Origin of the sequence: Novipirellula galeiformis (genome assembly GCF_007860095.1) — a bacterium.
GTDB classification, from domain to species: domain Bacteria; phylum Planctomycetota; class Planctomycetia; order Pirellulales; family Pirellulaceae; genus Novipirellula; species Novipirellula galeiformis.
Genome location: NZ_SJPT01000002.1, coordinates 346,028 through 403,698 on the forward strand (window position 1 = coordinate 346,028; position 57,671 = coordinate 403,698).

Below are 57,671 nucleotides of genomic sequence, written 5' to 3' on the forward strand. Positions count from 1 at the left end.
AGCTGGATGAACCGGACTCCGCGTTCGACCAACCGCCGTGCGAGCAAACAATTCCGCGCATAACTCGATTCGTTGGGATCCTTGATTCCGTACATTGCGAGCGTCTCGGCGCTTTCCCCGGCGGTGTCCATCAACTCTGGCGCCGAACTCTGCATCCGGTACGCCAGTTCGTAGGCGTTGATCCGCGTGGCAATCTCGGGGTCGGAGGTTTCGACCAATTGTTTTAGATTCAATTCACGCACCGCATCGACCAACGCTCGTTGTTGGGTTTGGTTAAACGCTCCCGGCGTGGAAAGGTTCAAAATCGGATCGCCTTGGCTGCGCAGTGGCACTCCTTGGTAGGTCGTCGGCAACACGCCGCTGCCCCACAGCACCGCGCCGCCGCGTGGACCGCGGGGGCCGCTTTGCAGCACCAAGAATCCGGGCAGGTCATCACACTCGCTACCGAGCCCGTACGTCACCCAGGATCCCATCGCCGGTCGACCGAATTGGCCACTTCCGGTGTTCATGAACAATTTGGCCGGAGCGTGGTTGAACAGCTCCGTTTTGCACGTTTTTACAATCGTTAACTCGTCGACAATCTGTGCCGTATGGGGCAACAGGTCGCTGACCCATGCGTCACTCTCTCCATACCGTTTGAACGTCCGCGTTGGCCCCAGCAAATTGCTGCGGTGGCTGCTGTCCATGAACGCAAATCGCTTGCCCTCGACAAAACTTGGCGGAATCGGTTGTCCGTTCCACTGGGTCAATTTTGGTTTGTACTCAAACGTTTCAAACTGGGTGGGGCCTCCCGCCATGAACAGGAAGATCACGTTTTTCGCTTTCGCGGGAAAGTGCGCGGCCTTGGGCTGCATCGGATTGGAGGTCGCCGTCGCCGCGGTAGGCGCCGCCAACCCGCGGTCGGCCATTAACGAAGCCAACGCCATCGACCCGACGCCCATGGTGCAGCGGCTAAAGAAATGACGACGCGTTGCCTCGTGCAGCCGAGGCGAGTTCATGCGTTTGGGAACCATCGGACACTCTCTAGGGGCGGGTGATCGTTTCGTCGAGATTCAACAGCGCTCGGGCCGCGGTCGAGGAATCGAGTTGATTTAGGATCGCAAGCTCGTCTGCGGTCGGCGTTCGCGACGTACAGCGGCGAAACGCAGTTTCCATGCCATCGCGAACAATGATCTGTTCCAAGGCAGCGGCGAATTCAACGTGGGCGGGGTCGTTTAGCAGCGTCAGCGCCTGTAGCGGCGTGTTGCTACGCAGCCGCCGCGTGCAACTGCTGAATCCTTCGGGGGCGTCAAACACGTTCAACGACGGGGGTGGGGTGGCGCGAAAATGGAACGTGTAAAGCCCACGCCGATAACGGTCGCTCCCCTTGCTGGTCGACCAAGAACGCTGCACCTGGCCTTGCCCCATCACGCCCTCGGGAATCGGCGGAAACACCGGCGGTCCCCCGACTTCCGCAGACAATCGTCCGCTGGCCGCGAGCGACACATCGCGAATAATCTCCGCGTCAAGCCTCAGCCGGCGCTGTCGTCCGAGCAGGTAATTCTCGGGGTCTTTCTGCTGCAATTCGGGAACGACGTTCGAAGTCTGCTGGTAGGTGTGAGACGTCACGATCAAACGATGCATTTCTTTCAAACTCCAACCCCGCTGGACAAATTCAATCGCCAGCCAATCCAACAATTCGGGGTGCGAGGGCAACGAGCCTTGCAGTCCAAAGTCGTTTTCAACTTCGGTCAAGCCGCGACCAAAATAGTGCTGCCAGACGCGGTTGATGATCACGCGAGCCGTGAGCGGATTCTGAGGGCTGGTGATCCAGTGTGCCAAGTCCAATCGGTTGGGTCTTTGTGAAATGCTCGTCAAGGGATGCAGCACCGAAGGCGTTCCAGGCGTCACCTCGGCGGCGGGACGCGTGAAATCTCCCTTGATCAACAAGTGGGTGGCGCGAGGAGTTGGCCGCTCCTGCATCACCAGCGTCGTGGGCACCCGTTTGAACGCTGCGGCGGCCGCGTTGTACTCGGATGTCAATCGTTTGAATTGCTCGTCCAGCGGGGCATCAGTTTCTCTCGTTCGTGATGCGGCAAAGAGGATGCGTCGCTGCTCCAAGCTTCGCTTATCCGGTTTCGTATCGAGCGTCTTGCGCACGTTCGTATCGAGGTCCTTTTTCGATGCCTCGGTCAACTCCGCCTCCCATACTGCGGCTGCGTCAGCATGCTCGTGTAAGAAACTCGACAACTTCTCACTGGCGGCATCGCGTTGTGCGGTCAGGGCGGCGACGTCCGAATCGCCGTAAACCTTCATCGTCGGTTCATTTTGGTCATTGAAGAAGGCAAACATGCGATAGTATTCGACCTGCGTGATGGGGTCGAATTTATGGTCGTGGCACTGTGCACATCCAATCGTCAAACCGAGCCAAACGGTGCCAGTGGTCGCCACACGGTCGAACACGCTGTCCATACGAAATTGTTCTTTGTCGATTCCGCCTTCCTGATTGATTTGTGTGTTGCGATGAAACCCCGTCGCCACTTTCTGACTTTCGCTTGCCTCGGGCAAAAGGTCGCCGGCCAATTGTTCGATCGTGAAGGTGTCAAAGCGCATGTCGTTGTTCAACGCGTCGACGACCCAATCACGGTACTTCCAGATTGATCGAGGTGCATCGATCGAGTAACCATTGCTGTCGGCATAGCGAGCCTGATCGAGCCACCACAGTCCCCATCGTTCGCCGTAGTGCGGGCTTGAGAGTAGTCGCTCGACAAGGTCGTGATACGCTGCCGCCGCATCCTCTGACGCGGCGGTTTGGAACGCATCCATTTCCTGGGGCGTGGGTGGCAAACCAATCAAATCCAGAAAGAGACGCCGAATCAAAGTTTGGTCGTCGGCGCGTGGCGAAGGTCGCAATCCTTCGCTGGACAACCGGCTCTGGATGAATCGATCGATCGGATGTGACGCTCCCTCGACCTCCGGAGGAGAGATTCGTTGCGGAGGTACAAACGCCCAGTGCACGTCGTACTTCGCTCCTTGCTCGATCCACCGCCGGAGCGTTTCTTTCTGGGCCGACGTGAGCTGTTTTCCCGAATCCTTCGGCGGCATGATTTCACCCTCGTCGTCCGAGAGCACACGGCGGAGTAGTTCACTCTGATCGGGTTGTCCCGGCACGATCGCAACACTGGTACCACCTTCGCCGGTGGCACCAGCAAAGGTGTCCAGCCGCACATCGGCTTCACGCGCCGCTTCGTCGAAACCATGACACGCGTAGCAATTCTCCGACAAGATCGGTCGCACGTCGCGATTGAAAACGATCGCATCGCTCGTTTCAGCCGCACTGTGTAGCGGCGCAGCGACCAAGACACAGGCGACGGCGATCAACATCGTTGGGAAGGGAGCTTGACGTTGATGGTCGATCATTCGTGCCTCGATGCAGGGGCTAGCTGGAGAGTCATCCAAAGAGACGGATGGGACGCACTGTATTGTAGACCAATTTGGCTTGACCGATGCCGATTGGCGGCGTCAAAGACCTGACGGGGGGTGTGTCTCGAAACGAGCGTTTTGTCCCTGCTAAGCTGGTAGGCAGGAGTCTTTCGGTAGATTAGCCGCTTGGGCGTTAGCCACAGTTCAAGCGGTTCAACCGGTGCTAACGCCCTAGCGGCTAATGGGATTTTCCCCGATCATTCCTGCCTCCCTGCTGTAGAGCGATTTTATAATTGACGTGGGATCCGATTCGTAGCTGTATTCGCAACAACGCTGTCCACCGCAAGGGCGACATGAGCTACATCAAAATGAACGACGCTCGAAGTGACCGTCCACAATCACAGTTCGAGATCGATGTGAGTTGTCTCAACGCGAGTGGGGATCCGGTGAAAAGAGGCGAGGATTGCGCTCGATGAATCGTTGGATTCCGCGTTTGATGATCGAGTCGTTTTCACGCTTCATGTAGAGATAGCCAGCGATGGAGACGACCATTGCGCCCCCTGCGTCGACGATCAAGTCGATCATCGTGTCGGTTAGTCCCGAAGGATCGCCGAGCATCGGCTTTTGCATGTTCATCCCCAAGCATTGGTCCATCGCGAATTCAAACAATTCCCATAGTGTGCCAATGGAAAGTGCAAAGCAGAACGCAAAGAACGCGACGAACCCCGGCCGCATGTGTAGATTGACGCGAGGGGTTTCATTGAGCACATACACCAGCAAGAGACCGAGGACACCCAACAGTACGCCGGAGGTGGTATGCAGCGCGATGTCCCACCACCAGAACCGACTGTAGTACTCACGTGTTTCGCCAAGGAATAACGAAGCGAAAATAAACGCAACCGTCAACACCTCGAATTCAGGTGGAATCTCTACTTGAACCCGGCTAGCGAACAGCGTTGGTAAAAACGTCAACAACAGAATTCCGGTCGCGATCGCGGCGTTCATCCAAAGCGCGTCCAGCAATTCCCATGCAATGCCAAGTGCGATCGCCAGTCGCAGAGACACGACCAAACATCGGTAGATGAAATCGAACCAGCTCGTTTCGCTGTGGTTCTTCATGGGCGTGACGGGGTTTCGCAATGGCGGACTACGGACGAACGCTGGCAGGACACAACAACCTTACGAAATGACTTCGCCCGACGGGACTTGTGGTTGGTGCGCAATTTGCTGTTGCAACCTTGGACACAACGACGGGCGCAACAACGGACGCAACGATTCGCGTCAACCGTTGAACATGATAAATTGGACGAGTTAGGCCGATCGCCGCGCTCGAAAGACAAAGGACTCTCCGTATGAACAAGAACGACTCCAAACCGACAACTACCGATGCCGGTTGCCCCGTTTCCAGTGACGAGCACTCGCTGACCGTGGGGCCTGATGGCCCCATTTTACTGCATGACCATTACCTCATCGAGCAGATGGCCAACTTCAATCGTGAACGTATCCCCGAGCGTCAGCCACACGCGAAAGGTTCTGGAGCGTTTGGATATTTCGAGGTCACCCACGATGTCAGTGCGTTCACCAAGGCGGCCGTTTTCCAGCCGGGGACGAAGACCGATACGTTGATCCGGTTCTCCACCGTGGCGGGCGAGCGTGGCAGTCCGGATACATGGCGGGATCCCCGCGGCTTCTCGGTGAAATTCTATACCAGCGAGGGCAACTACGACATGGTTGGGAATAACACGCCCGTGTTCTTCCTTCGTGATCCTATGAAGTTCCAGCACTTCATCCGGTCGCAAAAACGCCGTGCGGACAACGGGCTCCGCGACCACGACATGCAATGGGACTTTTGGTCCCTGTCGCCCGAATCCGCCCACCAGGTGGCATGGTTGATGGGGGATCGCGGGATTCCAAAGACGTGGCGGAACATGAACGGCTACTCCAGCCATACCTATATGTGGGTCAACGCTGCGGGCGAACGATTTTGGGTGAAGTATCACTTCAAAACCGATCAAGGCATCGACTTTCTTACCCAGGAAGAGGCCGACCGATTAGCCGGGGCTGACGGTGATTACCACCGCCGCGACCTGTTCGACGCGATCAAACGAGGTGACAATCCGAGTTGGTCGTTGAAAATGCAGATCATGCCCTTCGAGGAAGCGAAGACGTACCGGTTTAATCCGTTCGACTTGACCAAAGTATGGCCGCATGCAGATTACCCACTGCACGATGTCGGCAAGCTAACGCTGAACCGCAACCCAACCGATTTCCACACCGAAATCGAACAGGCGGCGTTCGAGCCCAATAACCTCGTGCCGGGGATTGGCATCAGTCCCGACAAGATGTTGCTCGGTCGCATGTTTGCCTACGCCGACGCCCACCGTCATCGACTGGGAGTGAATTATAAACAGATTCCCGTCAACGCTCCGCAGTGTCCGGTGTTCAGCTACAGCAAGGATGGGCAAGGTCGAACGCAAAACGTTTCGGACCCCGTTTACGCACCGAACTCCAAGGGCGGACCAGCGGCCGATGGCCAGCGATATCCTGAGTCAGCGACTTGGTCGGCCGACGGCGAGTTCACCCGGGCCGCCTATACGCTACGTGAGGATGATGACGACTTTGGTCAAGCCGGCACGTTGGTGCGCGACGTCATGGACGATCCACAACGCGAGCGACTTGTGTCCAATGTCGTCGGACATCTCAAGGACGGTGTGTCTGAGCCTGTGCTGCAGCGCGCATTCGAGTACTGGAGCAACATTGACAAAAACATCGGTGACCGAATTCGTAAAGGCATCAGCGGTGGTTAGAGTTCGCTTTCGCTGGACTGGACGCCCGTGCTGATTTCCGCGACGGACAAAGCTTCCGTTCTGTTTTTGCTGTAGCTGCCGTCGCCAGACGGTGGACCACGCTCCGGCGAACGCAGCTACGGGATAAATTCCACGTCAGAACGCGAGCCAGGGGACACAGCACGTTGTCGGCCACTTTGCCAACTCCACATTTGAACAGCAACTGAAGAGGAGACTCGGCCGAGGCGAATGTTGATCTCGACATCCGCGCGGTCAGCAAGGGCGATCGCCGCCGGTGGGCTCGAGCATTTCCGTTTTTGCTGTAGCTGCCGTCGCCAGACGGTGGACCACGCTCTGGCGAACGCAGCTACAACCGAGCCAGGGGACACAGCACATTGTTGTGCCACTTTGCCAACTCCACATTTGAACAGCGACTGAAAAGGAGACTCGGACGAGGCAGAGGTTGATCTCGACGACCGCGCGGTCAGCACGGGCGATCGCCGCCGGTGGTCTCGAGCATTTCCGTTTTTGCTGTAACTGCCGTCGCCAGGCGGTGGACCACGCTCTGGAGAACGCAGCTATAACCAAGCCAGGGGACACAGCACATTGTTGGGCCCGTGGCAACTCCACATTTGAACAGCGACTGAAAAGGAGACTCGGACAAGGCAGAGGTTGATCTCGACAACCGCGCGGTCAGCAAGGGTGATCGCCGCCGTTGGGCTCGAGCATTTCAGTTTTTGCTGTAGCTGCCGTCGCCAGACGGTGGACCACGCTCTGGCGAACGCAGCTACGGTATGAATCCCACGTCAGTTGTCAAAATGCTCTAGAAACGAAAAGAACGCTCGTGGTTTCGCGAAACTCAGTACCCAGGTTACACGCTCATCGCGTTGGGTGTCGGCGGACGTATCACCGCATGCGGGCCGGCGGATCTCCCCGCAGGACCAAATCCGGGACGAATCGACAGACTCGAGCCCGTTCCGGTCGCTAGTTTACGCCGCTCCTACTAGCACGACATGCAGGCCGCGGCCCTGGTCACACAACTCAGCAGCCATCAGGTTTGTATGCACTGTCTCCGACGTCACTGTCTCCGACGTCACTGTCTCCGACGTCACTGTCTCCGACGTCGCCGTTGGTGTCCCACAAGTATCCCGCAGGGATTGCGGACAATAGCCGCAGGTAAGCGCAGCGCCACCTGCGGTCATCAGTCCAAGCGAATCTCGTCGACCCCGAAGGGTGTCGTAGAATCCGGGGTGATGGATCTGCGAGCACCTGCGGGGGCGGTGTTTTCCGTTCGACCTATTTCCGGCGGTTTTCGCTGCGCTCGACCGCCGGCTAATGTCTGATCACGCCTCCGCGTAAATGCATTGCGCATTCCCACCTCGCTTAATCGGATCGTTTTTACCGCGGCATGGCTGGCTTCCTCGATAAAGCAGTGAGGAAAAGTCATCGCAGCCGGCCTTTCCCCGTAAAACTGCAATCGTCATTTTTTCTTCACCGCGAGGGCGTTCGCTTAACTGTTCGACGCGTCAATTGCATTGACGATTCGTGCGAGCGTTTTCGAATCACATCTCGCCAGGGCAAGAAACACATCAGGCTGCTCTAACACTCGATTCGTGATCGAATTCGGAATCCGCTTTGCCAGCAGCATTAGCTCGTCTTCGTCGGCCTCCAGCACATCGGCCAGCCGGTGGATCAACGCGGCAGACGGGTATTCGCCAAAGTCCATCTTCCCGCATTCGACTTTGCTCAAATACGAGAAGCCAACATCGACCAACGGTGCTAGATCACGCAGCGAATGACCTTTCGCTTGGCGCAGCTCGCGGATTCGTTTTCCAAATGTGTTCATGATTCCTGCCAGCTTGTTAGCTGCCCCCCCAGATTATACGATCTGTAGCAGTGATTAGGCAACGCCCGCTGTACGATCTCATGGCATCCGCCGCGACGACTTAGATCCATTAAAGATTTCACATGACTGCATCGGACGCACAAAAATTCCTGAAAGACCTCGACAAGAAACTTTGGACGGCAGCGGACAAGTTGCGGGCCAATCTCGATGCGGCGGTTTATAAACACGCGGTGCTGGGACTGATTTTCTTAAAGTACGTCTCCGACTCGTTTGAGCTACGGCAGCAGGAGATCGAATCACAGCTCCGCGATCCCGAGCACGACTACTACCTCGATCCGGCCGACCATGACGATGCCGAATACGAGTCAATGCTCGCGGACGAACTCGAAGTTCGCGACTACTACCTGGAAGAAAACGTGTTCTGGGTTCCGGCTCTGGCTCGTTGGAAAACCATTCAACAGAGTGCTCCGCTCGCTGCCGGAACCGAAATCACTGTCAAGAACGGGGCGAGCAAGCAGTACAAGATCACTTCGATCGGCAAGTTGATCGACGATGCGTTAGGTGAAATCGAAAAGGAAAACCCGAAACTCAAGAGCGTTCTGAACAAGAACTACACCCAGCTTCAGCTTCCTCAGCCAAGCTTGATCGGCCTGATCAATCTGATCGCTGAAATCCCGTTCCAGCACGAAGACCTCGACGCCAAGGACATCCTTGGCCACGTCTACGAATACTTCCTCGGCCAGTTTGCTCTCGCCGAAGGGAAAAAGGGCGGTCAGTACTACACGCCCAAGTCGATCGTCAACCTGGTCGTGGAAATGCTCGAACCGTTCAAGGGGCGAGTCTATGACCCGGCCATGGGCAGCGGCGGCTTCTTTGTTTCCAGCGAAAAGTTCATTGAAGAGCACGGAGGCAAGATCGGTGACGTGTCGGTCTATGGACAGGAATCAAATCCGACCACGTGGCGACTGGCCGCGATGAACATGGCGATTCGCGGGATCGATTTTAATTTTGGCAAGGAACCTGCCAACACGTTTACTCACGACCTGCATCCGGACCTGCGAGCGGATTACGTGATGGCCAACCCGCCATTCAACATGAAAGAATGGTGGGACGGAAAACTCGAAGGCGATCCGCGTTGGGAACACGGCGACCCACCCCAGGGCAACGCCAACTTTGGCTGGCTGCAGCACATGCTGTATCACCTTGCCCCCAAAGGCTCGATGGCGCTGTTGTTGGCCAATGGCTCGATGAGTAGTAACACCAAGGGAGAAGGCGAGATTCGCGAAACGATTGTCAAAGCGGACCTCGTCGAATGCATGGTCGCCTTGCCCGGCCAGCTCTTTACCAATACACAAATCCCGGCCTGCATCTGGTTCCTGACCAAAACGAAGCAGAAGCGAGGCCGAGGGAAAAACGCCTACCGCGACCGAGTCGGCGAAGTGCTGTTCATCGACGCCCGCAAGCTGGGCTACATGGTAGACCGAGTCCTACGGGCTTTCACCGACGAAGACACCGAAAGGATTGTCAGCACCTTTCATACGTGGAAGCGTGATAGAGACAACTACCAAGATGTGGCCGGCTTCTGCAAAAGCGCAACCTTGGATGAGATCGCCGAACATGGCCACGTGCTGACGCCGGGTCGCTACGTCGGAGCCGAAGAGGTGGAAGACGACGGCATCCCCTTCGCGGACAAGATGGGCAAGCTTACCGCTGAACTTGCTGATCAATTCGCGGAGTCTGTCAAACTCCAAAAGGCGATTCGTAAAAACATGAAGGCTCTCGGCTTCGAGCTTCCTGCCGGGGGACAGAAATGACCGAAAACCTGCCGTCCCCAGCAGAGGGGCAATTCCTTTTCTACGATACCGAAGACGGGAAAACCCGGGTTCAAGTTCTGCTGGACGGTATGACATGCTGGATGCCTCAGAGCCACATTGCCGTGCTCTTTGAGACTACCCCGCAGAATGTCACCCAGCACATTAAGAACATCTATGCCGAGGGAGAGCTGGACGAATCCGCAACTTGTAAGAATTACTTACAAGTTCAAAAAGAGGGAAATCGCGAGGTAAAACGCAATCTGCTGATCTTCAACCTGGAGGTTGTTATTGCTATCGGATACCGCGTCCGAAGCTCACGAGGTACGCAATTTCGCCGCTGGGCCACCTCCACGCTCAATGAGTTCCTCGTCAAAGGGTTCGTGCTTGACGACCAGCGTTTGAAAGCTGCCAAATCAACCTTCGGCAAAGACTACTTTGACGAACTCCTCGAACGCATTCGCGACATTCGCGCGTCCGAGCGACGGTTCTATCAAAAGATCACCGACATCTACGCGACTGCGTCTGACTACAACAAGGACGCCGAAGTCTCGCGGGAGTTTTTTGCGACGGTTCAGAACAAACTGGAATGGGCCATCACCGGAATGACCGCAGCAGAGCTCATTAAGGATCGTGCCGATGCAACTCAGCCCAACATGGGTTTGCAAACGTGGAAGAACTCACCTTCGGGAAAAATCCGTAAAACGGATATTACCGTCGCAAAAAACTACCTATTCCAAGAAGAACTGAGTGACCTGAATCGTATCGTCACGATGTACCTCGACTACGCAGAAGACCAAGCCAAGCGTCAGCAACCGATGACGATGGCACAGTGGGCATCCAAGCTGGATGCCTTCCTTGCTTTTAACGATCGCTCCGTATTAAAGAACGCAGGAAAAGTCGAAAAGAAGGTCGCGGATGCATTGGCAATCGAGCAGTACGAGCAATACAAGACCGAGCAACGACGAATCGAAGCAACGGAACCGACCAGCGACTTCGATCGCTTCGTTGACGATATCGGCAAGTTAAATCCTCCAGAGGGCGAGGAGGGCAGCGATGCTTAGCCGAAAAGATGGAGGGCTTGACCCGCGAGTTAGCCACTCAATTTCACGAGTCCGAAAAACTGCAGTCAGCGATCCGCGACAACATGCAAAAGCTGGGCTTTGCCTTGCCGAAGGTGGTGGAATGAGTCGCATATTGCGAAGCCAAGCTACTGACGCTTCAGATCGTTCGGAGAAAGCAGATGTCTAATCCGACGGTCGGCGAAAGTCCGGATCATTGGGAGTTTACAACTCTTGGCGAAGTCTGCGATCGCGGAGGCGGGAGTATTCAGACCGGACCTTTTGGAAGTCAATTGCACGCATCGGACTATGTCGATGAGGGCATTCCATCCATCATGCCGGTCAACATCGGCGACAACCGCTTGATCGAAACGGACATCAAGCGGATCACCGAGGAAGACGCGGAACGCCTTAGTAAACACCTTGTTGTGCCCGGTGACATAATCTACAGCCGCCGTGGAGATGTCGAACGCCGTGCACTTGTTCGCGAAGAACAACGTGGCTGGTTCTGTGGAACGGGCTGCATCAAAGTCCGACTTGGCGAAGGTGTAGTCGATCCCGCGTTCGCGTCGTTCTATCTAGACCACCCGAACGTGCGTCAATGGATTGTGCAGCACGCGGTTGGCGCAACGATGCCAAATTTGAATACCAGCATCATGAAGGCGATCCCGTTTGTACTGCCGCCTCCAGAAGAACAGCGAGCTATCGCGTCGATCCTTGGATCATTGGACGACAAGATCGAGTTGAACCGTCGGATGAATGCGACGCTGGAGTCTCTTGCGCGGGCGATCTTCAAGAGTTGGTTCGTCGATTTCGACCCGGTCAAAATCAACGCGGGCCAGATGCCTGCGGATGGACACGACCCAACGATTCTCAACCTTTTCCCCTCCACCTTCCAAGACTCAGGCATTCCTGAAGGTTGGGTATCCACCACATTGGGAGACGAAGTCGACTTTCAAACAGGAAACGCGTTCAAAAGCAAATCGTTTACAAACGAACCACCCGGAACACGATTGGCAAGAGGAATGAACGTCAAAGAGGGTGTCTTCTTTTGGGGTAACCAAACGCGTTATTGGCCCGAAGTGACCGACGACATCGAACCCTATTTGCTTCGTGCTGGCGATGTGTTGATCGGCATGGATGGTTCAAAGGTAGGCAAAAACTGGGTTCGGGTTCGTGAAGTCGACCTCCCGTGTTTGCTGGTGCAGCGAGTCGCCCGATTGCGAGCCGCCGATTCAGTTGGTGAGAACTTCCTGTGGATACTCTGCGGTAGTGAGACGTTTCGCCGATACGTCGACTCGGTGAAGACAGGTACTTCGATTCCACACATTAGCGGCGGACAGATCAAGAGTCTCTCCTTTGTGCGACCGCCCAAGGGAGATGATCGTGTTTTCCATGAGTTCGAGAACATCGTGAGTGCTTTCGCAAATCAACACGACAAGAATGCAAGTGAGTCAGTGTCGCTAAGTCTGCTTCGCGACACCCTCCTTCCCCGCCTTCTCTCCGGCGAACGCCCCGTTCCAGATTCTCTCCTACCGATTGAGCAGGTGGTCTAATGGCGACGAAAGGTATTCCAACGGCAAAGCTGAATGTGCTCTTGCTCAAGGCGAAATGCAAATCGTTCAAAGATGCGTTACGCGACGGTCACACTTTGGCGGAAACGAAACTTAAGAGCACCATTGGAGTTGCTTCCACGCTATACACGAAAACGCCGCATCAGAACCCACCAAGTTGGGCGAAGTTCCTTAGGCCAATAGCTAAAGGCGAACTAAGGCTGGGCAATGCTTCGAGTTCTGCGATTCTCTTTGTTAAATCTGCTGGGCGAATCTTTGCGTTTTGTTTCGGCCAAGGAAGAAGTGAGTTGAAAAACGATATTGCAGAGCCTGCATTTGGTTTGAAAGTGGCATTGAACACCGTCGATGCCGCCAAGCTTCGCAGTGCAGACGCTCGGACGTTAGAACACGGGGTCACGACTCGACGTCTTCAAACAAGTCGAAACGCCGACCAAACTGCTTTCGGTTTTGACGTATCTCGCGAACTGTTGCGTCAGATTGCTGGACAGCCAGATGACCCTACGATCGGCACGAAGGTTGTTGGGACTGACGCACTGACGCTTCACGCCCGCATCACGGCGGGTGGGCTTGGGAAAAAATGCGAGCAGCTATTAAAGGCCTATCAGTCGAAGAAATACAAAGACCAATTTGAATGGGTAGATCATCTCACTGCAGTCAACGACCGGGGGATTCGAGAAAAACTCGATGAAAAGTTGGTAAAAGAATTTACCAATGGCGATCGCGAGAACATGCATCTCGCTGCAACTTCGATTGTTGATTGGGAAGCGGTGGAGAGCTTCAAGTTGGGCGGGGCAGGCAGGACTGAGTTTGTCGATCTTGACCTTGAAACGTATGTTTCGCAAATCAAGAAGCTTGATGAAATCTCACTTCAACGGCTAAAGAACTACCAAGTAAAAGCCAAGTTTGCGGGCGGCACCTCCCATCAACGTCAGTCAAATATTTACTCGTCACTTGTGTGGGAGACCAGGCATGCGGGCAAAATGTATGCGTTGGTCGATGGAAGCTGGTACGCCATTGACAGCAACTACGCAGAAACCGTCGCCAAATTCATCCAAGCGATACCGATACCCGACCCAGATCATCTTCCTAATACGACTCTCGGGGAGGTTGAAGGTGACTACAACGAGCGCGCGGCAGAAGAAAGTGACGAATTATTTATGCTCGATAAGCTCTTGGTAAGACCTGAAGGTGCATCAACCTCCATTGAGTTTTGCGATTTATTTTCAAAAGCAAAGCAACTGATCCATGTAAAGCGGAAGACACGTTCAGCGACATTGAGCCACTTGTTCGCTCAGGGGGTTGTGTCAGCAGAGCTTTTTCTTCAGGACCCTGAGGTGCGAAATCAAGTCAAGGATCACATCCGGGATCACGCACCCAATGGTGGATTTTTGGGGCACATTCCTAACGGGCGGCCAAACGCAGGTGACTACGAAGTCGTATACGGCATCGCAGCAAAGCCCAACAATAAATGGCCTCTTTCGTTGCCGTTTTTTAGCCAAGTCAACCTGATGACCGCCTGCAAGCGTTTGGACGCACTTGGCTTTCGATATTCCTTGGTCCTGATTGAAGCGAGTTGAATTCGCAGTGATTACCGAAGACCAACTTGAACAACTTTCCCTCGACTGGTTCCGCGAGGCGGGCTGGGACTACACCAACGGCGTGGACATCTCGCCCGACGGAGACGATCCAGAGCGGGATGACTACCGAGTTGTCGTCTTGAAAGATCGCTTGGCCGAGGCGGTGGCTCGACTGAATCCTGACCTTCCGCGATCGGCCGTCGATGATGTCGTTCACGTCGTCGCGAACCCCGATCATCCCAGCTTGGAACAAAACAACCGAGCACTGCACAGGCTCTACACGAACGGCGTCAAAGTCGAATACAGCACCAGTGACTCCGACGAGGGCGATGGCAAGGAAACGATCTTCGCTCAGATCATCGACTTCCAAAACCCGGACAACAACGACTTGCTGGTCGTCAACCAGTTCAACGTCGCGGGAACCAAACAGGCTCGCAGGCCCGATGTCGTGGTCTTTGTCAATGGGTTGCCGCTGGCGGTCGTCGAGCTGAAGAACCCGGCGGATGAATCGGCCGATGTGTGGAAGGCTTACTCGCAACTGCAAACTTACAAAGACGAAATCTCCGATCTGCTGGCCTACAACGTGGCTCTCGTCATCAGCGATGGGATCACGGCGCGAGTCGGTTCGCTGACGGCCAACCAAGAACGGTTCATGCCATGGAACACGATCAAGAACGAAGACCATCGGCCGCTGCTGGAATACCAGTTGGAGAAAGTCGTTCGCGGCTTCTTCGATCCTGAGCTCTTTCTGGATTACATGCGGTCCTTCGTCCTGTTTGAAGACGATGGCGACTCGCTGATCAAAAAGATCGCCGGTTACCATCAGTTCCACGGTGTCCGCGAAGCGGTTCGCGCAACGGTGGTCGCGTCTGCGGATCCAGATGATGATCAGGTTCGAGAAAAGTTGGGTGCCTATCAAGTAGGAAGTCGTAACCAGGTGCCAACCGCGGCTAACGCCGAGCGGCTAATGAATGAACTGCAACCCGGCTCGCGAAAGGCGGGCGTGTTCTGGCACACGCAGGGCAGCGGCAAAAGCATTTCCATGTGCTGCTACGCGGGCAAGCTGCTGCAGCAACCAGCGATGAAGAACCCAACGCTGGTCGTGGTCACCGACCGCAACGAGCTGGATGGCCAACTGTACCAACAGTTCTGCATGGCCAAGGACCTTTTAAAACAAACGCCGGAACAAGCCAACAACCGCGAAGAACTCCGCGAGATGCTGGCCTCTCGTGAATCCGGCGGCGTTATCTTTACAACGGTGCAAAAGTTCTCGCTGCTTGACAACGAGAACGACCACCCGGCGCTCTGTGATCGCAGCAACGTCGTGGTGATCTCCGATGAAGCTCATCGTAGCCAGTACGGAACGAAGGCTCGACTGAAGCAGATTAAGGATAAAGAAACAGGCGAAGTGGTCGATGCGAAGTACGTGTTTGGCTTCGCCAAACACATGCGAGACGCACTGCCCAATGCGTCCTTCATTGGCTTCACCGGCACGCCAATCGACAAGGAAGACAAAGACACTCGTGGGGTGTTCGGCGATTACGTCAGCATCTACGACATTCAGGACGCGGTCGACGACGGAGCTACGGTTCCGATCTACTACGAGAGTCGATTGGTCAAAATCGACATCAACCGGGCTCAAATCGACGAACTGAACAAAGACGTCGATGAGGTCATCGAAGACGAAGAGGATGTGGCCTCGCGAGAACGAGTGAAAAGTCGATGGACTCAGTTGCGTGAGCTGGTGGGGGCCGGCCCGCGACTTGCTGAGGTTGCCGCCGATGTCGTGGAACATTTCGAGAAACGCAATGCGTCGGTCGAAGGTAAGGCGATGTTCGTTGGAATGAGCCGCCAGATCTGCGTCAGTCTCTTTGATGAAATCATCAAGCTTCGTCCCCAGTGGGCCGGTACAAAGATCACCAACGACAAGGGCAAAGCGGTCGGTTACAACCACGACGACGGCGCGATCCGAATCATCATGACCGGATCAGCCACGGACAAAGCTGAACTCCAGCAGCACGTCTACACCAAACGGGAAAAGAAGCGACTTGAAAAACGGTTTAAAGATCCGAATGACCCTCTGAAGATTGTGATTGTCCGCGACATGTGGCTCACCGGCTTCGATGCTCCTTGCTGCCACACGATGTACGTTGACAAACCAATGTCGGGTCACAACCTGATGCAAGCGATCGCTCGCGTGAATCGCGTCTTCAAGGACAAACCGGGCGGTGTGGTCGTGGACTATATCGGCATCGGTTCCGAGCTCAAAGCGGCGTTGAAAACTTACACGGATGCCAAGGGCAAAGGTCAACCTACGCTCAGAGCCGAGGAAGCGCTGAGTGTACTCCAGGAGAAAATGGATGCGGTTCGCGGATTGTTCCACGGGTTCGATTACTCGGACTATTGCGACAACGCCCTCCAACTGTTGCCGCCAGCCGCAAACCACATTCTTGGATTAGAAGAGCAGAACGGGAAGACAGGCAAACAGAGATTTTTGGACATCATGGCGTCGGTCAGCAAGTCGTACTCGCTGTGTAGCACGCTCGATGAAGCCGCCCAATACCACCGAGAAATCGCCTTTCTGTCTGCAGTTCGAGCGGCAATCGTCAAGAACACGACTGTCGATCAGAAGCTGGTTCAGGATCAGAAGAACTCGGCGATGAAGCAGATTCTCGACAACGCCGTTGTCTCGGAGGGGGTGGTTGATGTTTTTTCACTCGCCAACCTGGACAAACCCAACATTGGCCTGCTTTCGGACGAGTTTCTCGAAGACGTCCACAACATGCCGCTAAAGAACTTAGCAGTCGAACTATTGGAAAAGCTACTGCGGGATGAAATTCGGGGGCGTTCTTCTCGCAACGTGGTTCAGGAGAAAGCGTACACCGATCGACTGATCGCCACGCTTCGCAAGTACCACAACCGCAGCATCGAAACGGCGCAAGTGATCGAAGAATTGATCACGATGGCAAAGGACTTCAAAGATCGACTCAAACGCGATGAAGTCCTTGGCTTAAACGGAGACGAGATTGCGTTCTATGACGCTTTATCGAATAACGAGAGCGCTGTGCGTGAATTGGGCGATGCCACTCTCAAGAAGATTGCAGTTGAAATCACCGAGAAACTACGTGCCAGTACGTCAGTTGATTGGCAAGTGCGCGAGAGCGTCCGAGCCAAGTTGCGAAACCTCGTCCGTCGACTTCTGCGGAAATACAAATACCCACCTGATCAGGCGATCGAAGCAATCGAACTGGTCATGAAGCAAGCGGAAGCACTCGCGGTGGATTGGACGAACGAGCAATAGTGCATTCTCATCTTTGATGTAGCTACCGTCGCCAGACGGTGGACCACGTTCTGGCGAACGTAGCTACTTTTTTTTGCCGGGGACACGCTAAAATTGTTCTAGCGTGTCTTTACTCTGCAGCGTTGCGAAGGACGTGAAGAGCCGTGAAAGCAACGCGGCGCAAGTGGTAAGTTTCCTACCCACAAGATGGAATTTGAATGACAAGACTTCACTCGGCAATAATGACGCCGCCATATTCGGTGACTGCCCAAGGAGGCGTTCGGCAGCCGCCGTGCCTGGAACTTGCGGTTTCTGATTGCAACCTCAAGCCATCAAACTCAGCGTTCGCCAGTTGAAATGGGTGTTTTCGCCAGATCGGATGGTGTTTCGCCTGACATACTGATTCAGCCGTTTGGTTGAGACACCGTACAGCTTTGCAAGCTCGGTGTCGTTAAAGACCCGCTCGGCTCGTATTCCGAAAATCAAGGACTCGATGCCAAGCAGTTCGTGGTTGTTCCAAAATTGGGATGAGTTGAGTTGCGATCCCATGATTGTGGACTAAGCAAGGTCGTATCCGACCCTGACGGGTCGTCGCTGATCGCTCGGAACGTCACATTAAGTCGGGAGGGATTTTCCGCAACTAAAACGCAAAGATCGCGGAGCGATCAGCGACATTGATGCTAAACTTTCGTGCTTGGAGCTTCTTTCAAGAAGCAGCTTTCGATGCGAATGGCCGGCGAGTCAATTCGGATTTATCTCGTCGATGACGAGGAGAGGTGATGAGTCGTTTGCGTTTGAACCCCTGTGTCGATTCGGATGATTTGGCTCGCCAGCATCGACGTGTGCTTGGGATACGTTCCGAACTTGCCGAGTCGCTGGGATGCTCGGCGCTCCAAGCGATCGAGAGGGGCCAATACCTGACCGATCATGGGTGGGTCGATTGGTCGGCGGAAATCAAGGCAGCCGAAGCGGCCAAAATCTCCATTCCGCCTGATGCTCTTCTGCCGAACATTGCACGGCGATCACAGGGTGACGCGAATGTCGAGACGCGGGTGAGCGTCGCCAACGAAACGACGCTGGCCGCCGCTCACGCGCTGGTCGCCGATGGGCATCGTCCGTTGGCGCTCAACTTTGCCAATGGCGTTGAGCCTGGCGGTGGATTTTTGCGGGGCGCGACCGCACAAGAGGAAACGCTTTGCCGATCCAGTGCGTTGTACGCCACGCTGGTGGGCGATCCGATGTACAACTTCCACCACGCCAACGATCCGGCCGCTTCGAGCGACTGGGCGATCCTCTCGCCGGACGTGCCGGTATTCCGTGACGATGCAGGCATGGAATGCGAAAAACCGTGGCCGCTTAGCTTTCTGACGTGTGCGGCACCGTACGCGCCGGCGATCGGGCGTACGGATTCAGAGAAGATGCTTCGCGGTCGGATTCATCGTGTGCTTGCGATCGCCCGAGCCTATCAATACGAATCGCTAGTCTTGGGGGCTTGGGGATGTGGCGTGTTCGCCAACGACCCGCTGCAAACGGCAACGGATTTTCGCGAAGCACTCGAGCGGGAATTCGCTGGAGCGTTCGAACGTGTGGTGTTCGCGATCACAGATTGGTCGGACCAGCGAAGGTATCTGCGCCCGTTCTGCGAAGTCTTTTCAGATGCGTAAGGTGCTGAGTAAGGCAACGGCTTGCGGGGGTTTGGATCGGCAGGAATGACGCTGCCGCTTGAGGCCTGTGATGGGGGGCTCGTAGCTGTCGTGGGGTAATGGCGAAGCCTTGCGGCAGTCCTGTGGTTAGCGGCGGGAACCGGACGCTGACGTGATGCGGAGTGATCAAATCAATATGCCGCTGAATACTCTGCTCCAGCCAAGCAACAGGGAGCTTTAGCACACTCCACTACGTTTGAGCATTTTTAGTTTTGGTGTGGGTGGTGTCGCCCGAGGGTGGCCCGCGTTCTTGCGAACGCAGGTACAGTTTGAATGTCATGTCATTTTTGGAAATGCGATAACGCGATGCCGACGGATGAAATGAATATGCCGCTGAATATTCGTTCCCAGTCGAGCAACAGGGAGCTTTAGCAAGCTCCACTACGTTTGAGCATTTTTAGTTTTGATGTAGGTGGTGTCGCGCGAGGGTGGCCCGCGTTCTTGCGAACGCAGGTAGAGTTTGAATGTCATGTCATTTTTGGAAATGCGATAACGCGATGCCGACGGATGAAATGAATATGCCGATGAATATTCGTTCCCAGTCGAGAATCAGGGAGCTTTAGCAAGCTCCACTACGTTTGAGCATTTTTAGTTTTGGTGTGGGTGGTGTCGCCCGATGGGGGACCGCGTTCTTGCGAACGCAGCTACGTTTTGAATGCCATGTCATTTTTGGAAATGCTCTAACGCGATGCCGGCGGATGAAATGAATATGCCGCTGAATACTCTGCTCCAGTCGAGCAACAGGGAGCTTTAGCAAGCTCCACTACGTTTGAGCATTGTTAGTTTTGATGTAGGTGGTGTCGCTTGACGGTGGGCCGCGTTCTTGCGAACGCGGGTACAGTTTGAATGCCATGTCATTTTTGGAAATGCTCTAACGTGATGCCGACGGATGAAATGAATATGCCGATGAATACTCTGCTCCAGTCGAGCAACAGGGAGCTTTAGCAAGCTCCACTACGTTTGAGTATTTCATATTTTGGTGTGGGTGGTGTCGGGCGACGGTGGACCGCGTTCTTGCGAACGCAGCTACGTTTTGAATGCCACGTCATTTTTGAATATGCTCTGTCGTCGGTCTCAGCATCACTTTGTCCGATTTCTTTGCTTGGCTGCTGTTCTTGTGGTCATAATGCGCAGACTGATCAAGGGCACACAAATTGGGTTTGCGGGAGATGTTTGATGGTAACGACAAGCATTGTGTTGGCGAAACGCCGTCGCAGCGGGCTGCAGGCAATTTGCTTAACCGCGATCTGTGCTGCGCTGGTTTGCGGAATCCCAGGGACTGCCGCAGAGACGACCGGTTCAGAAACGACGGCTCACGAGGATGCTCCGCAGTTAACGATCGAGCAAAAACGAGCGGAACGTCGCGAGTTCCTGGAGCAAACACTGATTACGGCCAAACCGAGCAGTTGGATATTTAAGCTCGATGCCCCGCCCCGGATCGTGTGGCGAGATTTGCAGACGATCCAGCGATTGGGCGGCCCCACGGAGATCCATGTCCGCTGGTTCGATGCCGAGCTAAATGAGTTTCCCCGCCCCCAGCGATCGGGACGTTGGATTGCTTGGATCGAAGGGATCGCACCGAACGGAACTCCGCTGCGGCGGGCGTTCACCTTCTATGCGATGCCCGATCCGTTGCCCCAATTAGACTTGCCCGATCTGACGGTCGCGTTGCCGTATTTCCCTGGCCCCCGAGCGCCCGCCGTCCTTAGGGAGCACCAGCAGGAATTGGTCCAGCTTGCCAAACAGACGCTTGCCACGTCGATCATGGACAGCGAAGCAGGTGCCATTTTGGTTGCCGGATTGGCCGAGCGTGAACCGCTGGGGCGACCGGCCCGCTTTGTCGAATCCTTGGCGGTGCTCAGTGACGACTATCATCTGAGCCTAAAGCTCAAGCTGCAAAATCGGCGGCCTCGTCCCATCCAACCTCCGCGTCTTCGCGAGACACCGGCGACGTCATTGCACGCAGGACCTTTAGCCGAAGCCGGCATGCGGCCCGATGCCAAAACCAGGATTGACGAAATTTGCCAGGCATGGGCGGAGGATACCGGCGAGCCGTTCGTGACGCTGGTCGCACGCAATGGCGTGATCGTGACTCATCAAGCCTACGGCAGCGATTCAAATGGCGATCCGATTTCGCTGGACTACCGATGCTGGGTCGCTTCGATTACCAAGACGGTGACCGCCCTGCTCTTCAGCTTGTTCCTCGATCAAGGCTTGATCGACATGGATGATCCGCTCTCGGAGGTGTTTGTGGACTATCCCAAAGACGATCGACACGTCCCGACGTTTCGCCAATGTTTCAATCACACCAGCGGCTTGTCAGGGCATAGTGAGCACGGCGGCATGCGTGATCCTCACCTGGAAAATCGCGTGCTCAATGCGATCGATGTGAATCAGCCGAACGTTCGATATCGTTATTGTGGTTTAGGCTATGAGCTTGCCGCGAAAGCGATGGAACTCGTCGCCGGCAAGAGTGCGGTGCGGGTTTATCAGGACCATCTGTTCACTCCGCTCGGCTTTGACGATGTTCCGATCGGTAACGCCAGTTCCGATGGGGAGTTTACGGCCCTGGAACTCGCTGTCTTGGGGCAATGGATTGCCAATCGGGGCAGCTATGGTGAGCTGCAATTCATCGCACCGGCGACGTTCGACCGTCTGCTGCCGCAACCCCTGATTGTCGCGGACCATGGCTATGTCATGGATGAAGGCATCGGGCTGCATTGGGTTCGACATAAAAAAACGGGAGCGGCCGCCGGCGCAGCACCCGAAGACGAATTGTTGTTTAGCCCCCGTACACTCGGGCATGGCGCGTTCTCAGGGTGCATCTTCGTGATTGATCCAGAACAGCAATTGGTGATCACGCAAGTTCGCAAGCAAAGTGGTGCGCGGCACGCTGCGTGGTCGGCTCGCTTTTTCCAGACGATCGCTGAACAAATTGAAACCACGCCAACGGCGGTGGACCGACGCTCGTCGGGAGACGAGATATCGCCGAGCGGCGTTCACGCCGAATAAGCCTATGCCGGAAATTGGGATCAGCCCCGACAAGATGTGATATCTACTTAGGTGGATGCCAGATCAGGCGTACCTCTGACGAGGAGTTTCCCGGCATTTCTCCAAAATCATGTCGATCTCGTCGAACCAAAGGTCCAACCCAGTGCTCTCAAGTTCCTGTCGATAATGCTCGATCACGGTTTGCATCTGGTTTGGCTCGTTTTCGCTCGTATTACTCCTCATCATGTTGGTTCGTAATGTCTTGGAAATGGTTCAGTCGTTCCGTATGCCGGCGGCATTGGTCAACGCCGCTTCCCATTTCTGCGGAGCGGCTTCTTTCAACCCGCGATAAAACTCGAAGGCCTCCTGCAAATTCGACAGCACACCGCGGCAGTCGATGATGTAGCCGAAGTCCTTGCCTTCACACAAACGATTCACGCAGGCAATCGCTTGCAGCAACGTGTGATCCTTCAACGGCCGAGTCAGATATCGAATGCGAACTCGCGAACCTTCTGCGCAGCCATGTTCCGCTGATCCGCGGTCGAGCGGTTTGAATACCACGTCCTGTTTCAAGCTGCTTTAATGTCGCTTGTACGTACCCGGCGGCGAGAATTCTTCGTCGGCTTTAGCCGCGGGCAAAGTCGCGTACCGTATCCGCCCGCGAATCACGCCAATCCACGAGAATGACGGTGCGATGATGCGCGGTCGGGGCTAGTGTTCTAATTTTGATGTGGTTTGTGTCGCCAGACGAAGGTCCGCGTTCTTGCGAACGCAGCGACGACTGGGATCTCTCGCTGAATGACCCGGGTTGCGGAAGCCTCGATGGGAATGATCGGGGGCAATGTGCTGATCATGCGTAAGTGATATAGTTGACCCTTCTGAAGTTTTCAACTATCCGCCGAGGGCGAATCGTCCCTACCGGCAGACACGAAACGGAAGTTCAACGGCAAATGCGAGACAAGGTCCGGTTCGATATTCAATTACTCCTTCCCGGACTCCCCGACGAGCATGATGCGTGCGCTGACCGATTGAGCGAATTGATCGTTGCCAATCAAGGAATCGAAAAGGCTCATGTTCGCGATGGTGAGTTTTGCATCCACTTTGATACGAGCAAAATCTCTTTCGACAAAGTCCGCTCACTGGTGACCACGGCAGGTGCGGAACTGGGATCACGTTATGGTCACCTGCTGCTAAAGTCCTCACCGATGTACGCGCGTCACGCGCGAACGATTCGCGGACGCATGGCAGCGATCCGGGGTGTTGTCGACGTGGGTGTCGCGGTTGACGGAATCATTCGGATTGAATTTGACAAACGCATAGCCGATGAGTCGGCCGTACTGTTCGCAATCTCCGGCTTGGGAATCGCTGTCGAGCGGCTACCAGCCAAGCATGTGCCCGCGGCGGTGGAGGAAGAACCGAAATCGGTCCAGGCCGAGGCGGAGAAACATGATCACAAGCATGGTGGAGTCTTCGGGGCCAATACGGAATTGATCTTTGCCATTCTCTGTGGCGTTCTTTTGCTGGTCGGTTGGATCCTCAGCATCACGACGGATTTGTCGCCTGGTGTCTTGCTTCCCATCTATTTAGCGTCTTATTTCTTTGGCGGCTACTATACCGTCATCGAGTCGATTCAAAAGTTGCGCATCAAACAACTGGAAATTGATTTCCTGATGCTGTTCGCCGCGGTCGGAGCGGCGGTACTCGGAAACTGGGCCGAAGGCGCCCTGTTGCTGTTTCTGTTCAGTCTCAGCCATTCGCTCGAACACTACGCGATGGGGCGTGCGCGGCGAGCGATCGAAGCCCTTTCTGAATTGGTACCCGAGACCGCCATCGTTCGGCGCAATGGAACCACGCAAAGTGTCCACGTTGACGATTTGATTGTGGGTGACGTTGTGATCGTCAAACCGAACGAACGAATTGCGGTGGATGGTTTTGTCATCAAAGGGGAGAGCAGCGTTGACCAGTCTCCCATTACCGGTGAGAGCGTTCCGGTCGATAAACGTGCGGTCGATGACGTCGATGCGGCGGTAGAAGCGATACGCAAACTTCCCGCGGAACATCGAGTTTTTGCGGGCACGATCAATCAAAGTGGTGCCCTTGAGGTGCAAGTCACTCGCCCGGCAACCGAGTCGATGCTGGCGCGAGTCGTCACGATGGTCCACGAAGCGGAAACGCAACAGTCCAAGACGCAACGGTTTGCAGAAAACTTTGAACGAGTCTTCGTGCCGATCGTGCTGGCCAGCGTTGTCGCACTGCTGTTTGCTTGGGTTGTCGTGAACGAACCGTTTTCCGCGTCGTTCTATCGCGCCATGGCGGTGTTGGTGGCGGCCAGCCCCTGTGCGCTGGCCATCTCGACACCGAGCGCCGTGCTCAGTGGTGTCGCCAGAGCCGCTCGGGGCGGAGTCCTGATCAAAGGCGGGGCACCGCTAGAAGACCTGGGCCGTGTCGTTGCAATCGCGTTCGACAAGACAGGAACGCTAACGCAGGGCCGTCCACGGCTGACCGACATCGTGCCGACCGAGAATTCGACCCGAGCGGAGCTGTTGGAAACGGCCATCGCAGCGGAAAGTCTCAGCGATCATCCGCTGGCCGCCGCGATTGTTCGCGACGGGAAAGAGGCATTGGGATTGGCATCGGGGCAAGACCTACCTCATGCTGAAAATCTACAGAGCATCACCGGTCGTGGACTTTCCGCCGACATCGATGGTCAAAAAGTCTACATCGGCAAACGCCATTTGTTTACCGAAGTTGCCGGTGCACCCCTTCCTTCTTCGATTGTCGAAGCAACCGACCGCCTTGAACACACGGGCCGCACCACGATGATCGTGCGGCTGGGTGATCAGTACCTTGGTGTGCTCGGCGTGATGGACACGCCCCGCGAATCGGCCAAGACAACGGTGACGCAATTGCGCGAGCTCGGCATCGATCGGATGATCATGCTCTCGGGCGACAATCAGATCGTCGCCAACGCCGTTGCTCAGGAAGTGGGGATTGACGAAGCCTGGGGCGATTTGATGCCGGTCGATAAAGTCGATTCGATCAAGCGTCTTCGTGGCGAAGGCGACGTGGCTATGATTGGCGACGGCGTCAACGATGCACCGGCAATGGCTCACGCCACCGTCGGTGTCGCCATGGGAGCAGCCGGTTCCGACGTGGCATTGGAAACCGCCGACGTCGCCTTGATGGCCGACAGCCTGAGCAATCTTCCCTTCGCGATCGGACTTAGCCGCGCGACCAATCGAATCATCAAGCAAAACTTGTGGATCAGTCTCGGCATGGTCGCGATGCTTGTTCCCGCGACGCTCTTGGGGCTTTCCATCGGTCCGGCCGTTGTGCTTCACGAAGGTTCCACGATCGTCGTGGTACTTAACGCGCTCCGTCTGCTGGCGTTCAAGAAGCCATGATCGTAATCAATCGGAATGCACCGCCTTGAACGGCTGCACGTGAACCTCGATGGCCGATGGCGGCATTGGCGTGGTTCCTTGGCAACTAAACTCCCCAAGAGGGCCTGGTTGCTCGAACGGAGGTCGACACGAATGTCGCATTGGGATCGATTGGTTTATCCCGTCTCGTATGCACGTTGGTCTGGATTTATGGGCATCCTTGTGCCCACGGTTCGAACCGTCGGCGTGTTGGATTTGCACCAGGGTGCACCCTCGTTTTCATTGATTCAAGAACAAGCTCGCCCGTCGCGTAATGACGACATCTAGAGAGCTAGCGAGCCTCGGGGGGCGAAACGGAACAAGGTGAAGTGTGCTATCGAGCACATCGGTAAACTAAGCATAGGGGCAAACTACCCCGTACGTTGTCGGAGTTGGTAACTGGCGTCGACCCAACAACGCGGTAGGGCTTCCCCGGAGGGGAACGTCAGATCCGACTTGTCGAACGCCTCCCTGTCTTGCTCCTCCTCGCCCGCTTGGCGATGCCCCGCAACGCTCGTTTCATGCGGGCTAGCCAGTTTACTGAGCTCATCGACGCGGATCAGATTTCCGGATCGCTTGTCTTTCATAAACATTTGATTGGCTCCTAAAGGCGTATTGGCTATAAACCGAGGTGCGATTCTTGCGGCGATGGAGAGCGCCGATGAACGATTCGCATGATTGTGTGGTACTGCGTCGGCGAAGCCACCGATGCAACTTGCATTCCGAACTCTCGCCCCTAGAGAGGCTCTCTCAACGGGACCACTTTCGGGAATCAGCAAGACATCCCTCAAACAAGTTCCAAGCTTGCCGTGTGGGGTGTTGCTGGGTGTTTCGATGTTGGGGCCACAGAAACGTCCCCCGGCTCCGATCCGACGTCGCGAATGGCGATGGATAGCAGTGAGCATGATTTGCTTCCGGCTCGATCGTGACGCAGACAACGAAGTGAAGAAAGGCAAACGAGGGCGTTTCGAGTTGTGGGGTTTTGGAAAAGCGGGAATTCCAGCGATTGAAAAGACGCCACTTTGTAGTCGTCCTCCAATGCGACGCAGTGCTATTGGATGTGCACCAGCGACTTGCCGAGATTCTCGCCTGAGAACAAACCGATGAACGCCTTCGGTGTCTCTTCCAATCCCTCACGCACGGATTCCTCCCACACCACGTTGCCCGATTTGATCAAGGCCGACATGTCTTTTAGAAACTCATCTTGATCGGACATGTGATCGCGAACGATGAAGCCTTGCATCCGTATTCGTTTGGTAATGATTTTGAATAGGTTGCGTGGAGCGACCGGAGGCTTCGTGGCGTTGTAGGTAGAGATCATTCCACATTCGACACAGCAGCCGAAATCGTTCATCTGTTCCAGTGCCGCTTCGAGATGCTCGCCACCGACGTTGTCGAAGTAGACGTCTATGCCTTCGGGAGCAAGCTCGCCCAATGCTTTGGTGAGGTCGTTGGTTTCTTTGTAGTTGATGACTTCGTCGACTTTGGCTTGTTCACGCAACCAGTCGATTTTTTCGGATTTGCCCGCGCTGCCGATCACGCGGCAATCATTGGCTTTGGCGATTTGACAGACAATTGATCCGACCGCCCCGGACGCTGCCGAGACGAACACCGTGCTGCCCGGTTTCAGCTTGGCGATTCGCTTCAATCCCACCCAGGCCGTCATGCCGGTCATGCCCAGTACGCCCAAATAGGCCTGGGGCGACGCCAATTGTGGGTCGACTTTTACGACCCCCGCTCCGCTGGATTTCCAGTAGTCTCGCCAACCGAGGTTGCCGAGCACGTAATCGCCCTCGGCAAACCGATCGTGGCGCGAGGCAACGACCTGGCCCACGCAGCCCCCTTCGAGCGGTTCCCCCAATTCAAACGGGGCAACGTAACTGTCGCCCTCTTTCATCCTACCTCGCATGTAGGGATCGACCGAGATCCATTCATTTTTCACCATAAACTCGCCATCGCCGGGCGGCGACAACTCGCGGGTCACCAGCTCAAAATTGGCTTCCGTCGGAACCTCGTCGGGACGCGAAGTGAGTTGGATGGTTCGAGCCGTGTATTGCTTCTGTACTTTCGTGGACATTGCTTGCAGCCTTTTGAGTGTTGAGTTAGAGATCGGTTTGCTTCGTTGACCGAGGCGAGTGAATGCCGCGGAGGCATTGAACGCCCTGGTTCGAGAGTATGCATCTTCACGGAGCCCGCCTAACGTTTCCCCAAATGGATCAGCTTTTTGTTGACAAACTCGAGGATGCCTAGGTGAGAGAGTTCGCGGCCATAGCCAGAGTTTTTGATCCCACCAAAAGGCAATTCGGCTTGAGAGCGGGTGGGTTGGTTGACAAACATCATGCCCGTTTCGATTTGCTCGGCGACTCGACGTCCTCGTTGGACATCATTGGTGTAGACGCTGCCGCCGAGTCCATAGGAAGAGTGGTTCGCCAGTTCAATCGCTGCGGCTTCGTCCTTGACGATGTAGACGCTCGCCACGGGCCCGAACAATTCCTGATCGAACGATGGCATGTCCGGCGTGATTCCGGTCAGGATCGTAGGGTTAAAGAACGCTCCTTCGCGGTCGGGCCGATCGCCGCCGAGTAAGACGGTGGCTCCGGCATCGATCGTCGCCTGCACTTGCTCTTGTAACTGGACGGCCGCCGCTTCGCTGGACAACGGGGCTAAGGTGGTCGCTTCGTCCATCGGGTCACCCATCGTGACGTTCGCCATTTGTTCTTTGAACTCCGCCAAAAACTCGTCGGCCACCGCTTCGACGACGATGAAACGTTTCGAGGCGACACAAGATTGTCCGGCATTGACCATCCGTCCTTTGACGGCAAGTTCGACCGTTTTTGCCAAATCGGCGTCCTCCAAGACGATGAAGGGATCATTGCCACCGAGTTCTAACACCGAGCGTTTCAGATTTTTTCCTGCCACGGCGGCCACGGCCGCGCCGGCCTTCTCGCTGCCCGTTAGCGAAACACCTTGCACTCGCCGGTCCGAGACAATCGCTTCGACGAACTCCGTCGGGATGAATAGATTGGTGTAGACTCCCTCGGGAAGCCCGCAAGCGGTAAATAATTCAGTGATCGCTTGGGCACATTGTGGCACATTGCTGGCGTGCTTCACCATCACCACGTTGCCCGCCATGATGTTCGGGGTAGCAAAACGTGTGACTTGATAAAATGGAAAGTTCCACGGCATCACGCCCATCAAGACACCCAGCGGAGCATATTGGATGTAGGCATCCACCCCCTCGAGTTCCATCGGCTGATCGGCCAGAAACGTTTCCGCTCCGTTGGCGTAGAACTCTGAGATCTCTGCACAGTATTCGATTTCCCGTTGGCTCTCGGAGATCCGTTTTCCCATATCGAGGGTGATCAATCGAGCGAACTCATCGGCTCGTTCACGCAATTGACTGGCAAACTTTAAGATGATGTTCTTGCGATGATCGAACGAGGTTTGCCGCCAATCGCGGAAGGCGTCATCCGCCTTTGCAACCGCCGCCATCGTTTCGTCCTTCGACAACGACTCAAAGGTTTCCAAGGTCTTGTTGGTTGCTGGGTTGATACTGGTGATGGTCATGGTTGGCTACCTTTGGATTGTGGTTGGGTTTGAGCATCGCTTACGCTGGTCACTTGATTGCAGCATCGCGCCAGGCGATCTCAATTGGGACGAATATCAACAGCGGCGATTGCAATGAGCTCAAAGTCAATGGGCTCAATCGTCCCTGTGGCGGTGGGTATGGCGTATCAGCCCTGTTCACAACAGGCTGAGCCCCAAAGTGAAACGCGTCCTGAGTTGATTGAGTTGAACAGCGTAGGAAACGGGGCAAATCGCGTGCCGCGGTGCTGTCGTTGGTGCGAGTGGCGGTGGGTGAGACCGGTACCGCTGAGTACCGGACGGGGTGTTCGCTGAGCGATCAAGGTGGCCGCCGATCCTCATTGCTTCGACGAGATCTCGCGTCACGACCCGCAGGGCTCAAATTAGCGAATCTGGGGTTTCGGAGTGACGTCGAAATCGTGTCTGGATCTGTGATTAAACACTCTTAAGAAACAACGGTGTGATCGATCGAGTTCACGATCGGTTCGTGTTTCGACGAAAACGATGCGCGGCACGTAAGCGGATGTTTTGTCGGGTTGTGTCGCGAGTTGGCATGGTGCTTGCGTTTTTTGGGAGGGCATCGGGCGCGACCTCGTCGGTCGCAGCTTTTCACTCAAACCGAGTCAATTAAAAATTAGGAGAAAAATGATGACGAAGAAACGATTGCTACTGGCGAGCTTGATCGCAGCGACCTGTTGCACGGTACCTTTGGCGACTTCCCGCTCCGCGAACGCTGACGAGAGTGCATCCCGTTTCTACGAGGACGATGCTTGGTACGATGTCAGCGAGTGGTTTGACGGCAACGATTACAACCCAACCGATGAGGCGATTGGACGCTGGGACAACGAAACCTTCGAGTACGCCGATAATCGAAGTAGTACCGATCGCGACAATGACCGAGTCGACACACGACAAGCGAACAACGACGACTACGGTTTCTCGGATCGTAGCGGCGACGATGAACGTTGGTTCTACGACTACTACGATGACGGCTCAGGTGTTTGGAGCCAATCGGACGGATGGTCGTCGTACGCGGTCTACGATGACAGCGATGACGATGGTATCTACGATCGCTACGTGTACTATCGAGATACCAACAACGACGGGATCTACGATAGTTTTATCTCTTACAGCTTCGACGCATCCGACGACCAGGACTCGCAAGCCAAGTCGAGCGGTAACCACGAACCCAAAGCGATGAACGCGAAGCTCGAGGAAACCTCCGGTACGATTGAGCAAATCAAGCAGGTGGATGTTCGTGGTAAAGATCACACCGTGGTGCAGTTGAAGGACCGCAACGGGAAATCGCTGGCGGTCGACCTCGGTCGAACGCAAAACACAACGGAGTTGTCCAAGGGCGACTCGTTGACGGTTAGCGGGCATCGTGTGAAGGTGGGCGACAAGCCTATCCTAATTGCCACCCAAGCCCAATCGAAAGCAGCGGAGTTGGCGATTGATCGTTCGGGTCGGGAATATACCGGCGAAGTCGCTAGCACACGCGAAGTGACCGTCCAAGGCCAGCAACATCTGATGGCCAAGATCATGACCGCCAATGATAAGAAATTGTTAGTGGATTTGGGGCCGAAAAAACAAGTGTCCGATCTGCTCGACAAGGGGCAATCGATCACGGTCAAAGGGATCCCAGTCCAGGTCAAGGATCGCGTTGTCTTGATGGCCCAATCGATCGAGCTTGGCGACAACCACGCTGAGATCAAGCGGGTCGCGACAAAACCCAAAAACTAGTTCGTGACGACGCGAAATCGATTGAACATGGTGGTCCACCGGCTTCGGGGGACCACCTTTTTTGATGGGTTTAGGATGCCCGGGGGGGATGATTTTGCTTGTTCAAGGTTTACACTTGGTACGCTAGGATCCGGTTGATTCCGAGCGTGGCCCGATGTTCCCCCCCCCGAAGTACTCCAATGAGTGAGTGAGCGATGTTTTCCGAGACCGATGGCAGTAGGAAAGCGATTGGCGATGTGGATGTTTTATTCCATGATGGTTTGTACCATCTGTTTCATCTCGTGTTGCCAAATCACGATTTCATCGCTCACGCCGTCAGCACCGATGCGTTGAATTGGCGGCGAGTCAATAACGCGTTGTTCATTGGGGATCCCGGCAGCTGGGACGATCTAATGTTGTGGACGATGCATGTGTCCCCCGATCCGCATCATCCCGGTCGCTGGCGAATGTTTTACACCGGGCTCTCACGTCGCGACCAAGGAAAATACCAGCGGTTGGGGATGGCGACGAGCGAGGATCTTTACGATTGGCAAAAGGCCCCCGTGCACTGGGAAGACCATCGTGGACCGCGGGATCCACAGCTTGTCAAAGAGGCGGTACGGCGAAGTCGGGCGCGGGTTGCCAGCAGTCGGCATGCGATGTTTGATTCGGACAGCTGTTTTCCTCTGGAGCCGGACCCGAACCATTACGAAGCCTCGCTCTCCGAAGGTCGGCACTGGGTCAGCTTTCGCGATCCCTTCTTTTTCCATGATGGCAAGGAGGGGTGGTTGTTAGCGGCCGCACGCGTCAACCATGGTCCGATTGTCCGCCGCGGTTGTGTGGCGTTGATGAAAGAAGTGGAACCCAATCGATTTGTGGGGCAACCCGCCCTGCACCACCCTCGGTTGTACGATGACATCGAAGTCCCCAACTTGGTTTGTATGGGGCGCGACCACTATTTGATCGGCAGCATTCGTGAAGACGCCAAGATCCGCTACTGGCATACCGATGAAATTGGCAAACCGTGGCAAAGCTATCACGATAATGTCCTGGTGGCACAAGGCAATTACGCAGGCCGCGTGTGTCGCGATGAACAAGGGTGGCTACTATGGAATTTCTATTCGATGAACTTAGCCGACCGCACGGCTGAGAATTTGATGCCTCCCCCAAAGCGTCTGCGCAAAAATGGGGACGAACTGCTACGTGCGACCACGTTCGAAGGGATCTCCGACTACGTACGTGAGACGGTCGATTCGCGTTGTATCCATAGTTTGATCGACGATGTTGCGCCGCAAGTCCAGCAATGCCGAATCGATGATGGCCACCTGGATCTCGCTTGCGACAGCGGATTTCAAGCGTTCTTGTTTGATGAAACGCTCGATCACTTTCGTTTTCAAGCAACCTTAGCGATGCACGGGCTGGGGAAATGTGGGCTGCTGTTTCGTATCGATCCCGAGTCGCGCGACGGCTACTACCTTTCGCTTGACCTTTTCAAAGGGATTGCCCAGTTACGGGCATGGGGAACCGGTGCGGAGGGAAGTGGCGAGTTGATGATGCAGTTTCGTTCGCTGCAATCTGGATTCTGGTACTCCGAGTCTCGTAGCGAAGCGTCCGTTCAGTTGATCGCTTTCGGCAGCTATATCGAGTTGTCGATTGACGGCCGAGTAGTCTTGTCGCTGGCGGACCGTTGTTTTCAAACGGGTCAAATGGGAGTTTATCTCGAAGCCGCGGCACTACGCGTTTCGGACGTCCATCTTGTGCGTCTGGGATCGCCAAGCCAACCTGACGATCACTTGGCTAGCGGTTGAGGTGTGGGGCTCCGACCTTCACGACGAGCATGATTCACGACGAGCATGGGGCCTACATCATTCAAGCACGGCGACGCGGTCGGTGAGTAGAGATTTTGGGGCTCCCCAACGGAGTTCGGGTTATCATCGAGGGTAGCGTTCGTCGCCTGGGCGTCCCGCCAAGGCTGCGGCGAATAGGTTGTGTACCCCATCGTTGACGAAATCTTATGCCTTTTCGTTTACTTCCCCGCGAATCTGTGATTGAATCGGTGCGACGAATTGCGGCCGAGCAAATCGATAAAGCCTGCGATGAGATCGATGATCCCAGGCGACAACAAGCTAAAACGGTTCATCAAGTTCGCAAGCGATGTAAAAGGCTGCGTGGGCTCGTTCATTTGGTGCGTCCCGCGATGGGGCGAACGTACCGAACAGAAAACGCATGGTTCCGTGATACCGCTAAGCGGTTGGCTGCCGCGCGTGACGGCGAGACTGCGTTGGACACGTACGACAAGCTTGTTGAGCACTTTTCTCCGCAAGTGGATCGCAGCATCTTTGACTCGATTCGCCAGCGTTTGACGTTGCAACGCAAACACTTGCGAAGCGATGCCGTTGGCGAGCAACTTGTTGGGGTGCGAGACCGGTTAGCAGAGGCCTTAGAGCGTATACCGAGCTGGCAACTTGATCGTGATGGTTTCGCCGCTGTGCGATCGGGGCTAGGACAAACCTATGGCCGAGCGCGTGATTCACTGGTCCAGGTTCGCAAACATCCGACACCCGAAGCATTTCACGTGTGGCGAAAATGGGTGAAGTATCACAACGACCACTGCGCGCTATTACGTGGGCTTTGGCCCGTGGTGATCAACGCACGCCGTGGTGAAGTGGATCGCTTGGGAATTTGGCTTGGTGAAGATCACGACTTAGCGGTGTTGAAAGACCGAGTCGGGAGTTTGTCAAACGAGGTTGCCCAGCGCAATGATGTGAAGACGTTATGCGGATTGATTGATCAGCGACGACAACAGATTGAGTCCACCAGTATTTCATTGGGGTCTCGTGTGTTCGCCGAGGAACGCAAGGCGTTCGTAAAACGTCATCGGCGCTATTGGAAAGCCTCGTATGGAAACCACGTAGGCCGATGTGAATGATTGTCGATTTACGCGGCACGGTTCTTTAGTAGGCGAACGCTCCTAAGCAGGGAGGCAGGAATGATTGGTTGAAATCCCATTAGCTGCTTGGTCGTTAGCCCCAGACCGTGGAAAAAGCCTTTGGGACAAAGCCTTCAGGACAAAGATCGCGGAACAAAAATGTCTTCACGAAATGCTCTGTCCATACCGAAGATTTAGCGGTCCAGCGTTAGCCCCGGTTGAACCGTGGCTAACGCCAAAACGGCTAATCAACCGAAAGACTCCTGCCTACCTGCTTAGGAACGTTAGCGAAGCGATTCGCGAAAACGCGATTAGCCGCTTAGACGCTCCCTGAAACGGCTTGTTTGCCGAATGAAGCTCGCTTGGCCGCTTACACCGAAGGGCCACGTCGACCCAACACGAGGCTGACAATGAACAGCACCAAGAACACCACGAACAAGACCTTGGCAATTCCAGCGGCGGTTCCTGCGAGGCCACCAAAACCGAGTGCAGCGGCGATCAATGCGATCACAATAAACGTTAAAGCCCAACCTAACATCGTAGTCTCCAGTCACTGGATTGAGTTAATTGTTGCGTGCCCGTTTTGGGTGCGGAGCATGCGTTGAATTCGTTGAGGATGTATCGATAGCGATTGCTGTGCCACAGCCGATGAAACATACGATTCGGTGGGAAAAAGCGATGGTCATTGGTAACGCTGAGCGAGTAGCGATCACCTTGGTTGATGACGATCCGAAGACGCCCGTTTTGAGGTGCGTTGTTCACAAAACGAAGTGTATCCGCGACCGAAGCGATCTTGACGTCGTCCCTTGCGGCCCCTTTCGAGCGTGTCGCTTTCAGGCTCAAGAAGCGGTTGGCCCGAGTATCAAGTCACTTGAGTTTTGTGGGACCGACTTGGTGGCGAATCGAGCCACATCGATGCGTTGGGATGTTGCCCTCGCGGCACCAGCTCGCGATGATGACAGGCAATGGCTTCCCCTAATGCCATTTACGCTTCCGTCGCGAACCGAAAGTTTTGACGTATGACATCCTCTTCCTCGTGGTTAATTCATCAATGGGTCGTTGCTGGGATCGTTTCATCGGCATCGCGGTTCGTCCCGATTCCCTTTGTCGACGATGTGATTCGCGAAAAATGTCGCTGGTTTGTTGTCTCTCGCACGTTGGCGGCGCATCAGCAGAGCGAGGCGATTGAGGCGTTGAAGCCGTACTACTCTAGTAGCGGCGATTCGCTGCGGGGGTGTCTGTTGGCGTTCATTCGTATGCCGCTCAAGGTGTTACTCTTTCCGATCCGAAAACTGGTTGCCCTGGTAACCTCGATTCACGGCGTGCCGTTGGAAATCATGCGAATGGTTCTCGTCGGTCGTACGTTGGACCGTGTGCTTCGCGATGGGGAGGTGCCCCCGACGTCAGGGCAAGCCGCGCGGATGCGGTTGGCATTCGACGACACGTTCACGCACATGGATTTTCGGGTGATTCGGGCCGCAATGTCGGATTCGTTGTCGAGCGTTAGCGGATGGAAGGCGGCGGCAATCGCGAGTGCGAAACAAATCTTGGGGCATGAAAAACGGTCCGATGAGACGTTGACGACCGAGTCCCAGGTTGACACCGGAGCGGAGCGAGTCCAAGCGGTCCTCGAACGTCCCGAAACGCTCGAATTGTTTGCCGAGTTTGATCGACGTTTTGATGCGGCACTAAGTCGTCTGAATTGAACGCCGTTGTCGCAGTCTGCGGGGCGTGGGGACGCTCCTTTTGCCTACTGCGGACACTCGGTTGGCCAATGAAGGCTCCGTTCTCGTCAGGCTGCATTTTGGCGGCCGATTTGATGATCGTACAAAGGACGTTAGCGAACCGTGTCGTCACCAGACTCGGGGACATCGGCATCTCCCGTTGTGGATGCGTCGGGTGAGGGTGCTCGCTCGTTGGCTGACGCTGCGCGATCGGCGGTAGACGCTGCGTGGCCGTTGGTCGAATCAGTCAAGGAAGGCTCGGCGTGAGAATCCCGAGCGGGTTTGGGCGGCAGACTGTCCAGGTGATTTTTCCGCCGTTGCTCCCATCGTTGACGCGCCAAGGCTTGCATATCGACATTCGCATCCTGTTCATCGACGATTTCCATTCCCAATAGCGTTTCGAGTACATCTTCCAACGTTACGATGCCTTCCAAACCGCCAAACGAGTCGACCACGATCGCGAGGTGTGAGCGTGATTCTACGAGCTGGTCCAAGGCAACCATAATGCTCTCATCCTCGTGGATCCGTTGCACCGGTCGGGCGTATTCACGCAGCGGCTTGTCGGTGACGCCCGAAGCGATCGCAGCTAATAGGTCGTTGCGCAACACAAAACCAGTGACCACGTCGCGCCGTTCTCGATACAGCGGAATACGCGAGGCCCAGGCTGTCTTTACTTCGTCGGCGATGGCGGACAACGGTTGGGACTCTTCTAAGGCGATCACCACGGTGTTGGGCGTCATGATCTCTTCGACCGTGATCGACTCGAGTTTCAGCAGGTTGCGAAGGATCCGTGACTCGTAATGTTTCAACAACCCCTCGCGCGTCCCCAATTCCGCGACGGCAGCAATTTCGGCACGCGTGACCAACCGTTGTTGTTTGTTCCCGGCTAACCAGCGAGTGAGATGTTCGGAGAGCCAAACGAAGGGTAGCATCAACGGAATCAATTTCTCGATGGACCACGCGATTGTGCCTGCCATTTGTCGCCAACGCAACGCTCCGATCGTCTTGGGAATGATCTCGCTGAAAACCAAAATCATGAGCGTCAACACCGCGCTGATGAGACCAAGGTAGTGATCGCCATAGATTCGTGCCGCTTGAGCGCCCACGCCCGCTGCGCCTACAGTATGTGCAATCGTATTCAGGCTGAGGATCGCAGCGAGGGGGCGGTCGATGTTCTCTTTCAAGCGAATCACACGCTGGGCGGATCGCGATTTGTCAGTGCGCCGCTCGGCAATGTAACTGGGGGTGATCGACAACAAGACCGCTTCGGCAATCGAACACAAAAAGGAGACGCCAATTGCAATCGAGAGGTAGGTGATCAGAAGGAAATAGTCCATGGTCGCACTAACCTCGATTGTTTATACCAAGAGCGGTGTGCCTGCGCGATCGCAGGCCAAGTGACTCTAGGAGAGGGTTCAGGGATGAGAGCCAAGCGAAACACGTTTAACCGACAATGATGATGAATACTAGCACCCGTTGGGAGTATCAATCAACTTGATCTCTCCAATCGCGGCGAGCTTGAGCACCCTGTTCCGCATCTACGGAGCGTCGAGGCCAGGTGACAAAAACGACGCCAAGGCAGGCGGATCCGATGGCACGCCGCACTCATCACAACGCGTCGCGGTATGGCAGGGCGGCGGAGAAGATTGCCGCGAGCTCACCGCTGCCATTCTAGTTCCGATTCGCCCTGAATTCCTGCTCCGGCTTTGTGCAATCCGTGCGCCAAGGATTCACGTCCCAAGGATTCAAATTACGGTGAGCCAGCGTCGCGGCGGTGATACATCCTGTTCTACTTTCGAGCCTCGCGTTGCGGCCGCCTGGTGGATCGATTGGGGTTTGTTCACTCTCAATTGACATCATGGCGCAATGTTTGCGGAGTTAGCTAACCGTTTCCAAGGACGAACGCGAGTTGTTCGTCCGATCGTTACCGCTCCCTCCGCTTACCACCGTGTCCCGCATGACTACTAAAAGATCTAACGTTGAACGGGTAACCCCCGAGCATGACAACTCGACGGTCGAAGAAATCAAAGAAGCGCTCACCGACGACCAGCACTCCATCGACGAACGAGCCCCAGGATCACCGTTCACGCTGGTTGCGCTCAGCTACTTGGGCATTTTGGCGTTGGCTTGTTTAGTGATCGCCGCGTTCTTGTGGCTGACCTGAGTCTGGCTTGCCGGGTTTGTTCTAACGGGCTTGTTCTACCTGGATGGGCTTATGCGGCCTGGCTTGCGGGGATTAGCATACCGGTGGAGACATCGCACCGTTTCGTTGCACGATGGTGCACCCGGTTTATTCGGGGTTTGTCACGCATGAGAAGGAATTCACCGCGATTGCACGTTCACGCTAAGATTAATACGCGACGTGTGTCTTGCAACGACGCAATTCATTTAGCGTCGGCGTGCGTGTGGCAATCGTGTGAACTTGCGTGGCAGCGGGATTAGCTTTCTTCGGTCAGCTCTTTTACTTGCGACACGAGTGTATCCAGACTCGGACGCAGCTTATTGAGCATCGCCGTGGCTGTCCTGCCTTGCCCCAGTCTCGCTTCGTCGATCAATTGTTGGAGTTCCTCGACCGGTGTACCGGTCTCGAAAGTACTAAGCAATCCTTTGAGTGCGTGAGCGCTCTTCGCCGCCGCATCGAGTTGGTTTTCGTTCAGTTGGGTCTCCAGCTTAGCCAACATAGGTGGCGCGTCCTCGGCGACGATTTGGGCGAGCATGATCAAAATCTCCTCGTCCCCTCCTACACGTTGGAGTGCAGCAGTAAATCGGGTGCGCTGTGCTTTGCTGAATGCGGTCATCACAAGTTCATGCTTCAATTCGAGGTGTCGATCAGAACGCGTCCTACGGCTTCAGTTTCCAGCCCACAATGACTCCCAAGGCGAACGCCCAACAGGCGGCCACATCGGGATTGTCTTTCGCGTACGACTTGGCAAGACCAAATAGATCCTGAGCCGGCGCTTGAACGTAGTGTTTGGCGGCATCTTGAGCCATTTCGCCAGCGTTCGAGGCAACGCGATTAGCGGTTTCTTTTGCGTGCTGTGACATCGTATCTCCCTGTGGGTGTGGTTTGGGGGTCGTCGACATTTGATTTACCTCGGAATGGGTGAGTTGCGTTGACGGGCGGGGCTTGCGGCTGAGTCCCAGGATGAATCGGGATACTCCGCGGGCTCATCATCGGGAAACGATTCACGGCGGATTTGATTTCTCGGCGATGTGTCCGGATTGACCAGGGTTGCCTTTAGCCAACGCAGGTTCTCGCTAAATTCGGATTTGCTTTCGCTCATCGCCGCGGCGGCGGATTGTAACGCCACCGCGGCGATCCAGCCCAATAGGGCGACGATTGAAAAGAATACGCCACCGGCAATTAGCAAGGCACCGCCGTTGGAAAGCTGGGTCATTTCTGCGAGCAAAAAAGCGGTCCCAATCATCACCACGGTAAGCGCCGATCCGGCCAACGTCGCGGCAATGCCGCCGCAAATGGCCGCGCGGACGAGCTTACGCTTCGCTTCCTGGGCGTCAACGGATAGCAGTTCCCATTGAAGCTCAAACAAGTCGATGACATCTTGGCTGAGCCGCTGAAAGCTCGATCGTGGATTACTTGTCGGATTTGACATTGTGATTTACCAAGTCTTGCGTTTGAGGAGCCAACCGAGTGCCACCCCTGTCGCGACGGCGGCAACCACCGCGATCGTCGGGCTCGTCGCGATGGCATCATGAAGCCGTTGAGGCAATCGATGTTCCTCACGACGGATGGCATGCATGTGAGCCCGCTGCAGATGCGGTGACTCGTCGTGGACACGGTCTTCCGCCGGAGGGTGTTCCACATAACGCGGGTTTCCGGGACGTTTTTCAGAAGGTGCGATCATGATATTCTGTGGCTCGATCTTTAATGGACGGATACAGTGAGTGATACTTGCTTGAAAACGCATGCGAGATCTGAGTCGTCGCCATCGTGGCCGCTTGCCGCAGTAACAACGTTGCGACCGCGCCAGCGATTCCGCCTAGAACCCCGCGTGGCGCGGGGGCATCGGGCGCGGATTGGCGTTCCACTACCACCGGATGGGATCCGCGTTTGCCAGGAACCAACATGTAGCCAAGCACCGTCGCGGCGGCTAGGATCGGCCAGGGGTGCCGTGCCATGTGGTACTTCCAATCCGATAACTGCTTGACGCGTTGCCGCGCGTCATCGACATCGTAGGGAAGCTCGCTGCGGATTTCTCGCATGCGGACCCGAATCGCCTCGGACTGCTTGCGGGTTGCTAGGGTGGTTGCCATGACTATTTCTTTCGGCCCATGAACAGAATTGCCCCTGCTGCGATGCCGAGGCCAAAGGCGATCGCCAACGACTCGCCGGGGCGTTTACGAACGGTTTCATTTACGGTTGCCGAGAGATCTCCCGATTGAGCGGCAAATCGCTTGGCTTGATCTCGAGCGTATTGCCCTGCATCAGACGCCATCTGTTGAGCGGCGTCACTGTATTGTTGGACCTTCTGGGCGGCTTGGTCTCCCATGCTGGCACCGAACAGGCTATCGATAAACTTTTCAACCTCATTGCGCGTGGCACCCGTTTTTTGTTGGACCACGCCGACCAATCGGTCCGTGGAACCCTCGGCGCGCCGCAGGTCATCATCGGTCAATTGCGCCCAATGTTCCTTCAGACGCCCCTTGACCTCGTTCCAGTGACCGCGGATTTGTTCTCGATTTGCCATCGCTATCTCCTGTGTGCGTTTGGTTCGTTGTGCTCGCGTTTGTGCTCGCCTTGTCGCGGCGAATACAACGAGTGGAAATGAGCATATGCACGTGACGTGCCATAACCTGTGATCCCAACACACAAACCAGATTCTGAAGCCAATCTCGGCATGGAACGCACTATTTGTGGTCGCCAACGCACCAAAATGCTTGGCTAGCGATCAGCAAGGATTTTAACGACGCGAATCGACGCCAGAATGTCTCAAGGAGACGCCAAAACCAAGCGGCGATGACGTTGGAGGGCGTCGAGATGTGAGTTGCGGCACACCAAGTGCATTCATGGGGGGATGTCATTCCAGTGTGGTTCGTGTGTGGGATCCAAGCGATGGATTCAACCCATTGAACGATACGAGTCCCCCCTTTACACCTGAGGCGATCATGAAACTCAACTCTCTAGAAAAGTTGTATGTGCACGAACTGAAAGACCTTTACAGTGCTGAGAATCAACTGCTCGACGCGCTTCCCAAAATGCGTGATGCCGCGCACAATGCCGACTTAAAGGCGGCATTTGCCAATCATTTGGAGGAGACCAAGACGCACGTTGCTCGCTTGGAAACGCTGTTTGCCGACCTCGACTTCGAGCCCGGCGGGCACAAATGTGCGGCGATGGAGGGATTGATCAAGGAAGGGGAAGACATGATCCAAGAGGACATCGAACCGGAAGTGCTGGATGCGGGGTTGATCGCGGCAGCTCAGCGCGTTGAGCACTACGAGATGGCAGGCTACGGAACCGCGCGAACCCACGCTGAAAAGCTCGGGCATCAGGAAGCGGCTGATTTATTGCAGTTGACGTTGAACGAAGAGGGGCTCGCGGATCAAACGCTGTCCCGCTTGGCGGAACGCAAAATCAACTTTCTCGCGCTGGGCGCGATTGGCTAGAATCGCGAAGCCGCGTCCGAGCTGCGCAGGGGGGTGTGAAACCGATTCGAATTTTCGAAGCGGCAGAATTATCGATTCGGCCTTGCTGACGGGCCGAATGCAGTTCGGGTACGATGCCCCGTGGGATGACCCCGTACGATTAACCCGCCGCGGCTGTCGATCTGACAATGCGGCGGAATCGACATTCCAATCCGCTTGTGGAGCGGCGGACGCCGTTCAGTGATTTACGGTTCGCCGTGCCCGTTCTCGGTCCGGCGTTCTGCGCACAATTTAGCTAGCGACTTTAGCGAACGCACCAACAACGAATTTGACCCATGATGAACCACACCGAAACGATGCTGGAGTGCAATGGCCACTGATCTATGGACGGCGATCGCTGTGATGACGACGATCTCGTTGGCGTTTGGCTTGGTAGCCGGAGGGTACGCTTATTCCAATAAGGGGCAACGTACGATCTTGACGCTCACCTTGGCCGTGCTTGGCATGGTGTACTTTTTGTTTTACGCCTCCGGCCAACTGTTTTGGGCCCGGATGGTGCCGGCATCGGCGGCCATCATCTACACCAATTTTGCGGCGATCTTTGCCGCGCTGGCTGCGGGATGGGCTTGGCGTCTACCCAACACGCCCAAATGGCGACGGGCCATTTTGACTTCGTTATTAGCTGCGGGGTCCTTGGCCGCGATCCTGTGGCCGCTGTTATCGATTGCGGTACGGCCACCGCCGAACGGGGGCGATGACTGGGAAAATGGGGTTGCGATGCAAACGTCGTGGGCCACGTGTAGTCCAGCCGCAGCAGCCACCTTTTTTCGGGCCGAAGGGATTGAGGTTACGGAATCGCAAATGATCCCGCTCTGCTTGAGCGATTCAAGCGGCACTCCCACGCTGGGCCTGTATCGCGGGATCAAACTGATTGCCCAACAACACGATCGCGAAGTGGAAGTGATCAACGAAACGCTCGATGAAATGCTCACCAAAAACGATTGGCCGGTGATCATGATGGTCGAGTTGCCCTACGGTGTCGAAGATCGTCGCTATGCGGATCATTGGGGCTGGATTCCCGGGATGGGACACTCGGTGGTGGCGTTTGGGCGTACCCGCGATGGCCGAGTTGTGATCGGGGATCCGTCGGTCGGCTTGGAGGTATGGAGCGAAGAGGATTTAAAAGTGTTGTGGCATGGCAGCGGGATCCGAATCAAGTAGCGAACCGATGCCGCGGCAACCAAGCTACTGCGGAGACGGCACTGCGTCGGTTGGCGTGATCGGTTCTGTTTCCGTAGTCGGGGCCGGTTTTACGATCGCTTCACGTTGGCCGAGTTTGTCTAATTTGCGACTCAGCTCGCTCTCGGCATCTCGGATCATGGCATCGGCTTCGCGTTTCGCGTCCCGCACCTCCTGTTTCGCGTCGTCTTGCGCATCCGCGATCATGTCAACCGCCTCCGCTTCGGATTCAGCGATAATGTCGGCTGCTTTTTCACGCGCCGCTTCGAGGTCTTCTTGCGCCTGCTCGGCTTCTTCGCGGGGCGTGGTTGGTTCGCGAGTGCAGCCCAAAAAGAAGAGACTAAACGCGATCATGACAAAACGATTGAACATGGTATGACTCCCTTGGATCGGCACCGTTTGATGCCGTACGTATCGTGCGAGAATTTTGTGTCGAGATTCATTTGTGAGTGGGAGGATTACTGATGGGGCAGACCTACGTCACCCCGCATGGCGATCGCCATCGCGTGAAATGGGCCCCCCGTCCTTGGCTGTAATTAATTTGCCGTTAGCTCGCCGGGTTCGGGATCCCCGAGATGGTCTTGGATATAAAACAACTGGATCAACACCATCAACATCACCACCAAGGGTGCAGCCATCATGATGCCAATCACGCCCACCCACACGCCCATCAATAACTGGGCGGCGATCGTCAGGATCGGTGGCAACGAGACTTCTTGGCGTTGGATCATCGGTGTGATCAGATAGCTTTCGATGCCCTGCAACGCGATATTGAAGATCAACACATACAGCACGGTGTTGGTATCTACGTTGACCGCCAACAATAATTGAGGAATCATCGCTAATAGAGGCCCGATATTGGGGATGAACGTCAGCAGTGCAGCGAGCACGCCCAACGCGATGGGCAACGGAACTCCCAGAACACTTAAGCCGATTGCCGTTAACACGCCCACCACCGTCATCGACATCAAACGTCCCACGATCCATCGCATCAACGCCGAACGCAATTCGTCCAATGCATCGACCACGCGTTCACGCCGGTCGATCGGGAACAGTTTCACTAACCCCGTGCGATACAGTTCAGGATCGTAAGCGGCATACAACCCCACAAAAAAGATCACGATCGCTCCGGTGAATGCCCAGCCCACCGAACGCACCCCTTGCAACATGTTTGAAAAAGCAGAGCCACCCTGTTGCGTGACCATCGATTGCACTTGCGACGCATCGGGCGTGTATTGCTTGATGACTTCATACTGACTCATTCGTTCCTGGGTTTGCTGAACTGCGTTTTGCAGCTCGGAGCCCAACTCATCGGCTTGTTGTGCGACTTGGGCGCCGAGGTAGTAGGTGCCGGCGGCGAAAAAGCCCAACAACAATATGACCACCAAGAAGTAACCGCCGTGATACGGGATCGGTGTATGGCGGGATGACCAGTGGGCGATGCGATTAAGTAAAATGCCGAACAGTAGCCCCGCAAATATCACCAACAAAACACTGATGGTGACGACGAGTATTTCCGCCACGGCTAATACCAAGGCAGTCAATAAGGACGCGAATAAGACAGGTCGCAAATTCATCTTGTTGAATTTCTCCCGGTGCGTTGCCGGACTAGGGGTGTGTTAACGTCTGAAACCGTCGCCCTCATAGCACCGCTGGGCGTTTTCAATTCCGCTTTCGTACACGGCGGTCGCTTTGAATTGAAGTAACGTTGACCACGTTTGCTTGGGCTGTCCACACATTGGACATGCGTGATCGGATCGATCCGGGGCGATTGCTTCATTGCCGATTGGTTCATTACCGAGCAAACTCGATGCCAATTGATAATCAATGGTTTCGGGATGATCCGGCGCCTCGGTTGTGAGCGTGTTTTCGCAATCGAGTCGCGTCACGCTCGTCCGCCAACCCAATTACCCGTATCGAGCACTTGGCGGCGATACTGGGGATCACGCAACAACCACACCATCGAGCGATAACGGTCGGACAGCAATAAAAAGCCGCGACGATCGTTCAAGACGTTTTTGCACTCACGCCGCAGCGCCCCGCCGTGACGCACTAGCAATCGGCGATGCGATTGGCTCGAAGCCGATAACGCCACTTTTGCGATCATCTCCATCATGTGAACGGCCGCATTGCGATCGGCCGCCACGTAGGGTCTCAATTGGTCAAACACTAAGGAGGCGAAGTCTTCGAATGTCTCCGGTTCGGCCACGATCCGTAGATGGTGGTCATCGTCGTAGCGATAGGCGTCGGGAAACTCTCGCTCTGCCATGTTTTGTAGCGCCGATTGCAACCAATCGAGACAATTGATCGCGGTGAACGGATCATTCACTCCTGGAGACAGGGCGCGCATGGCCACTTCGACGAGTTGGTTGAAAACGAAGCGGAGGTTTTGATGCGCCGTTCGCTGGGATCCTGAGACAAAGGTCGCAATCATCCGCTCGACTAACTCGTCGTTGACCCGCGTTTTAGGCGACGCCAACATCAGTACGTCCCCCGGGGTAATGAAATCCCCAGCGCGAAATCGCATGCGAATCGTCAAGTCGTTGTCAGTCGCGATCTGTAACATCCCGGTCGTATCGACAAACTCAACATAACCCGATGTTTTCGCATGGATCGCTCGCGCCGAATCGTAGAACGTTGCTGGTAAATTCGACTCCATCTGGCGTTCGGATGGTTCGGGGTGAGGTTCACCAACGCGTGCGGGAAATCGGTCCGTGATCTGCTTATTCAAATCACGCCCGATCCCGGCAACGATATTCGAGATGTGAATACTCTCGGGAATGTGATGGATGAAAAAGATCAGCACCCCAACGCTTGCGATGGCTAACAGCAAGCCAACGATGACGGCGATATGAGGCACAAAGGCGGACGCTAACTCGAGATTCGCTCCGCCGCCCGGTGGCGCGGACTCGGCGTTGCGGACAGTCCGCAGGACCATCAAACAATACAGAAACGTGGAGATGAAAACGCCCAACGTGATTTGATTGCCGGTGTCTCGCATGAAGTTATTCAACAACCGCGGTCCGACCTGCGACGTCGTGTACGAAATCGACAAGATCGTCATCGAGAAGGTCACCCCCGCGACGGTGATCATCGAACCGGCAACGGTTGACAATACCGCGCGGGCACCCGCGGGCTCGTTGGCGTACAACCAACCAATGTCCTCGAGCCACTCCGAGCCGAAATGGCTGTCCAAACTGGTGGTGACGAACGACAGCAGGATCGCGCTGATCGCCATCAACGAGGGCATGAACCAATAACTATCGCGAATTCGCGAGGTCCAAGTAATCAGCAGAGCTTTCATAAACGCGATTCTCGCTCGTGTGGAAGCTGCCGTGATTGGACTCGTTCGCGATGATGGTTCCCGGCTCCACGCGTTGCCACCCCGACACCGCAGGTCGGTTTAGAACACCACGATCGTCGTTTCCGAGCGGATGCGGGAAAACCGAGTCGAATCGTCACATTGCCGAGCCACCGTGTATCAAAATGCCATTCTGCGGCCGATTCCCCCGGTCGTCACCGTGATGGGCTAGTTCGTCGCTTTGTTAGCCTCACTCACATTGGGCACGACCAATTCCGACGTGCATTGGGGACAGCGCGTCGCTCGAAAAGGGACGGTCGAGCGGCAGAATTCACATTTCTTATCCGAAGGTTCTTGCGATGGAGGCGGTTCGCCAAACCGCTCGTCAAGCTCGGCGTCAACGCGATTCACCGTGCGAATGATCATGAACATGGCGATCGCAATGATCAGCAGCGTGAAGCACGCGTTAAAAAATTGACCATAATTCAAAGTCACCGCGCCGACATTTTGAGCCATCTCTAAGGTTTGGAACCCATTGCTAGGAACCGCCACCCCTTCAGGAACGTGCATCACCCAAAATAGATCGGAGAAGTCCGTGTTCCCGGTGAGTAGTCCGATCGGTGGCATGATCACGTCGTTGACCAGTGACTTCACCACGGTGGTGAACGCGGCACCCACCGTAAAACCAATGGCCAGATCGATCATGTTCCCACGGATCGCGAACTTCTTAAAATCGTCCAGAATACTCATGTCACGGATGCTTTCTAACATTGACGACGAAAATGGAACCCCAAGCTTAGCGGATGTCGCGACAGCGAAACACGCTGCCTCGCCTTCCACGATCCCGGAATCGAGTGGAACAACGCTGTGGAGAGTTCCAAGCAACGATTTGAACGACATCGGTCGCGCCACCCGGATTCATTGCGGCTCCCATCTTAGCATTTGTCATAGTCCCGCCACTCGGTGGGCGCGGGACGATGGACGCGGGACAATGGGATTGAGCTTCCGTATCGACGACGAATACCGTGATCGACGACCGCCCGCTATTCGTCCGCGGGGACATTCACATCGACGTCAGGCACCGAGATCTCGGACTCCTTCATCTTGACATCCACATCGGGAACCTTGACCTTTTTCTTTTCCATCGAAACGTCGACATCGGGTGCGTCGACATCGTACGCCGGCAATTGGCCTGGATCACCACTGACGTCAACATCCACGTCGGGCATCACGCCTTCGCGAGTTTTTTCGACGTCACAACCTACGCTTGCGACGCCGATCAACATCGCCGCAGAGATACTTGTCCATTTCTTTAACATGATTTTCCATCAACTGTATGCGGATCACCGGCAGCAGAAACAAACGGTGTTTCGCAACTCAACCAACCGGTTCAATGTAGAGAGTTTGCAAGCGTCGTGCCAAAACCGGACCTGAGCGAAAAATTGGACCGCAAACTGGCAAGGTAAAGCAAAATGAGGGATCGCCGTTCAGGACGTGGCCGAAAAACGACCGTTGTCTGCGTTCCTCACGCCCATGCTGAGCTTCGCAGCGGGGCGTCGGACCGATTCGAAGCGATCACGAGCCGGCGTGCCGTTAGAAGTGGTCTTTGGTAAAAAGGGAATCGGCTCGACGAGGCTCGCCGCGACGTCCGCACGCGACGTCCGCACGTGACGCGTTAATCCGCGTTCGAAGCGTTACTCGCTTCAAGTTTCTGCCACGTGAACACCGTTAAGGGTGGCAAGTTCAGGGGGATCAGTTTGGCGTGGGGTGGACCAAAGAGAGGTCGGGCATAATCGTCGATATCCGAGCGAACCTGGTACGCGATGAATGTGCCGCCTGGCTTTAACACCTCGTAAACCGATTCCACGATCGCCTTGGCTACCGACGGTGAAAGCGAGCTAAACGGAACCCCGGAGACGATCACATCGGGGCGTCCGATCTGATTTCGCTCAAGCAATTCAATTAAGTCCGCGGCGTCACCGATCAGCGGCGTCAGCCGGGGATCGGTGATCTCTTGCAGTGCGTCCATGAAGGCCGCCGTTTTTTCGATCGCGAGTAAGCGACTATCGGGGCGCATTTGAGACAACAGTGCCGAGGTCGTTCCTCCCGCACCTGGTCCCAGTTCAACGACCGACGAGGCGCAGCGAACACACTCTCGTTCAGCAATATTCTCGGTCAAAAAAGGTGAACTCGGACAGATCGTGGCAACTTGAGTGGGCTGCTTCATCCATGCCTTGAGCACCTGGAGGGCTTGCTTGGCGAAGGATGTTGCACGCGATGTTTGCGTCGCACTCGATGGTTGAACCGTGAGGGGCATTGGCAAGTCTCAGGGAGGGATCGCTTCAACGTTGGGACGGACCATCTACTTGAAAAAAACGGAACTCTCGTTCGTTAGGATACTGCCTTGCAATCGCGTGGAACTCTGCGTTGGCGTCGTATCACGGCGTCGAATCAGAGCGGTGACACCAACCCGCGGTGCGCTAGGCCGCGATACGTCAATCTGCGCCCGACGAGTGACGCATCCGACGCATCCGAGAAAACCCAAACGGGCGTCCCGGGGACCTCCATCGATTTGCGACCATCCCTCATCCGGCCCAGCGTCGCATGGGATGTTGGGGCGGTGCGTTTCATGCACCGGAGGCGTCCCATGCATAGGAGTCGCCACATGCATAGGAGGCGGGCCACGCACAGGGGGAGGTGCACAGGAGTTGTCCCCGCACTCGAATGTCGAGTGCGGGACACTCAAGAGTGCCATGCTCTCTGGGAATTCACCGGATTAGCGGTGAAGTTTCCAGCCGACAACCATGCCGAGCCCGAAGCACCACATTGCCGCCACATCCGGTTTTTCATGAGCGTAGTCTCGCAACAAACCCCACAAATCTTTGGCGGGCTCGGTTACGTAATGGGTGCTTGCCTCTTGGAGCTTTTCACTGGCCACATGCGTGGCTTGCGATGTCGAAGACGCAGTGTGCGCCGAGGTGTTCGACGGAGTTTCGGTTGCTGAATTCATAGGACGGTTCCTTTGATAGAAAGTGATTCGATTGAAGTGGATTCGACTGATTAACACGCGCGTTCGCTGCACGCGGTGGAATGGCTGCGGTCTAGCGGGCCCAGCGTTCGCGCCAAGTTGGCTCGTGAGCTTGGCGTCCTGCGATCGCCAAGCCGATGGCAATTCCGGTTACCAAGCCGACGCCTAGGGCGACGACGACCGATTCCATCGGCCGCTGGGCCACCGTTTCTGCGGAGTGCTCATATCCTTCACGGGCGCGTCGAGCGACTTGCTCGTACCCTTCGCGAACCGAGTCGCTGGCCGATTCAGCGTAGCTCGAAGCGACTCCCGATAGATGCGAGAAGCTCGACTCACATTGTTCGCACGTCTCATGCAAAAACGCTTCGATCTGCTCGCGACCTTGCCCCGTCTTCTGTTGGATCAATCCCACCAACTGTTCCGTGTCGCCCTCGACTTGGCTCAGTTCGTCATCGGTGATTTGTCCATATTTCTCTTTGACGGCGCCGGTGACCGTTTTCCATTTGCCACTTATCTCTTGCTTCGTAATCATTTCCCACCTGCTTCGTAAAATTAGAATGCTGTGAGCGAAACCAAACGGTCTCGATGGTCTCGCAGTCCTTTCCTGATCAATGCTAGGAACTAACGATTGATGTCTAAAAGCAGATGCAATTGGCGTACCGATCCCAATGATCCGCCGCGACGGCATGCTCCGTGGTGCGAGACGGTGTACGCGATCTTCGATGTCGATTGATCTCCGCTGGACGCAAATCAGTCAAGCTGAGCTCTCGAGTTGCATTTCCGCCTTTTGGCGGCCCGGTTTCGGATGCAGGCCTTCAAAACCGGTCCGCACCACTACCCGCCGCCACGAGCCCGATTCCTGCGCTCGTATCGGTTTGGGCCGCGCGAACCTATGGGGCCTACATTGGTTCTGTGTTGGACGTTGCGGGGGTTCACCGCAGCTTAGCGTTTGGACAATTCCGAGCCGCGATTCTCAATCAGAAACCGCTCCGTCGACGAACGAGAAACGGCTAAGACGATGTTGGGATCCACAGTGAGCGGAATGCCACCAGGGCTGTAGCGGGAGGCCATGGCGATTGGTTGGACACCCTCGGCGCTGCTCCGCTGGTTCCTGGCGAGCGCTGGATCCTGGGGGCCGCTGGCTCCGTGCCTTGCCTCCGTCGCACGCCGCCTCATTGCGTTTTGGCGCCGTGACTCGGTGGGGCGCGGTGGGGCACATCGTTTTGTGCTTTATGTTTCCGCTCTCGCTCTCGTGAATGGTTGGATCCGGCTTGGCGATGGCAATCCGTCACGTCGGGGGAAACCGGCCGTCACGTCGGGGGGACCGGCGAATCGGCATCGAAATTGGACTCAAACCATGAAGCCGCTACCTGCCCCGTGCGGGATCGGCTTCCTTTCATTGAGGACTTATTCCGACCAAGATATCAACCCAGCCACGAAAGATCTTAATGCCAGTCATTCAAAAACCAGTCAATCAAAAATCAGTTGCTCCGAATCATGCTGCCGACGTTTGTCAGCTGCGCCCCAATCATGACACTGACATTCCACCCAACCGCGGAACCGACGGGAACTCGGTGGACTCAAAACGGATCCGATTGCGAGTGCATCTGCAATCGGTCGACGCGGTGATGGACGTATTGACCGCAGTCACTCGCGTTGGCGGCCAGCTCGAATCGATTGTTGCCACGAACCAGCGGCTTGATTTGGATGCCGTCGCACGCAAACCCGTGGCGTTGCGATTGCCCTCATTGATTGGGGAAATCGTCTCTGTGATTGCGGTTTCTGAAGCGAAGTTGTTGGAGTCGTAACCTTGGTCGTCGGGGGGGGGTGTAGGCCTCAGAAAGCCGGTTCGGGGAGATCGTGCGAAGCTCGTTTTCCTGCCCTTCTATCATTGCGGCCCAAAGGGGGGGCGTCTCGCAGCGTTCCGGCAACGCAGCACTGCGGGAGGTCAAAGACGGACCGGCGTCTTTCTGCGGGAGCCAGCGTCTTCATAACGGAAACTTAAAAATCGTGGTTCCGAGCCCTTGATGCGAAAGAAAGACTCGACGGTCTCCCTCCGGCGAGTGGGTGGCGTCGAGCGGATCCTGCTGATTTTCTGCACGCGTTGCGATCGCATGTCCCAATGAGATCGAGTCGTAAGTCCCCCCGAAAATTGAATCCAGACCTCACAGCGGGGGGTGGCGGCGGCGCAGAATGACCGCTTAGGGGGTTTGCCTCAAATTCCATACGCTTGAGTGGAACTTTCGCCACATCAATTCGTCCAACGCTGCACGCGATAATGTGGATTTTGCGGCCTAGCGGCGAGATCCATTCGGGGGGGCGGCCCCGGTCATGTTGTCTACGCCGCCCTTCTAATCGCTACGACCTGTCTGCACAGCCTGGTTGGGAAAGTGACCTGGAAATGCCCCAGATCAATTGTTTGAAGGCAAATAACGCGCAACTATACTCGGCCAAAGAGTTTCCGAATTCGGTTGCGCGCCGCGCTGCGCGATTGCCTGGGTTTCGGAGTCCAACTTTTCCATTTTTCGATCATTTGCCACGTCGAGCGACCTATTGTTCGGCAAGGCCAGTCACAACTTACATACTCCTCCATTGCCTCAAAGCACAACGGATTTGGCTTGGGGGCTCCCCCGGAAGGTTCGGTCTATGACCTCGCGTAAGCGACATTTATCGTCATCGTCATCGTCTGTCTCGAATTCCGAACTTCGCCGCTCTGAAAAGAGGTCGAAGGGTTCGCATAAAAATTCGCGTAAGAAGTCTCGTCGCCAACATATTCTTGAAACGCTCGAAGCACGGCAGTTGTTGGCGGGGCCACAGTTGATCGGCATCCAGCCCAATGAAGGCGATTTGATTGTCGATGGCTCGGTGCGGAACACCGCTCCGAGCGTCTTGACTTTCCGCTTTGACGAGAATCAACAGATCAACGCCGACACGCTTGATGGCATCCGCATCACGCGTCCGGGCGCAGACGGGATTTTCCAAACCCCCGACGACATTCGCATCACGCCTGGCTTGGTCACGGTGGGGGATCCGAATGAGAACGAAGTCGTGGTGCGGTTTGCGGAATCGTTGCCCGATGACAACTACCGCGTCGAGGTCTACGGGTTCGATGATCCCGGGCTCGGTATTCAGGGTTTGCGCAACGTTGATAACGAGTTTCTGGTTCCTCGAACGGCGGGAGATCGTTCGGAGGTTCTCAACTTTAGCCTTCGGCTTGGTGCCCTAGTCGAAGCGGTCGTGCCGCAACCCGTGGTGCGTTTGGCGGATGGTTCGTTGCAGCAGAATCGCAACGAAATCGTCGTTTACTTCAACGAAGATCCCTTGTTTGTTGAAAACGATGACGCTGGGAATCCGACACTTCGATCGGCGGAACATCCACGTTTCTATCAACTATTGCTGACGGAAGAGACCGCGCGGACGACCGATGACCGTTTGTATCATCCTGACACGGTGGTTTACGATGCCACGACGCATACTGCACGCTTGTTCTTCGCCGACGATCTCAACAATCTGCCTGGCGTTTCGATGGGCGGTGGTACGTTCCGATTGCGCGTGGGAACAGCCGTCGACAGCCGTGCGGATCTGATCATCGAGCCGACCGACGTGGTCGTTGCTCCGATTGCGGTCACCGATTTTGGGGTCGCTGGTCTACGTGTTAGTTTCGTTTCGAAGTTGATTGGTGAATCGGCCTCGGGTCGACAAGTGCGTTTCGAAGATGTTGGTGCCGCAGGGCTAGCCGTGCGCGCAGAAGCCGATGGCACGGTCGTGTTCAATTTCGGTGGCGATACGCCGACGGTCAACGATTTGAACTCGGTGGTGTTGTCGACGCCGGCCGTGGCCGCCTTGATCGAAGTCAAATGGTCGCTCAATGGAGATTCGTCCCAAGGGGGCAGCACGCCGGTACCACGCAGCCAAATTGGTGCGCCACCGTTGGTGCTCAATGCCGTCGGTGACACGCTTGGTACCGCACTTGACGTTGGAGTCTTTGGTGCCGACGGGACGCTGACGAGCTTGGTTTTCAAAGAAGCCATTGACCCTCAGCCCTTTGCGATTCAATTGCCGGGCGGCAATAACGATCCCGGTCACAGTGAATTGGATGAAGTCGTTGGCGGATTGTTGCAACACATCAACGATAACTTCGGTCCCGATACGCAAAATGGAATCACGGAGATTGCGTATAACTTCAACCCCGTGTTTGATACCAGCGTTGCCGGAGTTCAATTCCAGAACCAGATCACCGAGCGGCAAAAGGTGCGGATTCGCGAAGCCCTCGGTTTGTGGGCGAGTAAGATTGGCGTGCAGTTCCGCGAGACAGCCTCCGACGGGATCACGTTCGCATTGGGAGAAACCGCGAATCTTCAAGCCGGTACGTTGCCCGGCACGTCGGTCGTTTCTCAAAATGTGATCAATGCGCGCGTTCGCATCGACCCTACGTTCACTGAGCCCGCGTTGGTGTTCAGCAATCAAGTCACGTTCAACACGGCTTACGGCGAGGATTTCTTGCGCAAGGCGACAGCCGGGATCGGTTTGATCCTGGGATTGGAGCAGACGCCTGATCTGCCGTCGCAAACGTTGATGAGTTTAAACAGTACGTTTTTGAACAGTTCGATCAATGGTCGACCGGATCAAGAACCGGTGTTCCCCGGCAGCTTTGATGTGTTGCATGGCCAGTTTGTTCACCGTCCCGACAGCAACGACATTGACTTGTATCGCTTCCAGGTCGACTTGAATGATGCCGATCGTGTTGGCAATTTGACGGCGGAAACGTTCGCCGAGCGATTGCCAGATTCAAGTTTGCTCGACACGACGTTGACGCTTTACCAAGAAATCAAGGCGTCCGCAGTCACCGACTTCGGCTACGGGGTCGGTTTGCAAGTGCGAATTGATTCGTTGCTGGAAGGACTGCTCGGCAACAATCTCCGGCTGGATTTTATTCTCTCGGATCGTCAGCCTGGCGATACAGCCGTGCGCGTGACCCAGCCGAATGACTCGAGCGGTAAACCGATCGCCAATGCCATCCTGGTCGAATTGCCTCGCAAGGGAACGAACGTTCCCACTTTGCCGGTCAGCGAGATCATCGATGCGATTAACAACAGTCCCTTCGCCAGTTCGATTATGCGAGCGTCGTTGGTCACCGGGGCCGCGAGCACCGATGTCAGCAGTCATGAACTGACTTTCTCGCCCATCTTGCTCAGCGGTGGCGGGCTCGTGCAATTGAGCCGCAATGACGACTACTTTAGCGAAGATTCGCGGTTGACCGCATCACTCGGTGAAGGCACCTACTATGTCGGGATTGCTGCGAGCGGGAATGACAACTACGACCCCACGATTCCGGGCAGCGGTTATGGCGGGTTGACCCAAGGCAAATATGAACTGCACCTAAAGTTCGAGCCTCAAGTCGATGAAACCGATGTGATTCGAGACTTGGATAGCGAGCGCACCGGCGTTCCGGGCACGATTCTCGATGGGGATGGCGACGGCAGCCCCGGCGGTGTTCACAACTTTTGGTTCCAAACGCGTCCTTTGAACCGAACATTGACCTTCACCGACAACGGCGATGCGTTGACGGTCGGACAAACGATCAAGATTACCGGAGCGGCGGGAGTCGTGCGAACGTTTGAGTTCGTTCCTATTAATGGTTCCGCGAAACCGGGAAATGTGGCGGTCTTCTACAGTCCCGGTAGTCCAAACTTCCCAACCCCCGCGGGCACATTAGCCTCGACGCTACAGACCGCGATCAATGGCGTCGCTAACAAAACGGGCGTGACCGCGACGATCAGTAACGGCAGTGTGATTTTGAGTGGGGAGCGGAGCGTCGAGCTCTCGACCAACTCGCGTGCGTTGGAAGCCTCGGGGCGTAATATTTTCGTTGACAAAACGGCCGGGCCGAACGCCGACGGCAGTTTGGACCATCCCTTCAATAACATTAGCAACTCGAACGTTGCGAACGCCTTCGACGCGGCGTTGCCCAAGGACATCGTACGCATCGTCGGTAACGGGGGTGTCGACGGCGATCTATCGACGGTCGAGGATAACCTGAGCTACAAAATCGGCGTCCCTGATGTCGGCGGTGGGTTCCTCGAGGATGGCCGCGTGATGGAAGTGCCCAAAGAGGTCACGACGATGATTGACGCGGGTGCGGCGTTCAAGCTGCGTCAAGCTTACATCGGAGTGGGAAGCAGCACGGTCCAAGTCGACCGCAGCAACGGGGTACTTCAGATTCTCGGCACGCCGCGTTTGGTCGACCTTAGCGATCCCAACACAACGCTGCTGTTGGGCGACACCGATCGAGAGCGTCCCGCCTTTGACGATGGCAGTGTGATTTTCACGAGTTTCCGTGATCTTGAAGTGGACCGCGCCTCGGTGGGTAACAGCCCCGCGGTGAGCCCCGGTAATTGGGGTGGTTTGCTGTTCCGTCAAGACATCGATCAAGCCGAAGGGCGACAAAATCTAGAAGATCAAGGGATCTTCATGAACCGCGTCAATCATGCAGAGATTCGTTACGGTGGATCGAGCAACTTGACGATCGATTCGATGCAACAGTTGGTCAATCCGATCGAAATCGTCAACATGCGTCCCACGATTTCGTTTAGCGAGATCACCAATAGCGCCGATGCGGCGATGAGCGCGACTCCGGACAGCTTTGAAGAAACCAGCTACCAATCGCCTCAGTTCCAACAAGCGGGCGCGTTTACCGCCGACTACGACCGTGTTGGCCCCGAGATTCACAACAACCAACTGTTTGATAACAGCATCAACGGTTTGTATGTCCGAGTCGTTACGACTTCGACCGAACCGCCTCGCGCGTTGACCGTTGCCAGCCGATTTGATGATACCAGTGTGGTTCACTACATCGCTGAGAACATCGTCATCGCTTCGAATCCAGGCGGTTCGATCCAAGACGGCTTTGCGCCTTCCACATCGCTGATCTCCGCGCAGATGCTTCGGGGTGGAACGTTCAATCCCGGGGATTACCTCTACAAGATGACGTTTGTGGACGCCGATGGCTTTGAATCGGCCGCTAGCGTGGATCCGTTTGGCTTTACGGTGTCCAGTGCGAAGTCTTCCATCGAATTGACTGGCTTGCCCCAGGTTCAATCCAATACGGGTTACGTATCCCGGCGTTTGTACCGAGCCATCGATATCGGCGGGACGCCGGTCTATCGATTGGTAGCGGAGTTGGACGCATCGTCGATCTCGTATATCGATAACGGCAGCTCAACCGACGGCGTATTGGACCTCAGCCTTAATGGCGTCCGTGGTCGCTTGGACGCCTCGCTTGTGATTGATCCGGGCACGGTTGTTAAACTTCGCGGTGCTCGCTTTGAACTTGGCTACGGCACCCAGTTGTTGGCCGAAGGTACCGAGAGCAATCCGGTGGTGTTCACCAGCGTCTTCGATGATCGCTTTGGAGCGGGCGGGACGTTTGACACGAACAATGACAGCGGAGACACCGATGGCGGAACCGATCCAAATTACGGCGATTGGTCCGGAATCTATGCTGGCCCGACTTCGACGGTCAGCCTGGATCATGCGACGGTTGCTTACGGCGGCGGCATCAGCTTGCTAGAAGGCGGGCAATCGCGTGGCTTTAATGCACTCGAACTGCACCAAGCCGAGGGCCGGGTTACCAATTCGCGGTTCGAATTCAATGAAGACGGACAAGATGGTGCGGGACCGGCCGGCCGCTTCGGGCGATTGATCAATAACGCGGCCACCATTTTTGTACGTGGTGCGCAACCCATCATTGTCGGGACCACGTTTACCGACAATCGCGGCTCGATTATCGATATCGATAGTGAATCGATGACGGCCGAGCGAGTGATTGATGCGGGACGGCAAACCGGAACGAGTGATCGGTTGCGAGAATTGGACGACAACTATGGTCCGATGATTCGCTTCAACCGTTACGAAGACACGGCTACCGAAAGCGATTCCACGGAGCGACAATTGTCGGGGCTAGAGATTCGCGGCGGCACCTTGACGACCGAAAGCGTGTGGGATGATACCGATATCGTTCACATGTTGTTCGATAGTTTGGTGGTTGAGAATTTCCATAGCTCCGGCGGCTTGCGACTGATGAGCCGGTTGGACGAAAGCTTGGTCGTGAAGTTACTCGGTTCGGGAAATCCCAACAGCGCGACGACGGGGACGGGCTTGACCGCCACCGGATCGGTGGGCGAAATCGAAGACCGCATTGGCGGCGCGATTCATATCATTGGACAACCGGGAGCCCCTGTGGTGCTCACCAGTCTGCTCGATGACACGGTCGGCGCCGGTTTGACACCGGATGGATCCCAGTTCACCGACACCAATGGCGATGGAATTCAATCACGCCCAGCGCCCAATGATTGGCGCAGCATCTTCTTGGATCAGTACAGCAACGACCGCAACGTCGATGTGATCAAAGAATTCGAGTTGCCAAGCGAAGAGGGCCCAGGGCTCAACGGCGACGTCGAGTACGCTCAATACCTCGGTGAGCTTGCTCCGAATTTGTTCTCGGGAGATGAAAATCGCCGGCACGGGTTTGAGGTCGACGGCTACCTCACCGATTTCCGCGACATCGATACCTACTCCTTCGACGCAGCCCCTGGGACTGAAATTTGGGTCGATATCGACTACACCACGTACCGGCTTGATACGGTCATCGAATTGCTCGATGAGAATGGTCAAGTGTTGGCACGCAGCGATAACTCGTTCGCAGAAACCTCCGGTAACGCCTCGGTCGTCGTGCTCGATTCGAATTTGGAAAGTAGCACGACCTCGCTGCAAGCATCCGCAGAGGAATACACCGAGCGTGGCGCGGGCGGGTTGTACGACGATTTTGGATCGACCAATCCTCGTGACGCGGGAATCCACTTTACCTTGCCGGGTAACGCGGCTGATCCAACGGCGCGTAGCAAGTACTTTTTCCGCGTTCGCAGTGCTTCACTGAATCCTGATGATATGGCGGGCGGTTTGACCTATGGTGGTTACCGTTTCCAACTCCGCTTGACCGAGGCACAAGAGTTCCCCGGCAGCGTGGTTCGCTATACCGACATTCGCTATGCCAACAACGGAATCCACACGCGTGGTTTGCCCAG

The 57,671-nt window shown here is 55.6% G+C and carries 44 protein-coding genes (2 of these 44 running past the window's edge); 19 read left to right on the top strand and 25 right to left on the bottom strand.

The window, feature by feature from the left end; genetic code table 11:
• The 3 genes from Pla52o_RS06470 to Pla52o_RS06480 all read right to left on the bottom strand — a co-directional run.
• Nucleotides 1-1,013, bottom strand: the 5' portion of a protein-coding gene (locus Pla52o_RS06470; RefSeq protein ID WP_197169048.1) for a DUF1501 domain-containing protein. 454 nt of this gene lie to the left of the window's left edge; only the first 1,013 of its 1,467 coding nucleotides appear in the window; the start codon lies at nt 1,011-1,013; the stop codon falls past the left edge of the window.
• A gap of 10 nt (nt 1,014-1,023) precedes the next feature.
• A complete protein-coding gene (locus tag Pla52o_RS06475; protein WP_197169049.1) occupies nt 1,024-3,399 on the bottom strand; it encodes a PSD1 and planctomycete cytochrome C domain-containing protein in 2,376 nt (791 codons plus the stop codon).
• Nucleotides 3,400-3,828: 429 nt separating this feature from the next.
• Nucleotides 3,829-4,521 carry a hypothetical protein gene (locus tag Pla52o_RS06480; protein ID WP_197169050.1) on the bottom strand — a complete coding sequence of 231 codons (693 nt, stop codon included), beginning with the start codon at nt 4,519-4,521 and terminating at the stop codon, nt 3,829-3,831.
• Between the two features lie 233 nt (nt 4,522-4,754).
• Here Pla52o_RS06480 and Pla52o_RS06485 point away from each other — a divergent pair, with 233 nt between their 5' ends.
• Complete coding sequence (locus Pla52o_RS06485) at nt 4,755-6,209, top strand: catalase (RefSeq protein WP_146593785.1); 1,455 nt, start codon at nt 4,755-4,757, stop codon at nt 6,207-6,209.
• Between the two features lie 1,489 nt (nt 6,210-7,698).
• On the opposite strand, the gene Pla52o_RS06495 is transcribed toward Pla52o_RS06485, so the two are convergent.
• Entirely contained in the window at nt 7,699-8,034 is a 336-nt protein-coding gene (locus tag Pla52o_RS06495; RefSeq protein WP_146593787.1) for a helix-turn-helix domain-containing protein, read from the bottom strand.
• 122 nt (nt 8,035-8,156) lie between these two features.
• Here Pla52o_RS06495 and Pla52o_RS06500 point away from each other — a divergent pair, with 122 nt between their 5' ends.
• The 5 genes from Pla52o_RS06500 (at nt 8,157) to Pla52o_RS06520 (ending at nt 17,358) form a co-directional block, all read left to right on the top strand.
• The gene (locus Pla52o_RS06500) at nt 8,157-9,848 is read left to right on the top strand and encodes a class I SAM-dependent DNA methyltransferase (RefSeq protein ID WP_146593788.1); all 1,692 of its coding nucleotides are present in this window, start codon (nt 8,157-8,159) and stop codon (nt 9,846-9,848) included.
• Nucleotides 9,845-10,909, top strand: a complete 1,065-nt coding sequence (locus Pla52o_RS06505) for a virulence RhuM family protein (protein ID WP_146593789.1) — start codon at nt 9,845-9,847, stop codon at nt 10,907-10,909. Before Pla52o_RS06500 ends, Pla52o_RS06505 begins: the two co-directional genes overlap by 4 nt.
• Before the next feature lie 179 nt (nt 10,910-11,088).
• The gene (locus tag Pla52o_RS06510; RefSeq protein WP_146593790.1) at nt 11,089-12,462 is read left to right on the top strand and encodes a restriction endonuclease subunit S; all 1,374 of its coding nucleotides are present in this window, start codon (nt 11,089-11,091) and stop codon (nt 12,460-12,462) included.
• Nucleotides 12,462-14,057 carry a DUF6119 family protein gene (locus Pla52o_RS06515; RefSeq protein ID WP_146593791.1) on the top strand — a complete coding sequence of 532 codons (1,596 nt, stop codon included), beginning with the start codon at nt 12,462-12,464 and terminating at the stop codon, nt 14,055-14,057. Before Pla52o_RS06510 ends, Pla52o_RS06515 begins: the two co-directional genes overlap by 1 nt.
• 7 nt (nt 14,058-14,064) lie before the next feature.
• The gene (locus tag Pla52o_RS06520; RefSeq protein WP_146593792.1) at nt 14,065-17,358 is read left to right on the top strand and encodes a type I restriction endonuclease subunit R; all 3,294 of its coding nucleotides are present in this window, start codon (nt 14,065-14,067) and stop codon (nt 17,356-17,358) included.
• 303 nt (nt 17,359-17,661) lie between these two features.
• On the opposite strand, the gene Pla52o_RS06525 is transcribed toward Pla52o_RS06520, so the two are convergent.
• Nucleotides 17,662-17,886, bottom strand: a complete 225-nt coding sequence (locus Pla52o_RS06525) for an ORF6N domain-containing protein (protein WP_146593793.1) — start codon at nt 17,884-17,886, stop codon at nt 17,662-17,664.
• 230 nt (nt 17,887-18,116) lie between these two features.
• Between Pla52o_RS06525 and Pla52o_RS06530 the strand changes: the two genes are divergently transcribed.
• Both Pla52o_RS06530 and Pla52o_RS06535 read left to right on the top strand, forming a co-directional pair.
• A complete protein-coding gene (locus Pla52o_RS06530; RefSeq protein WP_146593794.1) occupies nt 18,117-19,001 on the top strand; it encodes a TIGR02452 family protein in 885 nt (294 codons plus the stop codon).
• Nucleotides 19,002-20,216: 1,215 nt separating this feature from the next.
• Nucleotides 20,217-22,052 carry a serine hydrolase domain-containing protein gene (locus tag Pla52o_RS06535; protein WP_146593795.1) on the top strand — a complete coding sequence of 612 codons (1,836 nt, stop codon included), beginning with the start codon at nt 20,217-20,219 and terminating at the stop codon, nt 22,050-22,052.
• 252 nt (nt 22,053-22,304) lie between these two features.
• Here the strand turns inward: Pla52o_RS06535 and Pla52o_RS06540 are convergent, their stop codons facing one another.
• Nucleotides 22,305-22,490, bottom strand: a complete 186-nt coding sequence (locus Pla52o_RS06540) for a hypothetical protein (RefSeq protein WP_146593796.1) — start codon at nt 22,488-22,490, stop codon at nt 22,305-22,307.
• Nucleotides 22,491-22,981: 491 nt separating this feature from the next.
• Here Pla52o_RS06540 and Pla52o_RS06545 point away from each other — a divergent pair, with 491 nt between their 5' ends.
• Together Pla52o_RS06545 and Pla52o_RS26690 are read left to right on the top strand one after the other, a co-directional pair.
• The gene (locus Pla52o_RS06545) at nt 22,982-25,435 is read left to right on the top strand and encodes a heavy metal translocating P-type ATPase (RefSeq protein WP_146593797.1); all 2,454 of its coding nucleotides are present in this window, start codon (nt 22,982-22,984) and stop codon (nt 25,433-25,435) included.
• Between the two features lie 132 nt (nt 25,436-25,567).
• On the top strand, nt 25,568-25,741 hold the full coding sequence (locus tag Pla52o_RS26690; protein ID WP_197169051.1) for a hypothetical protein: 174 nt from the start codon (nt 25,568-25,570) through the stop codon (nt 25,739-25,741).
• A gap of 83 nt (nt 25,742-25,824) precedes the next feature.
• On the opposite strand, the gene Pla52o_RS06550 is transcribed toward Pla52o_RS26690, so the two are convergent.
• The 3 genes from Pla52o_RS06550 to Pla52o_RS06560 form a co-directional block, all read right to left on the bottom strand.
• Entirely contained in the window at nt 25,825-26,046 is a 222-nt protein-coding gene (locus Pla52o_RS06550) for an acetyltransferase (protein ID WP_146593798.1), read from the bottom strand.
• A 458-nt stretch (nt 26,047-26,504) separates the two neighbouring features.
• A complete protein-coding gene (locus Pla52o_RS06555; RefSeq protein ID WP_146593799.1) occupies nt 26,505-27,530 on the bottom strand; it encodes an NADP-dependent oxidoreductase in 1,026 nt (341 codons plus the stop codon).
• A gap of 119 nt (nt 27,531-27,649) precedes the next feature.
• On the bottom strand, nt 27,650-29,020 hold the full coding sequence (locus Pla52o_RS06560) for an NAD-dependent succinate-semialdehyde dehydrogenase (protein WP_146593800.1): 1,371 nt from the start codon (nt 29,018-29,020) through the stop codon (nt 27,650-27,652).
• 666 nt (nt 29,021-29,686) lie between these two features.
• Here Pla52o_RS06560 and Pla52o_RS06565 point away from each other — a divergent pair.
• The 3 genes from Pla52o_RS06565 to Pla52o_RS06575 all read left to right on the top strand — a co-directional run bounded on the left by Pla52o_RS06565 (nt 29,687) and on the right by Pla52o_RS06575 (nt 33,689).
• Nucleotides 29,687-30,781 (top strand): hypothetical protein, encoded by a 1,095-nt coding sequence (locus tag Pla52o_RS06565; protein ID WP_231612140.1) that lies wholly within the window; start codon nt 29,687-29,689, stop codon nt 30,779-30,781.
• A 194-nt stretch (nt 30,782-30,975) separates the two neighbouring features.
• The gene (locus Pla52o_RS06570; RefSeq protein WP_146593802.1) at nt 30,976-32,568 is read left to right on the top strand and encodes a glycosyl hydrolase; all 1,593 of its coding nucleotides are present in this window, start codon (nt 30,976-30,978) and stop codon (nt 32,566-32,568) included.
• Between the two features lie 206 nt (nt 32,569-32,774).
• Nucleotides 32,775-33,689, top strand: a complete 915-nt coding sequence (locus Pla52o_RS06575; RefSeq protein ID WP_146593803.1) for a CHAD domain-containing protein — start codon at nt 32,775-32,777, stop codon at nt 33,687-33,689.
• A gap of 370 nt (nt 33,690-34,059) precedes the next feature.
• On the opposite strand, the gene Pla52o_RS06580 is transcribed toward Pla52o_RS06575, so the two are convergent.
• Complete coding sequence (locus tag Pla52o_RS06580) at nt 34,060-34,227, bottom strand: DUF1328 domain-containing protein (RefSeq protein ID WP_146593804.1); 168 nt, start codon at nt 34,225-34,227, stop codon at nt 34,060-34,062.
• 481 nt (nt 34,228-34,708) lie between these two features.
• Between Pla52o_RS06580 and Pla52o_RS06585 the strand changes: the two genes are divergently transcribed.
• Nucleotides 34,709-35,395 (top strand): hypothetical protein, encoded by a 687-nt coding sequence (locus Pla52o_RS06585; protein WP_146593805.1) that lies wholly within the window; start codon nt 34,709-34,711, stop codon nt 35,393-35,395.
• A 131-nt stretch (nt 35,396-35,526) separates the two neighbouring features.
• Here Pla52o_RS06585 and Pla52o_RS06590 read toward each other — a convergent pair whose 3' ends face one another.
• The gene (locus Pla52o_RS06590; RefSeq protein ID WP_146593806.1) at nt 35,527-36,750 is read right to left on the bottom strand and encodes a CNNM domain-containing protein; all 1,224 of its coding nucleotides are present in this window, start codon (nt 36,748-36,750) and stop codon (nt 35,527-35,529) included.
• Between the two features lie 620 nt (nt 36,751-37,370).
• Here Pla52o_RS06590 and Pla52o_RS06595 point away from each other — a divergent pair.
• Nucleotides 37,371-37,577 (top strand): hypothetical protein, encoded by a 207-nt coding sequence (locus Pla52o_RS06595; RefSeq protein ID WP_146593807.1) that lies wholly within the window; start codon nt 37,371-37,373, stop codon nt 37,575-37,577.
• Between the two features lie 274 nt (nt 37,578-37,851).
• Here Pla52o_RS06595 and Pla52o_RS06600 read toward each other — a convergent pair whose 3' ends face one another.
• Genes Pla52o_RS06600 through Pla52o_RS06625 form a run of 6 tightly spaced genes read right to left on the bottom strand, consistent with a single transcriptional unit; the run spans nt 37,852 to nt 40,122 of the window.
• On the bottom strand, nt 37,852-38,229 hold the full coding sequence (locus Pla52o_RS06600; RefSeq protein WP_231612141.1) for an Hpt domain-containing protein: 378 nt from the start codon (nt 38,227-38,229) through the stop codon (nt 37,852-37,854).
• Nucleotides 38,230-38,254: 25 nt separating this feature from the next.
• Nucleotides 38,255-38,458, bottom strand: a complete 204-nt coding sequence (locus Pla52o_RS06605) for a hypothetical protein (protein ID WP_231612142.1) — start codon at nt 38,456-38,458, stop codon at nt 38,255-38,257.
• A gap of 44 nt (nt 38,459-38,502) precedes the next feature.
• Entirely contained in the window at nt 38,503-39,027 is a 525-nt protein-coding gene (locus Pla52o_RS06610; protein ID WP_146593809.1) for a phage holin family protein, read from the bottom strand.
• 6 nt (nt 39,028-39,033) lie between these two features.
• Nucleotides 39,034-39,279 (bottom strand): hypothetical protein, encoded by a 246-nt coding sequence (locus Pla52o_RS06615; RefSeq protein ID WP_146593810.1) that lies wholly within the window; start codon nt 39,277-39,279, stop codon nt 39,034-39,036.
• Nucleotides 39,263-39,688 (bottom strand): hypothetical protein, encoded by a 426-nt coding sequence (locus Pla52o_RS06620; RefSeq protein WP_146593811.1) that lies wholly within the window; start codon nt 39,686-39,688, stop codon nt 39,263-39,265. The genes Pla52o_RS06615 and Pla52o_RS06620 overlap by 17 nt, the downstream gene beginning before the upstream one ends.
• Nucleotides 39,689-39,690: 2 nt before the next feature.
• A complete protein-coding gene (locus tag Pla52o_RS06625; protein ID WP_146593812.1) occupies nt 39,691-40,122 on the bottom strand; it encodes a CsbD family protein in 432 nt (143 codons plus the stop codon).
• Nucleotides 40,123-40,540: 418 nt separating this feature from the next.
• Here Pla52o_RS06625 and Pla52o_RS06630 point away from each other — a divergent pair, with 418 nt between their 5' ends.
• On the top strand, nt 40,541-41,041 hold the full coding sequence (locus tag Pla52o_RS06630) for a YciE/YciF ferroxidase family protein (protein ID WP_146593813.1): 501 nt from the start codon (nt 40,541-40,543) through the stop codon (nt 41,039-41,041).
• A 348-nt stretch (nt 41,042-41,389) separates the two neighbouring features.
• Nucleotides 41,390-42,241, top strand: coding sequence for a peptidase C39 (locus Pla52o_RS06635; protein WP_146593814.1), 852 nt, complete (start codon nt 41,390-41,392; stop codon nt 42,239-42,241).
• A gap of 24 nt (nt 42,242-42,265) precedes the next feature.
• Here the strand turns inward: Pla52o_RS06635 and Pla52o_RS06640 are convergent, their stop codons facing one another.
• From Pla52o_RS06640 to Pla52o_RS06675, 8 genes are all read right to left on the bottom strand, one after another.
• Nucleotides 42,266-42,631 carry a hypothetical protein gene (locus Pla52o_RS06640; protein WP_146593815.1) on the bottom strand — a complete coding sequence of 122 codons (366 nt, stop codon included), beginning with the start codon at nt 42,629-42,631 and terminating at the stop codon, nt 42,266-42,268.
• 164 nt (nt 42,632-42,795) lie between these two features.
• Nucleotides 42,796-43,836, bottom strand: a complete 1,041-nt coding sequence (locus Pla52o_RS06645) for an AI-2E family transporter (protein ID WP_146593816.1) — start codon at nt 43,834-43,836, stop codon at nt 42,796-42,798.
• A gap of 308 nt (nt 43,837-44,144) precedes the next feature.
• Entirely contained in the window at nt 44,145-45,563 is a 1,419-nt protein-coding gene (locus tag Pla52o_RS06650; protein ID WP_146593817.1) for a DUF2254 domain-containing protein, read from the bottom strand.
• A gap of 225 nt (nt 45,564-45,788) precedes the next feature.
• Complete coding sequence (gene mscL, locus Pla52o_RS06655; protein WP_146593818.1) at nt 45,789-46,310, bottom strand: large conductance mechanosensitive channel protein MscL; 522 nt, start codon at nt 46,308-46,310, stop codon at nt 45,789-45,791.
• Nucleotides 46,311-46,603: 293 nt separating this feature from the next.
• Complete coding sequence (locus Pla52o_RS06660; RefSeq protein ID WP_146593819.1) at nt 46,604-46,879, bottom strand: hypothetical protein; 276 nt, start codon at nt 46,877-46,879, stop codon at nt 46,604-46,606.
• Nucleotides 46,880-47,235: 356 nt separating this feature from the next.
• Nucleotides 47,236-47,877, bottom strand: a complete 642-nt coding sequence (locus Pla52o_RS06665; protein WP_146593820.1) for a class I SAM-dependent methyltransferase — start codon at nt 47,875-47,877, stop codon at nt 47,236-47,238.
• Nucleotides 47,878-48,336: 459 nt separating this feature from the next.
• Nucleotides 48,337-48,570, bottom strand: a complete 234-nt coding sequence (locus Pla52o_RS06670) for a hypothetical protein (RefSeq protein WP_146593821.1) — start codon at nt 48,568-48,570, stop codon at nt 48,337-48,339.
• A 91-nt stretch (nt 48,571-48,661) separates the two neighbouring features.
• A complete protein-coding gene (locus Pla52o_RS06675; protein WP_197169052.1) occupies nt 48,662-49,120 on the bottom strand; it encodes a CsbD family protein in 459 nt (152 codons plus the stop codon).
• A 916-nt stretch (nt 49,121-50,036) separates the two neighbouring features.
• On the opposite strand from Pla52o_RS06675, the gene Pla52o_RS06680 reads away from it, so the two are divergent.
• Nucleotides 50,037-50,396 (top strand): hypothetical protein, encoded by a 360-nt coding sequence (locus Pla52o_RS06680; protein WP_146593823.1) that lies wholly within the window; start codon nt 50,037-50,039, stop codon nt 50,394-50,396.
• An 838-nt stretch (nt 50,397-51,234) separates the two neighbouring features.
• Nucleotides 51,235-57,671, top strand: partial view of a tandem-95 repeat protein gene (locus Pla52o_RS06685; protein ID WP_146593824.1) — the 5' portion only. Its footprint extends 10,255 nt past the window's final position; only the first 6,437 of its 16,692 coding nucleotides appear in the window; its start codon is at nt 51,235-51,237; its stop codon lies off the right edge, out of view.

Bases quoted from the DNA above. Each gene is read 5' to 3' on its own strand.
- Pla52o_RS06590 (WP_146593806.1), bottom strand. From the start codon at position 36,750: ATGGACTATTTCCTTCTGATCACCTACCTCTCGATTGCAATTGGCGTC.
- Pla52o_RS06605 (WP_231612142.1), bottom strand. From the start codon at position 38,458: ATGTCACAGCACGCAAAAGAAACCGCTAATCGCGTTGCCTCGAACGCT.
- Pla52o_RS06625 (WP_146593812.1), bottom strand. From the start codon at position 40,122: ATGGCAAATCGAGAACAAATCCGCGGTCACTGGAACGAGGTCAAGGGG.
- Pla52o_RS06485 (WP_146593785.1), top strand. From the start codon at position 4,755: ATGAACAAGAACGACTCCAAACCGACAACTACCGATGCCGGTTGCCCC.
- Pla52o_RS06530 (WP_146593794.1), top strand. From the start codon at position 18,117: ATGAGTCGTTTGCGTTTGAACCCCTGTGTCGATTCGGATGATTTGGCT.
- Pla52o_RS06670 (WP_146593821.1), bottom strand. From the start codon at position 48,570: ATGAATTCAGCAACCGAAACTCCGTCGAACACCTCGGCGCACACTGCG.
- Pla52o_RS06620 (WP_146593811.1), bottom strand. From the start codon at position 39,688: ATGGCAACCACCCTAGCAACCCGCAAGCAGTCCGAGGCGATTCGGGTC.
- Pla52o_RS06555 (WP_146593799.1), bottom strand. From the start codon at position 27,530: ATGTCCACGAAAGTACAGAAGCAATACACGGCTCGAACCATCCAACTC.
- Pla52o_RS06550 (WP_146593798.1), bottom strand. From the start codon at position 26,046: ATGTTTATGAAAGACAAGCGATCCGGAAATCTGATCCGCGTCGATGAG.
- Pla52o_RS06650 (WP_146593817.1), bottom strand. From the start codon at position 45,563: ATGAAAGCTCTGCTGATTACTTGGACCTCGCGAATTCGCGATAGTTAT.
- Pla52o_RS06640 (WP_146593815.1), bottom strand. From the start codon at position 42,631: ATGTTCAATCGTTTTGTCATGATCGCGTTTAGTCTCTTCTTTTTGGGC.
- Pla52o_RS06645 (WP_146593816.1), bottom strand. From the start codon at position 43,836: ATGAATTTGCGACCTGTCTTATTCGCGTCCTTATTGACTGCCTTGGTA.
- Pla52o_RS06570 (WP_146593802.1), top strand. From the start codon at position 30,976: ATGTTTTCCGAGACCGATGGCAGTAGGAAAGCGATTGGCGATGTGGAT.
- Pla52o_RS06525 (WP_146593793.1), bottom strand. From the start codon at position 17,886: ATGGGATCGCAACTCAACTCATCCCAATTTTGGAACAACCACGAACTG.
- Pla52o_RS06680 (WP_146593823.1), top strand. From the start codon at position 50,037: ATGCCAGTCATTCAAAAACCAGTCAATCAAAAATCAGTTGCTCCGAAT.
- Pla52o_RS06510 (WP_146593790.1), top strand. From the start codon at position 11,089: ATGTCTAATCCGACGGTCGGCGAAAGTCCGGATCATTGGGAGTTTACA.
- Pla52o_RS06515 (WP_146593791.1), top strand. From the start codon at position 12,462: ATGGCGACGAAAGGTATTCCAACGGCAAAGCTGAATGTGCTCTTGCTC.
- Pla52o_RS06585 (WP_146593805.1), top strand. From the start codon at position 34,709: ATGACATCCTCTTCCTCGTGGTTAATTCATCAATGGGTCGTTGCTGGG.
- Pla52o_RS06535 (WP_146593795.1), top strand. From the start codon at position 20,217: ATGGTAACGACAAGCATTGTGTTGGCGAAACGCCGTCGCAGCGGGCTG.
- Pla52o_RS06565 (WP_231612140.1), top strand. From the start codon at position 29,687: ATGACGAAGAAACGATTGCTACTGGCGAGCTTGATCGCAGCGACCTGT.
- Pla52o_RS06615 (WP_146593810.1), bottom strand. From the start codon at position 39,279: ATGATCGCACCTTCTGAAAAACGTCCCGGAAACCCGCGTTATGTGGAA.
- Pla52o_RS06665 (WP_146593820.1), bottom strand. From the start codon at position 47,877: ATGCCCCTCACGGTTCAACCATCGAGTGCGACGCAAACATCGCGTGCA.
- Pla52o_RS06505 (WP_146593789.1), top strand. From the start codon at position 9,845: ATGACCGAAAACCTGCCGTCCCCAGCAGAGGGGCAATTCCTTTTCTAC.
- Pla52o_RS06560 (WP_146593800.1), bottom strand. From the start codon at position 29,020: ATGACCATCACCAGTATCAACCCAGCAACCAACAAGACCTTGGAAACC.
- Pla52o_RS06595 (WP_146593807.1), top strand. From the start codon at position 37,371: ATGACTACTAAAAGATCTAACGTTGAACGGGTAACCCCCGAGCATGAC.
- Pla52o_RS06575 (WP_146593803.1), top strand. From the start codon at position 32,775: ATGCCTTTTCGTTTACTTCCCCGCGAATCTGTGATTGAATCGGTGCGA.
- Pla52o_RS06500 (WP_146593788.1), top strand. From the start codon at position 8,157: ATGACTGCATCGGACGCACAAAAATTCCTGAAAGACCTCGACAAGAAA.
- Pla52o_RS06495 (WP_146593787.1), bottom strand. From the start codon at position 8,034: ATGAACACATTTGGAAAACGAATCCGCGAGCTGCGCCAAGCGAAAGGT.
- Pla52o_RS06545 (WP_146593797.1), top strand. From the start codon at position 22,982: ATGCGAGACAAGGTCCGGTTCGATATTCAATTACTCCTTCCCGGACTC.
- Pla52o_RS26690 (WP_197169051.1), top strand. From the start codon at position 25,568: ATGTCGCATTGGGATCGATTGGTTTATCCCGTCTCGTATGCACGTTGG.
- Pla52o_RS06475 (WP_197169049.1), bottom strand. From the start codon at position 3,399: ATGATCGACCATCAACGTCAAGCTCCCTTCCCAACGATGTTGATCGCC.
- Pla52o_RS06675 (WP_197169052.1), bottom strand. From the start codon at position 49,120: ATGATTACGAAGCAAGAGATAAGTGGCAAATGGAAAACGGTCACCGGC.
- Pla52o_RS06630 (WP_146593813.1), top strand. From the start codon at position 40,541: ATGAAACTCAACTCTCTAGAAAAGTTGTATGTGCACGAACTGAAAGAC.
- Pla52o_RS06635 (WP_146593814.1), top strand. From the start codon at position 41,390: ATGGCCACTGATCTATGGACGGCGATCGCTGTGATGACGACGATCTCG.
- Pla52o_RS06580 (WP_146593804.1), bottom strand. From the start codon at position 34,227: ATGTTAGGTTGGGCTTTAACGTTTATTGTGATCGCATTGATCGCCGCT.
- Pla52o_RS06480 (WP_197169050.1), bottom strand. From the start codon at position 4,521: ATGAAGAACCACAGCGAAACGAGCTGGTTCGATTTCATCTACCGATGT.
- Pla52o_RS06610 (WP_146593809.1), bottom strand. From the start codon at position 39,027: ATGTCAAATCCGACAAGTAATCCACGATCGAGCTTTCAGCGGCTCAGC.
- Pla52o_RS06660 (WP_146593819.1), bottom strand. From the start codon at position 46,879: ATGTTAAAGAAATGGACAAGTATCTCTGCGGCGATGTTGATCGGCGTC.
- mscL (WP_146593818.1), bottom strand. From the start codon at position 46,310: ATGAGTATTCTGGACGATTTTAAGAAGTTCGCGATCCGTGGGAACATG.